Here is a 57,547-nt window from a genome sequence, read left to right as displayed (position 1 = left end):
TTGTGGTTGAGCACGGTCTTAAGTACCAGTTAGACATTGGCCGTAATCAGAACTTTGGTTTGTTCCTCGACATGCGTAATGGTCGCCAGTGGGTACAAGACAATGCTAAGGATAAGAATGTCCTTAACCTGTTCGCATACACTTGTGGTTTCTCAGTAGCGGCTATAGCTGGTGGCGCTCGCCAATGCATGAACGTAGATATGTCGCGCGGATCGCTAAACAAAGGCCGTGATAACCACCGCTTGAATGATCACGACATGCGTTCGGTGAACTTCCTTGGTTACGATATCTTTAAGTCGTGGGGAAAAATCAAAAAGGGTGGCCCTTACGAGTTGGTTATCATCGACCCGCCTTCGTTCCAAAAAGGCAGCTTTGCTCTAACCAAAGATTACAAAAAGATCTTACGTCGCTTGCCTGATCTTCTAACAGAAGGCGGAGAAGTGATTGCTTGTGTTAACTCACCAGCAGTATCGCCAAACTTCCTAATTGAGACGATGGCAGAAGAAGCGCCTAGTGTTGAGTTTATCGAACGTTTAGACAACCCACCTGAGTTTGTGGATGTCGACCTTGATTCAAGCCTAAAGGTATTGAGGTTTCAAATTAAAGCCTCTGCCGACGCTTAATTGAATTTCAGAATCAGCTAAAAAACGCCGCTCATATGAGTGGCGTTTTTGTTTATGAGGAATGCGGAACTAATACCAATCACAGTAAGTAAGTGATCAGAAATAGCGTAGGAAAAACGCTTGAGAACAAGGCAGCTCTTTTTGACAAGTAGTTTCGATAAGTAGTTACTCTACAATCAAAAACTCTAACGACGTTATCGAGTGTTTTAACGAGCTAGGATGAACAGTTATTTACTACGATTGGTATAACATTAGTTGGTTTGATTCTTGATTGTCTGGAACCCAAAATAAATACGCATGAACGTGGTTAGCCAACAAGCTGCACCAAAAGCGTAAGCGATAACTGCAAAGTGTTGAGGCCAAATACAGAAAGCAATGAAACAAGCGATGGTTTCTGTGCCTTCGGTTAGTCCAGACATGTAATAGAGAGACTTATGCTTATAGACTGGGTTTTCGATGCCTCGTTTGCCCGCCATAACCGCAAATGCTAGAAAGCTGCTGCCTGTTCCAATAAAAGAGAAGATCAAAAATGCACCGGCAATGGCGTTGTGTTCTGGATTGGCAATGACAAAGCCAAAAGGGATCAACGAGTAGAATAGGAAATCTAGGCTGATGTCGAGGAAACCGCCCGCATCACTAATGCCTTGGATTCGAGCCAAGGCTCCATCAAGCCCGTCGCAAACCCTGTTAAATACAATAAACCCCAACGCCCATTCGTATTGTTGAAATGCCAATGCTGGAAACGCTAAACATCCAACCAGAAACCCAAACAGGGTGGTTTGGTTGGCTGTGATGCCGAATCTATTAAGTAGTTTGGCTGATTGATTTAATGGCCACTTAATGACCTTAATAGAGTACTTATCCAGCATGGTTACTTCTCCATGGCCAAGACAGAACTTTTGCCCCTTGAGGCACATCGGTTTGGTCGTGCGTAACCATTAATGTCGGAATATTCGCTTTAGTGAGTTGCTCAAATACCCAGTCGCGAAACTGGGCTCTGAGTTCTTGGTCGAGCTTACTAAACGGCTCATCAAGCAACGCCAATTTCGGTTTCGCCAATAGCATACGAGTTAAGCTAATTCTCGCTCGCTGGCCGCCAGATATTTGGTCAGGAAACGACTCAGCCAAGCGGGTCAGTTCAATGTCTTTTAATGCTTCCATTGCTTGTTGCTGGCGATCTGAACCCTTAACCGAGTTTGGTAACGAAAAGGCCAAGTTCTCCCATACTTTTAGGTGTGGAAACAACAAGTCGTCTTGAAACAGAATACCAACTTCACGCTGATGTGATGGGAGATCGTCTAGTTGAATATCGTTCAAAATAACGGTGCCAGAGTATGAGAACTCGTCATTTAGGTGACCCGCGATGGCATCTAACAAAGTCGATTTTCCGCAGCCACTTGGCCCCATCAACGCCAATATTTGGCCTGATTCTAATGTTACGTTTAGCGCTGAAAACAGCGATTCGCCACCGTTTTTATGGATGGCGAGGTCGTTGAGGTGCAGACTCATTAGTAAGAAAACCTTTAAAAGTAAGACGGCGATATCTAAGTTGAAGTCGGCTGACTAATATCGCTAAAGAGAAAAAGAACAGAGGCAACAAGGCCTGCCAAATGGCATAAATTGCGGTTACCCTGCGGTCGAAACCACTGGTTAGGGCAACGGCTTCTGTGGTGATGGTGCTAATACGACCAGCACCGAGCATCAATGTCGGTAAGTACTGAGCCAAACTCACACTGATCCCAACCGCCCAAGCGAAGGCGATGGCAGGCAGTAATATAGGCAGCTTGATCGAATACCAGCTTTGAAATGGCGATTTACCCAAGCTCAGTGAAGCTTTTATCAGCCCATCGTTGAAGCTTTTCCAAGGGCCGTCCAAAGACAGATACACAAATGGGAAGGCGAAGAATACGTGTGCCCAAATTACCCAAAACTCATAGGCGCTGCTGCCGATATAAAGCGTGGTCACTTGCATGCCGAACAACACCGAGAGTTGAGGTATCAGCATTGGGACTGCGATAATAAAGCCTGGGACTTGCCACTTGTATTTGATTCTGTATTCGTGAGCAATCAGCGCAAGCAACAAAGCGATTGAAGCAGCAATCAGACCAATCCATAAGCTTTGACCAACGGTGCTCATGATGCCCTCCCACTCGAATTCCCAGAAGCGCATGCTGTAGCGGCTAGGCAGTAAATCAGGGAAGCGCCAGCGCTGAGCAAAACTCCAGATAATCATCAAAGGAATGATCATCAGTGACAAAGCTGCAAGAGCTGTGAATACGGTTTTCCCCGGTAAGTTAGCCCCTGTTCTTCCTGAATACTGCCACGTTCGAAAATATTTAAGAATTGCCCATTCAACTAATCGCGCCAAGGCGATGATCAACGAAGCCAAGCCAAACAAAACGATCGCACCAGCAGCAGCTCGTGGCAGTAGATTAAGGTCTGGATCGTTGAACCATTGCCACACTAAAACGGCAAAAGTCGGCGGGTTGGTTGGGCCAATGATCAGAGCAATATCGACAACCGAGACGCTATAGGCGAGCACAGCCAGCATTGGGAAGCGAAGCTTAGTAAACCATTGCGGGAAAATACACTTCCACCAGATCTGAGCGCGGCTGTAACCGAGTGATGCACTCACCTTAGTGATACGTTCTACATCGATTTGTTGAAGTATCGATATGCTCATCAGCAACAAGAAAGGAACTTCTTTGAGTGCGAGCATAATGATTAGGCCAAACGCGTAAGGATCTTTGATCAGCAAAGCCAATTCAGAGCTTGTAGCCGATTCACCAAGTAAGTGGTGTACGGCTCTTGCTCCAAGGCCTGTTGGGCTAAACAAAAAAGCAAAACCGATAGCGAAAGCCACATGCGGAATGGCAAGCATTGGCGATAGCGTTAGCTCAATCTTTCTCCAAAACTTGTTTCCCCAAGAAGCCTGAAGAATGCAAAAGGTAAGAAAGCAGGCAATGTAGCTGCTTGCGACCGCTGACCCTAGGCTTAAGCCAATAGAGTGCCAAGCCCCTTCCCATTGAAAGACTTGGCTAAAACCGTTGAGTGTTGGCTCGTCTAAACCTAAGGGCGGGATGAAACTCAGTGACGAAGCCACGACTCCCGCTACCCCAGGAATGGTTGGGATAATGCATACCGCTATAACAACAAAATATAGAGCGCGTAGCATGAAGACTAGTTACCGTATCGCTTAAGCCACTCTTTTTCGAGCGCGTTTTGCCAACTAGGATGCGGTTCATCAATCGATTTAAATTGCTGAGTATTTTTAGCGCTGCCGGTTAAGTACTTACTGCTCAATACAGAAGGGTCACCCCAAACATTGAGGTCACCTTTGCGAGATTGTGCTTCTGGGCTCAACAAGAAGTTGATGGTCACTTGAGCACCCGCGGTTGCATTGGCATTCCAAGGAATTGCAAGGAAGTGAATGTTAGACAGAGCGCCGCTTTCTAACGCATAAGCCTTGGTAGTTTCCGCTAGGCGGCCACTTGATTGTGCTGAATATACAGAGTTTGGATTGAACGTAATCGCGAGGTCGAGCTGTCCGTCATCCAGAAGTTGAATGCTTTCAGATGTACCAGCAGGAAATTGCTTTCCGCCTCTCCATGCCACTTTATGGAATTTATCTAAGTAAGCCCACAGTGGTTCCGTAACGTCTTGGAAGGTATCTTCTGAAACGGGTTTAGCAAGCGCAGGACTGTTGTTTGTTAGCTCAATCAGTAGAGACTTAATGAAGCTCGTACCGTGAAACTCTGGTGGGCGCGGGTAGCTTAAGCGATTCGGGAAAGCCTGAGCGTAGCTCAACATCTCTGAAAACGATTGTGGCGGATTGTGCAGTGTTTCTTGGTCGTGGATGAAGACAAGTTGCCCAACGCCCCAAGGTGCCTCCAAGCCTTCTGTTGGCTCCGAGAAATCGACATCGATCGGCAAAGACTTATCCACGTACTGCCAGTTTGGAAGTGTTTGAGTGAATGGCCCAAACAACAAGGCATTTTCTTTCATTGAACGGAAATTCTCGCCGTTAATCCAGACGATATCGACACTGCCTTCAGTGTTCTTTCCTGCCGCCTTTTCTGCGAGTAAGCGAGTGGTCGTTTCTGCAATATCGGTTACTTTCACATGTTTTAAGGTAACACCGTACTCACTTTGTAATTTCTTGCCCGCCCACTGTAGGTAACGATTGATTTCTTGGCTACCGCCCCAAGCGTGAAAGTAGACAGTTTGTCCCTCTGCCTGCTGTTCGATTTGGTTCCAGTTATTGGTTGATGTTGCTTCATCAGCATAAATGGTTGCGCTGTATGCAACGGTTGCCATGATTCCTAACGTACTTACTATCTTGTTCATAAACTTTTCCATTTGGTAGTGAACGGGTAAGAGCATTGTATTTTCAAACTCCCTAGGGCGTGTTGACCTTTCGTGGTTAAATTTTGTTCGAGATAAAAGCGTTATAATCGCGGCGAGGGGGAAGTAGCCTAGTCACTCTAAGCAAATCTCCCTCAACAAAGAGTAAAACGCTTTTAGCCGAACCCTTCGGGCAGCGTTTGCTGGTCATTTATACTGCGTTATCGGCTTCTCATGTAGGCTAGCTACACATCGACGCCTCTGCCTTGTATAAATACCCAGCAACTCGCTGCAAAAATCAGCTCGAAAGATCAACACGCCCTATTATTCTATCTGTTTCTGAAATAAATTCTAATTCAACAGTAAATTCAATCAATTACTTGAGAACAAGCAGGGAGGGCGTGCTGGTCTTTTTTGGTGAAACTTTGTTCGATATGCAATCGTATCGAAAGCTCGACAGACTCTAGGCTCTTACCATCCTAGCAATAGACCGATAAACCAGTGAATTTATTGCATCTAAATGAGAGATATTTGAGGTTTATTGGAGGTTGGTACGAAAAGTAGGCGATGAGTGTTAATTTTGAAGGTGTTGTGAGGGTAAGCAGGCAATAAAAAAGGAGCCATGAAGGCTCCTTTAATCAATATCTATTTCGAGAACGGATTAGTTTACCCAATCACGAATTGTGTACGTTAGCGTGTGTACATCGTTTTTCAGTACTAGCGTATCGTTTGTTAGGGTTACGTCGCTCCACTCGCTTAGAGTAGCAGAAACCGACTGTTCGATTTCCATCGCAGAGCCGTGACACATTTTCATTGTCATGCCCATTTGCTTGATACGGAATTGACCGTCTTTCAGCTCGCCTTGACCGAAGAAGTTGTTACAACCAGCCATGCCGTTTGCAGTCATCTTTTCGCCGATCTCTAGACGAGGAGCTGCTTGGTCTTCGCTTTTCACAATGTCCTTGCCATCAATTTGCGCAAGTTCCCAATTATGGTGCTGTAGATCGGTTGGTGTTACTTGCATCGCGTTGTCACCTGTTGTTGTGCATGCTGCTAGCATCATAGGTAAAGCGGCTACTGCTAGTAATTTTTTTGAACTAAACTTCATATTATAAGGCTCCAAAGGAAAGAACGAAGTTACCGAATAAGTGTAACTTGATGGGTTCAAAGTATAGTTTACAAAACACTATATGTGTCAGTATAAGGTCATAGTTTAGTATGAATTTCACGAGCTGGGCGACAAATTAATCGCTTATTTTTTAATTAGTAAGCTCGATTTTGATGTGTAAGGAGGCATGGTGGAGCAGTTAGAGTTTTTCCAGGTTCCAAGCCCTTGCGTTGGGGTTTGCTCAAGCGATGATAAAGGCTATTGCAATGGTTGTATGCGCAAAAGAGAAGAGCGCTTTAATTGGATGTCGATGACTCCGTCAGAACAATTGCACGTGATTAAGCTTTGTCGTCAGCGCTATCGAAGGAAGATAATGAAGCAAAAAAACTTGGTTGGTAAGTCGGTCGACGAAGAGGGAAATATAAGTCCCCAAAGAGATCTTTTCGGTTAAAGATGAAGTATCAAGATTTTATTTAACTCCGAAGTAACTATTACTTTACATAATGGTTGGGGTGTAATATTAAGGTAGGTACCTTTGTACCAGAAGGAGTGATGTCGGTATGAATAAAAAGAACGTAAAACTCAAAAAAGAACCGGTTAAAGCACTGGATCGAAAAAACATTGGGGCGAAAAATGACCCTGAAGAGAGCCCGCGTGATTGGCATTCGATGTCAGAAGAAGAACGAATGGAAATCCTTTCTCACCTTTCAGACATGCCTTTTCAATAACATCACTGGTTCTTCAGAGTCTTTCTTAAAGCCCTGTTTTCTTAAATAAACAGCTTTCTGAAATAAACATATTGCTAAACAAACATGTGATTCGCTTTCGTTACACCACGATGGTATGTACAAAATGTATCATCGGCCTCGGTGGTTTTACTATGAATCTTAATGTTGGTTATCACTTCTACAGCCCCTGCATCGTAACAAGCTTGCTCTGCCTTTTTAACGATATCGAGTAATTGATTGAGTTCACCTTTCATTGTGGTTTCCATCGCACCAACTTGGAAAGGGACATCGGCTGCTTTCACTACTTCAATGGCTTTATCAACTACTTCGAAGTTGTTGCCTTCTTTAACGCGAGGGATAACTTGGAAGGCAACCATCACTTCTTTTTCTCTTTTTAACTCAGACACTTTCTGCTTACTCAATGATAGGGATTTGTCGCAGATGATAGGTTAATGCGGAGATAAATTCTACAGCGGTTACGCTGCTTTATTTATGACACGAGTGACTGGAGATATCGGACTACTTGCTACCCCAGTGGTCGCTAACCCAACCACCAATATGCTCATCAAAATGACTACCACTGAACCTCTGGTTGCGTTCAACCGAGGTATCACAGTCGTCTTTGTTGTCGATTAGGTTTTGTATGTAGTTTGCCATTGGGTCATTGGAACTCTGACGATCTCGGCGAGTAGCCACTTCCTTAATCAGTTGTAATCGATATGTAGAGCTTGCACGTTTCATTTCAATGACCTCCCGGTTTTTAGACACTAATAGAAAAATCTAGTTGCCAGATATAGGGGCGTCAACGTGATCAGAAAGTATTTTTTTTGAGCAACCAAGAATCAATACCTTGGCATCATAATTCACAAAAGTGTCATTTAAATTGGCATTTTGTCTGAGTCGATAGGTTGTGATTTTACATCTGATTGCATATAAAAAGCCCAGTACAAACTGGGCTAATCGATTTTTTATGGTTATTTTGAAGAGTTGGTTATTTTGAAGAGTTGGTTATTTTGAAGAACTGGCTATTTCGAAGAACTTGGCTTGCTCTTAAATTGCTTAGCACTTTTCTTCTTTGCGGTTCTTCGGTTAGCCATTTTGTCTTTAGGTGGACGTTTGCGAGCTGTGGCTTCAGATGCAGGTTTGTCTGTAACAGGGAAACCTTCTAATGCTTGTAGCACAAGAGGCTTATTGGTCAGAGTACGAATCGCATTCAGGTAATCAGTTTCGCTGTGACTAACCAGAGATATAGCGCAACCAGTGCTTCCTGCTCTTGCTGTGCGACCAACCCGATGTACGTAAGTTGCGGAGTGTGTCGGCAAATCAAAATTAATCACGACAGGCAGCTGATCAATATGGATGCCGCGAGCCATCACGTCTGTCGCGATAAGCACTCGAGTCTCGCCATTTTTGAAACTTTCTAATGCTTGCTCTCGTTCTTCTTGGCTCTTATTTCCATGTAACGCACTCACACTGATTTTGGCTTTATTCAGTCGCTTGGTTAATGCGTCGGCATTGTCTTTCGCACCAATAAATACCAATACTTGCGGCCATGTGTGTTGATTGAGTAGGGCAATGAGCGCCTGAGCTTTACTGCCTTTGTTCACTAAGTACAGAGTTTCTTCAATAGTCGCGACCACGCTGTTTTCTTGGTGTGTCGTGACTTTAATTGGGTTTGAAAGAAGCAGCTCAGCCTGACTAACCAACTCTGGCGGAAGTGTCGCAGAGAACAACAGTGACTGACGTTTGCTCGGTAGTGCTGCAATAATCGCTTGAATATCGGGCCAAAAACCCATGTCGATCAGGCGATCGGCTTCATCAAGAACCAATGATGAACACTGAGCGACATCCAGTTCACCACTTTTGATTAAAGCAAGTAAGCGGCCTGGCGTGGCGATTGCTAATTGCGGTTGGGTTAGTAATTGTTGCTGCTGATCATCAGTATTCACGCCACCGGTTAAGGTTACCAATTTGATATCGAGCGCTGTCGCGACCGGCTCTAAAGATTCAGTCACTTGAGACGCGAGTTCACGTGTCGGGACGATGATAAGCGCTTGCAGTCCATTCACATCATGGTTGATGTTGTTCAGCAAGGGCAAGCCGAACGCCAATGTTTTTCCGCTACCCGTTTGAGCCAACGCAAGTACGTCTTTACCCGCAATAATTGATGGAATTACCGCTTGTTGTATCTCAGTCGGTTTGTCGAATTGAGAAGGGATCGCTGTGACGGTTTTTGCGTTAAGGGTGAGGTTATCAAATGACATAAATGAACCAAGTATCAAAATGGAGGTGGAGTCTAACAGGGCTATAAATGTTAGAGAATGAGTTTTGCTGCGTTACAGGATAAACGGGTGAATTATACACGTTAAATTTAAGCGTTATCCATACAACTGAACTAAGGCAAGCGAGCTAAGCCAAGCTAATTAAACGTTGGGCATATTGTAATGGTATTGAATGGACGTACAATACCCGCCCTAAAACGATCAAGTATTATTAGGAAGCTTTAAGGAAATGAGAGCGAAATGAGTTGGGAAAGTATCTGGCTGTTTATTGTTATCGTGTTTTTTATTGCCATCATTCCAGGTCCAAATGCTTTGTTGGTATTGAGCACGGCTTTAACTCAAAGAAAGTTGTTTGCGTTTATTAACGTGTTGGGTGTGTCATGCGGGTTCTTGTTTCATGCGTTTGTTTCTGCGAATGGCATGAGCTTACTGTTATCTCAGACTCCAATGGCCTTTGAGGGACTGAAGTGGGCGGGTGTCTTGTACTTAGTCTGGCTTGGTTATAATCACTTTCGAGCGGCACTGCGAGCTCAAGAGGGTGTGCTTGCTATAGTGAGTGCATCGGGCAGTAAGCTCTATAACCAGTTTTTCAAAGGACTCATCACTAATCTACTTAATCCCAAAATCGTTCTGTTCTACCTTTCGATATTCCCTCAGTTTGTTTCTAAGAATCACATTGTGTCCGACAGTTTAATGCTGGGCGCGATACAGGCGACAGTGGTTGCTACATGGTTTTTGGTTGTCATTTTGATGGCTGATACGTTTAAGAGATTATTGACGAAAAAGCGCACGTCTCAATGGATGAACATTGTGTGCGGGTTGTTGTTTGTTGGCTTCAGTATTCAGTTGGCGCTGTTTCAGCTTTAGGGTTCATAGCTAACAATCGAACCCCTAGCATATACGACTCATATCTCACTTTTTACTGAATGCTCAGCAATCCTTGTTTCTGTGCATAAATCTCTAAAGCATTAGCTCGTAAAGTCGATATAATGGTCAGCTATCAATTCGGTGAATGTGTTCGTTCGAAATCCAATTGAAGCTAAAGGCTATTGCTTTACCGAATAAACAGAGACAGGGAGTCACAGATGAGTGAAGAGTTATTCACCCAGAAACGCAAATATTACCGCTTGAAGTACCCAAAAAAGGCACGTCCAGTGATGCGAATTAAGGATGAGCTTTTTCATGTGAGTGAAGTGTCTGAAAAGGGTGTGCGCTTGATGATGCGTAACATCATTCCTGTTTATCGAGGCTTCTCAATGGCGGGCAGTTTAAGACTGCACGATAACAACACCATTGATATTAGTGGTGCAGTGCTGCGACAAGAAGGCGATGAAGTGATCGTTCAGTTGTTAGAAGGACCAAGCTTCAAAGATATGGTGTCAGAACAAAGACACATTCGACAAAGATACCCAGTATTTTTTGCTAGCCTCAGAGTGGCATAAAAAGCTTTTAAAGTTAGATGCCTTAAAGCCCAAGTTATTCATTCAGATCCGATATTAAAAAGCCCAGCACTTTCACAAGTGCTGGGCTTTGCTATATATGTGAGCAAACTAACTATACGGACAAACTAAGGCGCTTAGCCTGTCTATGGTTCGTTTTATAGCTCGTCTACTGTTGCCCAAACCGCTGCTAGCATGTCGTGACCAAATGCAACACTGCGCTCTGGAGACCAGCCGTAAAGTTCGTCAGCGTGGCTGATATGATCTTTAAATGGCATCTCGACAGTGTAAGCCAGACATTTGAACTGCTCGCCGATCCAGTTTGTGCCGACGGTCATATTTGCTTTGCCCGGTTCGTCTTTATCGTAACCAAATTCATCTTGGAATTCTGGCGTGATAGTCAGAAGCGCTCGCTTGAAGTGATTCTCCAGTTTTGCAATGCGCTCGTTGTATGAAGGTGTGCCTTCGCTACCTGCAACAAAGTTATATGGAATCGCTTCATCACCGTGAATGTCTAGGCACAGATCAACGCCAGTTTCTAGCATGCGCTCGCGCACAAGGAAAACTTCAGGGCTGCGTTCTAGAGAAGGTGATTGCCATTCGCGGTTAAGGTTTACACCAATCGCATTAGTGCGCAGGTGACCACGGATGCTGCCATCTGGGTTCATGTTCGGTACAACGCGGAACACAACGCTGTCTAGAAGAGAGCGACCGACTGTGTCTGTCTCATCAAGCAGGCGTTGCAGCAGACCTTCGATTAGCCATTCAGCCATAGTCTCGCCTGGGTGTTGGCGACCAATAACCCAGATGTTTTTCTTCTCTTCACTTGGCTCACCGATAGTTAGCAAGGTGATGTCGTTGTTATCTAGCGTGTGACCTAGAGTTTCAAGCTTACATGCTGGGTGCGTTTGAGCACTGTGCAGAAGATCTTGGTGGCGATCGTATGAGTACGGCGCGAAGTACGCGAAGTACATTGAATCGTGTTCAGGGATGATATCAAAGCTTAATGTATCGCCATCGAACTGAGATGGAATACGGAACCACTCTTCACGGTCATAAGATGCTACAACATCATAATCTTTCCACCCATCAGGGTAAGCAGATGTTGCCAATTGGCCGATTTCAAAGTGGTGAGCTTGTTGAGCTTCACTTTCTAAACGGAAATGAAACCACTGAGAGATTTCAGTCTGGTTGTCTGCTGGGATAGTCAATTGAATGTTTTGTGGTGAATCTGCTGAAACGACGTGAATGTTGCCGCTTTCGAAATTGCTGAAAATTTTCATTGTAGTTTTTATCTCGTAGTTGAGTTGCCGTAAGACTAGCACACTTTTTTTCGAGCAAACCACTAACTAAATCGTAATGAGATGTTATTTCAATTCTCTATTTTTTGTTATCTACGTTTAAGCTTTCTGATTTTTAACTAGCGGCGTTGGCAAGTCGTACAGCCACGACAGGCTGATCGTGTGTAGCGATCCAGTTTACTGCGTTGAACCTTACAGTACGCGTTTTTCAGTGCTCTTCTTCCCGAAAACCAATCATCGGGTTTCGACAGGATCAGATAACCATTAAAGCGCTTCACGAGCTCTATTCTATTTTGGTCGATAAACTTGCTATCAAAGCCAATTTCAAAGTAATCAAGCGCTTGTTCTATAGCGGTGAAACTCGCTATTTTTTGTTGGAATTCTGTTTGGTTCATGTCTATTTCAGTACCGTAAATTTGCAAATATTGTATATGTGTTCGCTACTCCTTATCTTGATTCTAGTACGCTTTTTAATGGGGAAGTACGCCGTTATTTTTAGGTGAATTCTATAAATCAACACGCCCTTATTTGTTTTGTGAATATAAAACCAAATGGTGCGCAGTCATGGTTATAAGTGATTTGTATTTAGGTCTCATTGCTCACTTTCTTTATTGTCAATAAAGACAATTTATGACGTGAATCAATAGTGACTAACCCTAAAGTATTATTCTGATCGCAATTGTTACTAATTGTTGAAGATGATTTCTAAATATGTCTATTAAAAAACGATATATCGCTCTTATTGCCGCTGTTGGTATAGGTATTGGCTGGTTAACGCTGGGCGGTACTGCAGCCGTTATGCACTACACATCGAGTACTGAGTTCTGCACTTCTTGCCACACTATGCAAATCCCGTATGAAGAATATGAAGGTTCAATCCACTTCAGCAATGCAAAAGGCATTCGAGCTGAGTGTTCTGACTGTCATATTCCTTCCGATCCAATTGACTACGTAATCACCAAGATTCGTGCGTCTAAAGATATTTATCATGAGTTTGTGACTGGCAAGATTGATACCGAAGACAAGTATGAAGAACACCGTATGGCAATGGCAGAAACCGTGTGGGCGCAACTGCGTGAAAGCGATTCAGCCACGTGTCGTTCTTGTCATACTTTCGATGCGATGGACAGTTACGAGCAATCTGAAGATGCAGCAAAAATGCATGAGTACGGACAAGAGAATAATCAGACTTGTATCGACTGCCACAAAGGTGTTGCTCACTTTGCTCCTGAGCCAGAAATGGACAGCGAAGCTTTCGACAACTTGATGGCATTCACTGAGAAAACAGACCCGAATGCGAAAGTCGTTTACTCAGCAGAAACCATCAGTATTGGTGACCTTGGCACTATCAATCCAACGGCACGCCTAGATGTGAAAAGTGTTGAAGGTACTGAGCGCACAATCGAGTTGCATGCTTACCAGATGAAGGGTGCAGAACAGGTGCTTTACTACGGCGAAGGTCAACGTTCAATCGTTGCGATGCTGACAGACCAAGGGCAACAGAACCTTGAAGTTGGTGATTTTAAAATGGATGCGTACGGCAATGAATGGCGAACGGCGGTGCTAACCGCGAACGTTGATGCGCCTGTACTGGATTCACTCGAGCCAATCTGGGATTACGCTGAAGAACTCGACAATGTTTACTGCTCAACGTGTCACGCAAAAATTGGTGCAAACCACTTCACGGTGAACGCTTGGGGTCCTGTTGCTAAAGGCATGGGCGAACGTACTGATATTTCAGACCAAGATCTAGAACTGCTTACTAAATTCTTCCAGAACCACGCGAAAGATGTGGCTGGCCACTAAGAAACAAAGGGAAATAATTATGACAGATATTACTCGTCGCGGGTTCCTCAAAGGAACGAGCATGGCTGCTGGTGCGCTAGCTTTTACATCATTGACGCCAATGACAGCGTCAGCTGCGAACAAGCGTGGTAAAGGTGTATTAACGGCAGGTCGTATGGGACCTATGTTGTGTGAAGTAAAAGATGGCAAATTGGTTTCAACGACTAATGCTCTCGCACAAACAGTCCCAAATAGCTTGCAAACGACTGGTCCTGATCAGGTTCACACCAAAGCTCGTGTCAAATACCCAATGGTACGTAAAGGCTTCCTAGATAATCCATCAGCTCCAACAGGAACTCGCGGTGATGACGAATACGTTCGCGTATCTTGGGAAGAAGCTTACAAGCTTATCCACGAACAGCAAACGCGCATCCGTAAAGAGAACGGTCCTGAATCCGTATTTGCGGGCTCTTACGGTTGGCGTTCAAGTGGCGTACTGCATAAAGCACAAACGTTGCTGCAACGTTACATGAGCTTGGCTGGTGGTTACTCAGGTCACCTTGGTGATTACTCAACAGGTGCTGCTCAGGTCATTATGCCGCACGTAATGGGTTCTATTGAAGTTTATGAGCAACAAACTACTCACCCGGTTGTATTAGAAAGTTCAGACGTTGTTGTGTTGTGGGGTATGAACCCTATGAACACGCTTAAGATTGCTTGGAGTTCTACAGACGGTTCTGGTCTAGAGTTCTTCCACAAGCTTAAGAAGTCCGGTAAAACAATCATCGCAATCGACCCAATGCGCTCAGAAACGATCGATTTCTTTGGTGATGCAATTCAGTGGATTGCACCGCGCCCAATGACTGATGTGGCAATGATGATGGGTATCGCGCACTCTTTGGTCAAGAAAGGTAAGCACGATGTTGAATTCCTAAGCAAATACACCAGCGGTTACGACAAGTTTGAAGCGTACCTGATGGGTAAAGAAGACGGTGTTGAAAAGACACCAGCATGGGCTGAAGAGATCACAGGCGTTCCTGCGAAACAACTTGAGCTACTTGCAGATATCTTCAGTCAGAACCGCACCATGCTTATGGCAGGTTGGGGCATTCAGCGTCAACAATACGGTGAACAACGTCACTGGATGGTGGTCACTCTAGCTGCAATGCTTGGCCAGATTGGTCTTCCAGGTGGTGGTTTCGGTCTTTCTTACCACTACTCGAACGGCGGTAACCCAACTCGTGATGCGGGTGTATTGCCAGCTATCTCAGCTTCAATTGGTGGCGGTTCTTCTGCGGGTAATGACTGGGCTGTCTCAGGAGCGGTGAACGCATTCCCTGTTGCTCGTATTACAGAAGCTCTAGAAAATCCAGGTAAAACATACATGCATAATGGTCATGAACTGACGTTCCCTGACCTGAAAATGATTTGGTGGGCGGGCGGTGGTAACTTTACTCATCACCAAGATACAAACCGCCTGATCAAAGCGTGGCAAAAACCTGAGCTAGTGGTTATTTCTGAGATCTACTGGACAGCCGCTGCCAAGCACGCCGATATTGTGTTGCCAATTACTACGTCATTTGAACGTAATGATATGACGATGACGGGTGACTACAGTAACCAACACCTAGTGCCAATGAAGAAAGCGGTTGAACCTCAAGGTGAAGCGCGTAATGACTTCGATGTATTTGCAGACATGTCTGAGATGATCAAAGCAGGCGGCCGTGATGTCTTCACTGAAGGCAAAGACGAAATGGCATGGTTGAAAGGCTTCTACGATGCGGCACAAAAAGCAGGCAAATCTGCACGTGTTCGTATGCCTAAATTTGGTAAATTCTGGGACGATAACCAGCTTATTGAAATGAAATACAATAAGAAGGCGGCACAGTTTGTTCGTCATGCTGACTTCCGTAAGGATCCAGTGATGAATCCGCTAGGTACGCCAAGTGGTAAGATTGAGATCTTCTCTAAAACCATCGAAGGCTACAAGCTTGCAGATTGCCCAGCTCACCCAACATGGATTGAGCCTACTGAGTTCTTCGGTAAAGCGAAAAGTGATGAACTGCAACTGATGACAGCGCACGCCGCGCACCGTCTACACAGCCAGTTCAACTACGCGAAGATCCGCGAAGAGTATGCGATCGGTAACCGTGAGCCTATCTCAATTAACGTAGAAGACGCGAAAGCACGTAGCATCAAAACGGGTGATCTCGTTCGTGCATACAACGATCGTGGACAAGTACTGGTTGGTGCACTAGTGACTGATGGCATCAAGCAAGGCGCTGTATGTATCCACGAAGGTGGTTGGCCTGATTTAGATAAAGATACAGGTCTATGTAAAAACGGTGGCTGTAACGTGCTTACGTTGGATATCCCGACTTCTCGTTTGGCGAATGGCTGTGCTGCGAACTCTGCGCTTGTGAAGATTGAAAAATACACAGGCCCAGCATTAGAACTGACGGCATTTGATCCACCTAAAAATGGTTAATCTCTAACGAGAGAAATAGCCGACAGAATAGAGCCAGCTTAATCGCTGGCTTTTTTTATGATCTTTTTTGTGCCACAGAGACTATTACTCTGTGTCGAGTAGACTACTCATAATAATCAACGACATCACAGCGAGAGATCAGATCATGAACCGGATCAACCCAAAGAAGTTACTTCGCAGTAAATGGACTGCTGTTAGCCCAATAAAGAAAGAAAAGCACTTTATGGTCACTGAGGTCGAGTTTGAAGAAGGGGAGGTGATTCGTTGCTTGATAGAAGCAGTGATGACCAAACGAGAGGAAGCCATTAATTGGCGAGATCTAACCGACAAAGAGCATTGGCTTCCAGGTTGGCAGTAAGAACGTGAAGTAACGAAGAGTATCTCAACTACGCCGGTTCTAACTGCCCGCTACCGTTTGCAATTGCCAGTATTTAAGTCCTTCTAACACACCTTCAGCGTGTGTTGCTCTGCTAGTATACACATTGTCTCGATCAGACAAGTGAGCGACCTCAGGATAATGGTTAGCCACTAATATTGAGTTTACGCCCTTTATTGTCAGCATAGAGGTGTCGTTGGCAGAGTCACCGGCAACGCACACTTCTTCAACGCTCAACTCATGTTGTTTAAGTAGATGATGAATCGCTGTGGCCTTATTGACACCTTTAGGCGTGATATCTAGGTACCAATCGTGAGAGTAGGTGAGGTGTACATCTAATCCGTGCAATTCTAAGCTCGATTCGATCAGTTCATGCTGAGGCTCTGAGAGCTTTCCTTCAAAAGTGATTTTGTAATCACCCTGATGGCTCTCTAAGCGTTCGCCCATGAAATCGAGTGGCGCCAGTGCTGACTCTACCTTTGATTTGTTCCAAGAGGCTTCTAATTGGTTGTGCCAAATATGATCAGGCTTTTGGGAGTGAACGTGATGAATTCTGGTGCCCACATCGCTGATAATACTGTGTGGTTTCGGATAGTTATCTGATGCCAAGCCCACCCGAATTGAGGGCAGAGTTCTACCCGTCGCGATGATAAAGCGGATATCAGGTTGCTCCGCTAAGTAGTCAAATAACTGATTAACACCATGAGATGAACCCCCATCAAGCGTACCGTCAAAGTCACACACCAGCATTTTTATCATTCGAGCGCCTTGTCCTTTTCTTTAATAATCGCGGAAAGCATGTCGATTTCTTCTATAAATAATGGTTCAGCAATGAGGACTCTACAAGTTGTCGTTCGGCTTAGATAATCGACATTCATTAGTTTGCAGCAAGTATCACACTTGGGGTTATGTTTTGGATATAGAAGATAATTCTATCAATTTGACCAGTGCCAAACTTGGTTTATTCCATCGGCTATTTCTATTTTCATATAGTGACCTTCTGGCCCTCTATTGGTTTAAATGAGCGGTTGTGAATACCTCTGCGTTCTTGCCGAAGCTATACCGATCTTCTTGTTACATCGATAAAGAAGAAGGGGAGGTTTTGCTCTCCGTAAAGAGCAAATTTCCAGTTTTTAGAGATCGTTAAAACCACAATAAATAGTTTGTATTCGAATTATTTGTACACGAAGTATTTACGTTGAATCCTAGTCTGTTTCACCCATTAATTGTTTTAATGTGAAATAAATATTCAATAATCTATCAGTAAGTAATAGATAATCTCGAATGCATTTATATCGTTTTAATATCCTTTATTATCAGTGTTTTGGTGGTTTTTGTCTGAATGTTAAAACTTGATTTTGGTTGGCGAAATGATTGTTTTTGATAAGGGTTACCGAACGCAACCCCTTTATTTACAGCTCTACATTGCTTAGAGTGCTAATCGTTTTTCGAGCTTAAATAACCATTTTTAAGTTAAAATAGCTAAGAAAGGATTAGATTATATGGATCCCATACTGGAAGTTAAGGGACTGTACAAGGTGTTTGGTGAAGATACCGACCGTGCTTTTTCGATGATTAATGAAGGCGCGGATAAAGACAAAATTTTCGAAGAAACAGGGTTAACGATCGGTGTTAACGATGTTTCTCTTAGTATTCAAGAAGGTGAGATTTTCGTGATTATGGGATTGTCAGGATCTGGCAAATCAACCCTAGTGCGCCTTCTTAACCGCTTAATCGAACCTACCAAAGGTAATGTGCTTCTTCGAGGCAAAGACATTGCCCACATCTCAGAAGATGAACTGCGTGAAGTCCGCCGCAACAACATCTCCATGGTTTTCCAAAATTTCGCACTGATGCCGCATATGACAGTTATCGAAAATGCTGCATTTGGCCTTGAGCTGGCAGGTGTTGAAGTAGATAAACGAAAACAGTCAGCATTTGAAGCGTTAGAGCGCGTAGGCCTTGGCGCATACTCAGAATCGTACCCTGATGAATTGTCTGGCGGTATGAAACAACGTGTTGGTCTAGCGCGAGCCTTGGCATGTGACCCAGATATCCTGTTAATGGACGAAGCGTTCTCGGCACTCGATCCTTTGATTCGTACTGAAATGCAAGATGAACTGATTCGTCTTCAAAATGACGATAAGCGAACGATTGTATTCATCTCCCATGATTTGGATGAAGCGATGAGAATCGGTGACCGTATTGCCATTATGCAAAACGGTGAAGTGGTTCAAGTGGGCACACCAGACGAAATTCTTAACAACCCAGCGAACGACTATGTCGAAGCTTTTTTCCGTGGTGTGAATGTCGCAAGCGTACTTACTGTGAAAGACATTGCACGTAAGAAACCGGCTGCGGTATTTAAAAAGTCAGAACACGACGGTCCAGCTTCCGCTCTGCAAATCCTAATGGATAACGACCGTGAATACGGCATCGTTGTTGAGAAGAGCAGTCTTTACTCCGGCATTGTTTCTATTGACTCCCTTCGTAAAGCTCACAAAGAGAACAAATCATTAGTGAGCGCGCAGCTCGATGATGGATTAACGCTGAACCCTGATTTACCAATCAATGACGTGCTTGGCCTTGTTGGTGGTGTGCCTTACTCAGTGCCTGTTGTGGATGAGCAAGGTAATTACTTTGGCGTGGTAACTAAGTCACGTTTGCTACAAACATTGGATAAGGGGTAGATCATGTCGTCTGAACAAACAAATAATGACCCATGGTCACAGTCTGCTCCTGCCGCTCAGCCATCAAGTGATCCTTGGGGTCAAGCCGCTGACACTTCACCATCGGCAGATTGGCTAAGCAGTGAAACCGTAGAAACCATTCCTTTTGATCCTCTTAATCCTTTTGCAGAAGCCGTTCTGCCTGTTGATACTTGGGTTGAGTCTGGATTGAATTGGCTAGTTGAACACGGACGACCATTGTTTCAAGCAATTCGTGTACCTATCGATTTCATTCTAAGTTCATTTGAAACGGCATTGGTGTCTACGCCAGCCCCATTTATGCTCATCATTTTGTTCTTGGTGGCATGGCAGTTTTCAAACCTGAAACTGGGTGTTGCTACGGCAGTATCTCTTACTATGATTGGTTTGATTGGTGCTTGGTCTGAAGCGATGACCACGCTTTCACTGGTGATGACATCTGTATTCTTCTGCCTGTTGATCGGTTTACCTATGGGGATATGGCTCGCCCGAAGTAACACGGCGGCTAAATTCGTTCGCCCAATTCTGGACGCTATGCAAACAACGCCAGCCTTCGTTTACTTAGTACCCATCGTAATGTTGTTTGGTATCGGTAACGTTCCAGGTGTGGTAGTGACCATTATATTCGCACTGCCACCGGTGGTACGTTTAACCATCCTAGGTATTCAGCAAGTACCGGAAGATTTGATCGAAGCGGGTCATTCATTCGGTGCAAGCAAAAAGCAGATGCTTTACCGAATTCAACTGCCACTTGCATTACCAACCATTATGGCGGGCGTGAACCAAACACTGATGTTGTCGCTATCTATGGTGGTTATCGCATCAATGATCGCGGTAGGTGGTTTAGGTCAAATGGTACTGAGAGGTATCGGCCGTCTAGATATGGGACTGGCCGCTGTTGGTGGTCTCGGCATCGTTATTCTAGCAATCCTGCTTGACCGCATTACCCAAGTTCTTGGGGTAAATGCAGGTAATACAAAATTACGCTGGTACCACATGGGCCCTGTTTCTCTTGTGCTCAATGCGATAAATCGCGGTAACAAATCAGAACTACAATTAAGGAAAAACACCAATGAATAATTCATGGAAGAGCAAACTTGCAGTTAGCATCGTTTCTACATTAGCAGTATCAACGAACGTGTGGGCAGCAAGCTTACCGGGTGAAGGTGTATCAGTTCAGCCAGTTCAATCGTCTGTAGCGGAAGAAACATTCCAAACGTTGATTGTTAACCGCGCCCTTGAAGAGCTTGGCTACGACGTGAAATCTACGCAAGAAGTGGACTACAACGTAGGTTACACCTCTATCGCAAAAGGTGACGCGACGTTCCTAACCGTAGGTTGGTTCCCGCTTCATGCTGATAAATACAAAATGGCGGGCGGCGATGACAAATTCTACCGCGAAGGCCAATATGTAAGCGGTGCCGCTCAAGGTTACCTAATTGATAAGAAAACGGCTGAAAAATACAACATCACTAACATTGGTCAACTGACGGATCCGAAAATCGCGAAGCTTTTTGATGCTGACGGTGATGGCAAAGCAGACCTTACAGGCTGTAACCCAGGTTGGGGTTGTGAGATGGTGATTGAACATCAACTTTCAGCGTTCAAACTGGACGATACGGTGACTCACAACCAAGGTAACTATGCGGCGATCATCGCAGATACGATTTCTCGTTACCAAAAGGGTGAATCAATCCTTTATTACACGTGGACACCTTACTGGGTAAGTGGCGTATTAGTGCCTAACGAAGATGTAGTTTGGTTAGAAGTACCTTTCTCAGCACTTCCTGGTGAGCGTTCGAATGTGGATACAACGTTATCTAACGGTAAAAACTACGGCTTCGAAATGAACTCAATGCGCATTATTGCGAACAAAGAGTTTGCTAAAAACAACCCATCAGCAGCGAAGCTTTTCGAGATCATCAAACTTAACATCAATGATGTAAGTGCTCAGAACATGATGATGAGTAAAGGTAAGAACAGCTCTGCGGATATCGAAGCGCACGTAAATGGTTGGATCAAAGCGAACCAAAGCACGTTCGATGGTTGGATTACAGAAGCGAAGAAAGCCGCTCTGTAACTTTGACTTGTATTTGCTCTGTCTGACTAGACATTTTGATTTGAAATGATGAGCGTGTTGAGTGATTGTGTAGAGTCACTGAATCACCTTCAAATGAAGTGAAAAGGCGACAGAGTCAAACATTAAAAAGCCAGCAGTCCATTTGGGTTGCTGGCTTTTTGTTTTCTGTTTCTATTTTTGAGCTGTGAGCTTCTAGCTTTTAATTGCAGATCTAGCGTTCGCCTTGAACTTCGAAGTCGTCGCTGACTAAACGAGCGCAACCATCCGCTTCTAGTGCCCAGTGCTCACGATGTACAACACCAAACGCTTTGTTCATTGTCCAGCTAGCGGCAAGAATGTAGCCGCCTTCTGGGTGCTCTTCCCACTTAACATCGGTGTAATCAACGTCTTTGAAGCCTTGGTCGATGATGTTTTGCCAAAATGCTTGAATCGCTTCTCGACCTTCAAAAGTACCAAATGGACGCGCTTCCATTACACAGCTTTCAGTATATTGATCGGCACAACCTTTCGCATCTTGGCTGTTGAAAGCTTTTTGCCACGCGTTAATGCCTTGCTTACATGCTTCTAAAATTTGGTTGTCTAACATTGTCTTTCTCCATAACAGTCTTGCTTCGAGCACTGTTTTTTTGATTTGGTATCTCGATAAGTTGAATTGAGTTTAGTCTTGGAAATTGATTTGAAAAACAGAGATAATAGAAAATACTGTTTGTAAAAAGAGAACAATAAAATGAGTAAGCTAAAGCAGATGTCGATTTTCGCTCATATCGTAGAGCAGGGTTCAGTATCAGCTGCGGCTGAAAAGCTTGAGTTGTCTAAATCTGTCGTCAGTCAGCACCTCAAAATTTTAGAACAAGAGCTAGGCGCTTCTCTTCTTAAGCGCACAACACGCAGGCAATCTCTGACTAGTATGGGTGAGCGCTTTTATTTAAGTTGCAAAGACATTAACGTGATCGCTGAATCGGCTTGGGATATGGCGAAAGCTGAGCTAGAAGAGCCCCAAGGTCGGATTCGTATTACGGCGTCGAATGCTCTGATGGACTTGCTCGTCGTACCTGTCATTGCAGATCTAATGAAGCAATATCCGAAGTTAAAGCCAGAACTGATAAGCGACGATCAGCATCTAGACTTCATGGAACACGATATTGATCTCGCAGTTCGAGTAGGCAGTTCACGAGATAGCAACCTAAAGCAAAAGCGTTTAGGTGAGTTTAAAGACGTGTTGTGTGGTGTTGAAAGCATGCGAAGTCGTGAGCTTGAATCTATTCCTTACATTGCAAATTCTTGGCAGGGAAAACAGGTGACTCATCACTTTAGTTCGCAAAATGAACAAGACTTTATTTACCAACAGCCAGCCAGCTGCATTACGAACTCCTTTCACAGTTGTCTCGCTTTGATTAAATCTGGCGTCGGTATCGGCGCTATTCCAGACTTTTACCTTCATCAGCTATCCGGTGAGGTGGTCGACATGATGCCAAGCTTTCAATTACCCACTAACACGGTTTATGCGCTAAACCCATTCGCTTCAAACACACCTATCGCTATCAAGCTGTGTGTTCAAGCGTTGGAAGATAAGCTTAAGCAGAACTTAGTTTAAGATTTCTAGACACAGCTCTAGGGTTGCGAGGAGGTGGCCAATTGGTCATCTCTTCTTTTATCTTTCTACCTCTCATTTCTACGATACTGTATTTGTTTAATTGGGTGCATATTGGCAAAAAATCCAACCCTTACTTATAGTTAGTCTTAGTGTCTAGTTGCTTATCAACCGCTAAGAGGTGCCGTTATTGTCTGATCTTTGTACCAAGTCATGCATCGAATGTGGGTTCGTCAGCCAGTTCCGGGAATTACCTTCGGGCAGTAAGGCGTCTTGCCCTCGTTGTCATCATACATTGTGCAGCATCGGTGCGAGTAAGGGACAAGGAGTGATGGCCTACGCAGTGGCCAGTTTGATCACACTCGTGATGAGTCTTACTTTTCCCTACATGTCATTTAGCGTCCAAGGTATCAGTCAACAAATAACCCTTTATCAAGCCGTGGATATGATGAATAGGTTAGATAATTCACTGATTGCCGCGCTCTTATTTCTTGCCGTTATTTTCCTGCCTGCTTATTTTCTGATTAGCGCGATCTGGTTCTATTCGTTGACTGAAAAAAGGCGCACCCACTCGCCGAACCTAAGCCGTTTAGCGATCTTCATTTTAAAGACCTTGAGCTGGGTTAAACCGTGGCTCATGGTGGATGTATTTTTGATTGGTGTGTTGGTTAGTTTGATTAAAATAGCAGCACTAGCCGATGTCTCTATGGGCATATCATTTTGGGCATTTGGTATCTACGCTATGCTGGTGGTCAAAACCATTTCGTTGGTTGATTTTGATTGGATCTGGGACCGATTGATCCCACCTAAGCCGTTGCATGAATCGGTAACGGGTAGCCTTTTTCAAAAGCACGATCATTTGGTTTGTCATGTTTGTGGGCAGGTTCACTTGTACGATGAACAACTTAGTCAATGCTCTCGTTGTCATGTTCACCTACACCGATTTAATCCAACCAAAAACCTTCAGATAGCGTGGGCTCTATTACTCACATCCATTATTTTTTACATCCCGGCAAACCTATACCCAATGATGTATACGTCTGCATTCGGGACGAGTGAAGGTTCAACCATCATCGAAGGTGTCATCATTCTGTGGAATATGGGGTCATACCCAGTCGCTTTGATCATCTTGCTTGCCAGTGTGTTTATACCGATGGCAAAAATGATTGCGCTCGCATACTTGTATTGGAATGCAAAAAGGGTTCAGGGTTTACCTGTTCATGAAGCGACTCGATTTCTCAAAATATACCGTGTTACTGAGTTTATTGGTCGGTGGTCAATGATAGATATTTTTGTGGTTGCCATTCTGGTTGCCTTGGTTCAATTAGACGGATTGATGGCGATTTATCCTGGGCCTGCTGCTTTGTCTTTTGCTGCCGTCGTCATTTTCACTATGTTGTCGGCAATGATTTTTGATTCTCGAATTATATGGAAATAATCTCTCGGTAGAGGTGTGGGGTATATGGAAAAACAAAGCGCGTCAGATGCGAAAGTATCAAAAAAAAATGAATTGTCTCCGGTCTGGATTGTGCCCATTATCGCGGTTCTGGTCGGCTGTTGGATGTTGTTTCAGTACTTCAACAATCGCGGACCAGAGATCACTTTGATTTTGCCTGATGCTTCAGGTATCGAAGCTGGAAAGACAGCAATTAAGTCTAAAAATGTACATGTGGGCACTATTACGGATGTCGCGCTGAGTGAAAATTACGAATACATCATAGCCAAAGCTCAGATAGACAAGAAAGCCTCACGCATGATCAATAAAGAAACCCAATTTTGGGTGGTTGAGCCCCATGTCGGCACCGATGGCATTAGTGGGCTTGAGACCATTTTGTCGGGGTCGTACATTGAGTTGAAGCCGGGTAAATCGAGTGAGTCTCAATTGAAGTTCGATGTATTAGACACACCACCCGTCGCGGGACCAGATACCAAAGGAATACGTGTGGTGGTTTCACATAATAAGGCCAATCAACTGCGTGTAGGAGAACCTGTCTTGCATCATGGCTTCGTGGTGGGTCGGGTTGAGAAAACAAGCTTTGACTATGAAAAGAAAGAGGGTAAATACCAACTGTTTATCTTTGCACCTTATGATGGCCTGATTTTCGAAAAAACGCAGTTTTGGCTATCTTCTGGAATCGATGTGAAGTTTGGTGCGAATGGTTTAGACGTTAACTTTGCGTCAATAGAAAGCATCCTGACTGGCGGTGTGAGCTTTGATGTGGCCGAGAGTATTAAGCCTGGATTGCAGATAAAAGAGAACCTTCAAGAGTACACTCTGTACGACAATTACGACGCGGTTTTACAAGGTAAGTACACGACATCGATCGAGTATGTGTTGCTATTTGAAGAATCGGTTCGAGGTTTAAGGAAAGGGGCTCCAGTGGAGTATCGTGGTGTCAGGATTGGCACTGTGGATACGGTGCCGTTACAAATTCGCATGGATAAAGATGGCAAGGTCTCGAACCGCATTCCTATCTTAATCAAGCTGGAAATAGAACGAGTTTCTGAAGTCTTTAGAGCCGTGAATGCCGAAGCCTTTGCTGAACGCGTCAAGCTGCAAATGGGCGAAGGGTTAAGAGCAACCTTGAAAACGGGTAACTTGCTCACGGGAGCGCTGTTTGTCGACATTAATTTTTATGAAGATGAGGAGACTTACGAACCCAGAGAGTTTGATGGTTACCCTGTGTTCCCGGTTGTCGCGGGTGGTCTAACCGAAATTCAAAATCAGATCACCGATTTCTTAACCAAGATTAACGAGCTACCGTTAGACGCGACTATCGCCAATTTAAACGGATCGCTTGCATCATTAGATACTACCTTGAAGAGTGTCGATCAACTGATGGGTAGTGAAGGCGCAAAAGCGTTACCACAAGATCTGAGTGACACCATGAAGCAACTTGAGGCGACATTAGAGAGTTACGATGATGACTCCGACGCTTACAAGCAATTGATCAGTGCATCTGAAGAGTTAGAACATGTGTTAAAAGAGCTTCGCCCACTGATTAAAGTGCTGAACGACAAACCGAATGCGTTAGTGTTCGGTAGCGAAGTAGAAGAAGACCCGATTCCAGTTAAGGGAGTGGAATAATGAGAAAGCAATTTATATCACTGGTTGTGTCAGTCGGGCTCTTGGGGTGCGCTGCGCCTACTGATGGTACTAACGCGTACCTCTTGCCTGAAAGTACATTGGATAAACCGATCTTTAAGGTCAAAACTAGTGTTGATTTGCCGGATTACCTCGACACGATAGGAATAGCTTATCGCAAGTCTGAGAATGAATTGGTGTCTGCGCGTAAACACGTTTGGGCGGAAAACCTTGAAGGGTTGCTTGAAGAGCGGGTCAATACTTCTGATACATCAGGAGAGCCCGAAAGAGAGTTGACTATAACCTTTGAGCAGTTCAATGGTTCTTATACCGGAAACGCAGAAGTGAAAGGAACTTGGGTATTGAGCGACCAAGATACAGTACTTGCGCGTGCCGACTTCGAATCCAAAGTACCCTTGAAAGAAGCGGGTTATGAAGCACTTGTTGAAGCCCTAGGTGAGGGGTTAGATGAGGTGCTATCTGAGATACAGACGCAATTGCCTTAAAGCTAATTCTTAGGGCTGTTTTCAATTTGGCAAATCTCGGTTTTCCTCATTTTTTTGGTTGTTGATGGCTAAAGTAACTCTATCGAAAGAAAAACGAATGATGAAATACAGAGGTGACGTATGAACAAGTTAATCGCACTAGGCTTATGGCTTTTTCCATGAATACTGCGTTGGCGGCAGACGGCAATTATACAGGTACAATCGACATGAACCTAACTGCGCCAAATAAGACTAATGTAGAGCGTGTTGAATCAGAACCTGTATTACAAAGTCGCAATGAAGCATCTTCTGGTGGTTTGAAATTCCAAATTGATACAAAAGATCAAGCGATTGAGTTGACTGGTCGTCGAGATTAATTAAGAGCGTAGAACTTAATTGTTTAAGGGTCCGAGTTGAGCATATTGAAAATGCTCAACTCGGACTTTTATGTTTAAATTCTTGTCCTAAAATAAAGGTGAGATGCACATCTAACCTTTTATTAAACTCAAAATGACAAAACCTTATTTGGTCGCAGGTTCTTCTATAGTAATCGTTCCAAGTTGAGTTTTGTCACTCGGATGGCAAATTCTGTTTCAACTCTAAAAGCATTCGGTAAGCACTTTCGCCAGACATTTCGTACGGGTTAAATTGATCAGATGTTGAAAACTGTAAGTTCAACAGCTCGGTTAAATTGGACTGCGGAATGTCTCCCATCGACCAATCTCCAAATTCTCTGCTATCAATCTCTTTAAAATAAAGTATTGCGACGTGATTGTGTCTCTCGTCGTTAAGAATATGATTGTACGTGTGGTTAACGGCCTCTCTAGACCCTTCAATACATTGAAGAAAGTACTTTTGATTATGGCTGAGAAGCCCCGTTAAATGGCTCTGCCGATTATGATCTCGCGAGATAGCGAGTATCTCCTCCAATGCTTTGGAATCACAACATTCGGAAAGCGTACTGACATAAATTAACCGAGTTAGGAACATAGGCATCATTTCGAATTTTTGTTCAAAGGGTATTAATAAATATAAGCCAAGCTCATGGAATTGCGAGTTATTGATTTAATTGTCACTCGGTGGCTTTTGGAAGAGAGAGGATGGGGATGAAATAGAAAAGGGCAGGTCGCAAGATACGCTAAAATGACTCGAATGTTGGCCATTCAATTATTTTAGCGACCTGCTTGTGAGCTCGTTAGTTATTTAGAATTGAAATCGATTCAACGTTTGAAGACGCATCAAAACGAACATTGACCAACACACTCTCTCGTTCGAAAGTCACATCATCAAAGTCAGTAGCCGCGATCTTGAATCCATTTCTTGCGAATAAACTCGTCACTGTTGTTCGTTGTTTCTGTTCCATAGCGCATGTCAGTAGTTCATTCATCGTGATCTCCATTAGGTAACCGTGTGCATAATGTAAGCGTACAGTCTCTTTGTTATGAGATCAATTGCTTAATCGATAAGCTATGTTGATATGTTCAATTGAATGATTTTGGTATTCAAAAAATCAATGATCAAGAGGGAGGGTGAATGTTCTGATTATGGAAGATGGAGCGTTATGTGACCGTGGTTCAGCATTCCTAGAGCGTGAGATTCATTGCAAAAATCTCTTTGAAATAAGTAGTTACAAAGCAGGGTGAACCATGGCCGCCGTTTAGTATGTTCGGTCGATTATCGGAATCACTATCGGCCTATATCTAACTTAACTAAAGTACATCGATTTATGATGAGTAGATTCCTTAATAAGCCTTCTTTCTATTAAAATTTCAAATGTAAGACGGTGTTGTTATAAGTGTTATTAATTGCATAAACTTGATTTTAATATTAGTTTGATTTATAAAATAAGCACTCGTTCATTAACTTCATGATTATATTAGTTTTTACTAACCTTTAATAACATGGAGAAAGGCGATGAAAAAGAATCAAACACGCAACAGGTTAGCGAATTTAGTGCGACTTCGTAGGTCATACAAAGCATCAGATTTTCTGGTGAGCTCTAACGAACTCCGAGTTAAGAAAGATGTGTACAGCTTACGTAAAATCAAACAGTTAGAAATTCGCCAATTGGGTCTTAAAGAAAACGCAATCAATATTGTTTCGTTGGCTTTAGTTCTCTCGGCTGCGACTTGGGCATTTGTTCCTCAGTTCGGTTTACCGATGCTTGCACTGACCTTTATCTTGGCGTTTGTTACATGGCGAAGATATGAGTTGCGTGCAGAGTTTAAAGGAGCCGATGAAACTGGCGACCATTGGGTTTCCGTGGCGCGCGGTTGTACTCGAGAAGAGTTCAAAGTGCTGAAAAACGTTGAATTGGCTTTGCGCGATCAGGTGTCTTAATACTTTAGATTTCTTCGTATTTGGGCCTTGTTAATGCCAGGGTCTTATAACCTTAAGCTCCCATAATCAATAAAGCTCGTCATTGCATGGCGAGCTTTTTGTTTTCTGAAAAACACAGATAGTGCAGGTTACTTTGAGAGGCCAATGCTTATATGTGTAATGGTGATTGATATGAATCTTAAGTCACGGTATTTGTGATGCTCTTTGTGGTTTTGAAGATAGGGAGAGGATGGAAATGAATACACGAGTCAGTGAGAGTTCTTTTAAAAGGCTCATCCAGTTAGTTGGTTGTGTTTTGATTATAGTGTTGAGCAATAGTCGACTCTCTAATGCTCAAAGCATCGAGTTTCCCACTTGTGCACAGAGTGAGATATTGAATACAGAGATCCATCTTTATGTTGATGAATCTGTATTAGCCGAATATTCCAAAGCATTTGTTGCCTCTAAAATAGCGACATGGGAAAGCTATTCGAATCTGGTGTTGAAAAACTCCTGCATTCCTATGACGCGAAAAGTCACCAAGGTGATTTATACGCCAGAAATCGACAGCCTTTGGTTTCAAGATTTGGGGGCAGCAGAGAGGTTATTAAAATTATCGATGGAAGAACCGATTCCAGAAACAACAGAAGACGGCGTCCCCATTTTTACTGGGATAGTATTTTCTAATTATAATTTTAGCTTTGAGTCTGATTATTGTGGTATGTCATCTTCGGTATCCTACTTTTTTTCTTTAGCGATAAACTGCCCTGATTACTTAATGGAGCATGAAATTGGCCATTTAAGTGGTGCTAATCATGACTATAAAACGTTATTGAAAGATTTTGATAGTATCGAAAGTTACATTTCTGGAACGTATCCAAGAGCTCCTCAATATTCCTTCGGTGCAATTTGTGCTGACAGAGGCACAGTGATGTCTTATGAGCGAGATGTTATACCTGCTTATTCCAGCCCGGACATCAGAGTGGATGACATAAAGTGCGGGGATAGCAAATACCACAATAATGCGAGAGTGCTTAGAGAGTTCGCACAAGCTTATTTAACCCCATGATTGCCTAGTTGGTAGTCTGTTGTTTTATCGAACGTTATAACGCGTTCAATTCAAAGTGTTTGTCCTGTGATCTTTAAATTTGGAACGAGCGTATTTCTCCCAGTTTATAAAGGAAGAGTATGCATGATGCTATCTAAAGAGAATGAATCAAGAATTATCGAAATGGCGTGGGAAGACAGAACGCCGTTTGAAGCAATAGAACTGCAATTTGGTTTAAAGGAATCGCAAGTGATTCGTTTTATGCGTAGCCATCTCAAGCTTGGCAGTTTTAAGCTGTGGCGCTCACGTGTTTCTGGGCGCTCGACCAAGCATGTAAAACTGCGCAGTTCGGACGTTTCGAGAGGTTATTGTCCGACTCAGTACAAGCATCGTTAAAAGAGGGGATGCCCAGCCAGTATCCCAAATCAACACACAGATATGGGAAATGAAAGGAATGAAACCATTTTGCGCGCTACTTTTGGTGCTGCTTAGCTTCGGCATCAGTCATGTTCAAGCGAATGATACGCGACTTAAGCAAGCTTACGAAAATCACCAAAGCGACGTTCAGGTGCGCGGATCGGGTACGGTGTATCGAGTACTTCCTGATGATAATAAAGGCTCTCGACATCAGAAATTCATTTTGCGACTCGATAGCGGACAAACCTTGTTAGTCGCACATAATATTGACTTAGCGCCTCGTGTTCAGGGACTGGCAAAGGGCGATCGAGTTGAATTTTATGGTGAATATGAATGGAACAAGAAAGGTGGCGTAATGCACTGGACGCACAAAGACCCTCGTAATCATCACACTCATGGTTGGTTGAAGCATAACGGGAAAGTATACGAGTAAACACCTCCGAGACTTTTCCCTTCAAGGCTATAAGATAAAAAGGAATTTTGATGTTTAAGCTGGAAACTGACAGGTTGATTCTTCGAGATATGAGTATCGAAGACGAGTGTGCCTTTGTTGCGATCTCTCAAGACGCAAAGTATCAGCGTTTCTATGATGAAAGTGATTGCGAACCTAACAAATATCGAGAGCTAACTCAGTTGTTTGTTGCACAGGCTTTAGATGTCCCACGCCAGTCTTTTCAACTAGCGGTTGAAAGCAAAGACTCGGGGAAGTTTATTGGAACCGTTTGTTTGCGCCTTGAGGGTGATCGACAAGCTTCGATGGGCTGTGCTTTCTCGAGGGAAATTCAGGGAAAAGGGCTTTCTATAGAAGCATCTGAAGCCCTCGCTAATTTTGGTTTCTCAGAGTTAGGCATGCATCGTATCTACGCCGAAACCATCAGCAAGAACTTGGCTGCGATTAAATTATGTAAGTCACTGGGAATGAAACAAGAAGCGTGTTTTAAAGATCATCGATTCTTCAAAGGTCAATGGTGGGATACAGTTGTGCTGGCGGTTCTACGTTCTGATTGGAAAAAGGCTTAGTGATGGAAAGTGGCATACAGAAGCTAGATAGAGGGCTCGATAAAGACGGATTCATTCAAAATCTTTATTCGCCAAAGAACATTGCGCCTGAATTTCAAGACGTGGTGTCAGCAGTCGTTGATTCGCTGCTAAGAGAATTTCCAGGTCAAGTTGATGGTATCTACTTGTATGGAAGCGTGCCTAGAGGAACGGCCATTGTTGGTCGCTCTGATTTGGATGTTTCTATCGTACTTGCTACGCCTGTTGGTCAGAGAGAAAAGGAAGTATTTAACCTACTTTCCGACACCATACCCCAAACCTATCCTCAAGTGACTAAGCTTGATATTGATCCAGGGTCTCTCTCAGAGGTTCTGCAGCCCAACGAAGAATTCCATTGGCAGTTTTGGCTCAAGCATTGTTGCTGTTGTATTTGGGGGAATGATCTATCTATAAAGTTTCCACGATATAAGCCCAGTAATGAAATAGCCCAAGCTCTTAATGGCGATTTATCGACTTTTCTTAAGCACATGCCCTCGAGTTTCAAAACAATGACTGATGCGGATGTCGTTAAGGTAATTGGCAAAAAGTTAGTGCGAGCGGCGTATTACTTTGTGGCCGAGCAAGACGGCAGTTGGTACATCAATCTAAGCCAGTGCGCTGCAGTCGCCAAGCGCTATTACTCCAATCAAAGCGACGATATTGAGCTAGCTCATCAATACGCTCTCGGAAATTTGATATCTAAAACAGAAGCTTTTGAATTGTATGAAAGGCTGAGCAAAAAGCTGATTCGAGAGTAGGTGAATCGGCTAGTCAATTTGGGGGAATGGTGGTATATGCATACCACTTCGCATTTGTTTTATAAATCATGGTCAGTTTAATGTTTTAAAAACTGATGTGTTGTAGTTTCTCTCTTTGGTTATCGATAAGTGCGTGAGGAACAAGAATGTACGCCAATAAGTATTCAAATTTTTGGAGACGCTTCTTTGCTATCTGGATAGATTCAATCGTATTTTTGCCATTGGAATGGATAGATGATTACGTGCTTTCTGGAGTGATTAGTTCGGGTGGTGTTTTTGCTTGGGGAATTGTGAATTCACTAATAGGGATTACTTACTACGTTGGTATGCATGCCAAATATGGACAAACGATTGGTAAGATGGTCACGAGAGTAAAAGTGGTCGATGTATCTGAAAGCAGAAACCTAACCCTCAAACAGTCTTGTATGAGAGATATTGTCCCAATCATGCTTATACCTTTTAGTCTCTATGCTTATGCACAACTGTCGTTCTACGGCCAAACCTGGGAAAGCTTAGAGCAAGGCCGAGCCTTTATTTTTGTTGGTTACGCAATGATTGGTTGGGTTCTTTTAGAGTTCATCTCTATGTTGTTTAATCACAAACGCAGAGCGATTCACGACTTCATTGCGGGCTCTGTTGTCGTAAAGAAAGTCTAAATATATAAACTATGGCCTAAGGAAACCCCGATGGATGTATATGAGTGTGTCTCTTTTATCTTGCTGAACGAATCACAAGTATTGCTAGAAAAGCGTAGTGAGTCTAAGGAGACCGATCCCGGCTTAATCACTATACCTGGCGGCCATATTGAACACGGTGAAAACCAGGTTCAGACACTCTTTCGTGAGATCGATGAAGAGCTTAATGTTGTTCCGATTGATTACCAATACTTGTGTTCGCTTTACCATCCTACGAAGGAACTTCAGTTGATTCATTACTTTGTTGTGAGTGACTGGAAAGGAGATATCACAGCTCAAGAGGCTGATGATGTTAAGTGGTATTCACTTAATACAGCGCCTGTCGGTATCACTGCCGATTGCGTTGCGTTGAAAGAAGTAGAGCGGGTAGGTAGGTATCTTTAGTTTGGATTTGATAACATGTTTTAGACGTTTTTGAGGGCTCAAAAACGGTGAAACCCCGATGGCTCTAAAGCGACTCAAGCAGAGCGCAAGAAGATACTAAAGTTAGCTGACAAACAACTAAGAGAGCTTAACGTCAGAAAGCTTGAGCTAAGGAACTTGGGCCGCAAGCATATAGAGAAGCTTGTAACTTATTGGCAAACTCAAGGTCTAGCAGCGGGCACAATCAAGACGTGTATGACTCACCTGCGTTGGCTCTCTGAAAAAATCGGGAAGCCAGGGCTAGTTCCTAAAAGCAATGCTTCCCTTGGTATCGAAAACCGCAAGTATGTCACCAACCAGAACAAAGCCAAATTCCTATCAAATTCAAAATTAGCAACACTCAAGGACAGGTATCTTGACGCGAGTTTTCGTTTGCAAGCCGCGTTTGGCTTGCGCCGAGAAGAGTGCATGAAGATCCAGCTTTATTTAGCAGATAGAGGCGACCATTTACATCTAGTAAAAACCAAGGGAGCAAGACCTAGGGATGTGCCTATTCGTACTTTGGAACAACGCCAGTTAATTGATGAAGTGAAAAAGTGGGTAGGGGATAACTCTTTAATTCCAGAAAATGCTAAGTACGTTTCTCAGATGAAAAGATACGAAAGAGCTTGTATCAAAATGGGCTTAGACAAAGCGCATGGGTTACGGCATGCGTACGCGCATCAACGATACTTTGAATTGACGGGTTTTAATGCTCCTGCTGCGGGAGGGCCGTCAACCAAGGGATTAACAGGAGAGGACAAACAGCGCGACTTTGAGGCAAGAATGGTCATTACTGAAGAATTAGGGCACGGAAGAGAAGAGGTTACTGCAGTTTATTTAGGCCGTTAAAGCTTATAAGTGAAGTTCGGATTCCTAATTCGGAATCCGAATAGTTGTCACTCGTTCCCCCTAATTGAAAAACTGTCTCAAGTTCTTGAAAAGGTGACGTACAGATTTATAAGAGAGCAGTGTTAAAATGCTAATAAAGAGCACCTTTAGCCAGACTCCGAAACCTACATACATCAAGATATTACCCATAATTGATAGGTAAAGAAGTGATTTGAAGAGATAACTTTTTAGAGTTGCACTCTCTTCATTTCTAATGCTTGATTTTAGGTCCCATTTTAACGCAGTCTCCCGTTCTTCTTGATTTTTCAACTCTCTAATAACCACTCTAGCTATTGAATCTGTTTTAAGAAGTTTTACCTTTTTTCGGTTATAGCTTTGGCATAGAGTATCTACAGAGCCAGCAGAGCAACTACCATCTTCGATATCAATATTCTCAAACTTGAATCCAGACTTTTGGTAGAAGTTGTTTCGTAGTCGTTTCTTTTCATTAGTTTCAGCATCTTTATAAGCTAATGAAGGTGAAGCTACTAAATAATGACCAAATCCTTTATTTAAAAGCGTGTTTACTAAGTACGACATACAGAATCGACCAATACCTCTGTTTTTAAAATTAGTATCGAGCATCCCTAAGTTTCCCTTTGGACCAAATCTGACCACTTCGTCGGTCTTGCTGACAGTGACTGAAAAAACATTTTCAATACTAGATAAAGAAGGAGGGTAAGTATCTTTGAGCGTCCAACCACTACTCTTACTATGAGCAGCGATTTGGGTTATAAATAATTTGATAAAGTGGGAGTCTGTTGTCTCAGCATTAAAGACATCTATTTTGTAGACATGGCGCTCTTTAACGTTAAAGCTAGTATTAAAGTGATTGTTATCTCCTTCTACAAATTCTCCTTGTAAGGCAGTGTAGATAGTCAGTGTGTCTAAGTAGACCAATTGTTTCTCAAGGGTTATATCGGATTCAAAAATAGTCATTTTTTCTCTTTTATTGGCTGTATCATCTTAAGTTTCTGCTACGTTGAAAGTTAACTCATACCTACTTAAAGCCGCCCTAATAGTTTGTATTTTTGGCAAAGAAAATAGCAATAAGTGGTATATGAATTTTTGTTTTGACGCTCTAATTAGGTTTTGTATTGCATTACCGATATGTAATGCCTTTTACATCTAGTTACGGTTAATACATGTTTAGGGATTTTTAAGTTAGGCGATCACAACTGCCCGATAACAAACATTGATAACTTCGAGCATGGGAATTCAACAGTCGCAAGTATAACGGCACTTTGGGTACGTCGAGCAACCATAGAAAGACATTCCAGTTTTAGCTCCCCGCTTAGCGACACGTATTACGAGCTTAGATTGGCAACGTGGGCACATCCTAGACTCACAGATAACTCTTGGTGCTGGAGTAGTTATTGATGGTTTATTCTGAAAGCTTCGCCCATCTTCAATCATATGAACCAGTTCGCTGCCGTTGACTAACCACAGGCGTTTATCTAGGGAAAAGGCAACGGCCTCAGAAGTGAAGTCGCCCGACGTTACAATTATCATTTTACTGGCATTGTTCGCGATCATGACTCCGTACATTTCCCTTAGAACTTGCACTCCCACTTTACGAGTTTTCCAATGCTTACATTGGACAAGGCTTAACTCATTATCCTTTGTGAGCCAAATATCAACACCGCCGTCAGGTTTTTGAGTGAAAGACTGTTTGACCGCATACCCTTGAGACTTAAAGTATTCACCGATGTAACTTTCAAATTCTATCCAGTTTAGGTGATTTAGCGGTGAGGTATTTTTATGCTCTCTAACCTGAGAGCTCGTCGTAAGAAAGCTTCTCTTCCTCTTGTATTGCTTGAAAAACGCTATCGGTGCGGGAAGCAAAAATAAGAACGTAAAGTATGGTGCCATCAAGGGTAAGTTTGGAGCTATAGCTTTAAAGAGGAAGTTATCACTTTCAATGGCTAAGTTAGGCAATAGATATGAAAGTCCCAAATAAATACATGCTGATAGCAATACGCTTAGCCACCATGGAGCGTCCATTAAGTGCCATATAATCCCATCATTTTTTCTTGCCATTTAAATTCACCCAGTAGCATATTGGTGCATTAAAGCACAACTTATAAGTACTTGAAATAGTGAGGTTGTTGATATGTGTTAGGGTAATGATTTCAGTAATACTAAATATGCTTCTTAGATGAAAAAACACAAAAGAATTTTTATCTAAATAGGCTTAGATAAAGTGCATGGTTCATTGCATGCGTATGCGGCTCAGCGATACTTTGAATTGACGGATTTTAATGCTCCTGCTGCGGGACGGGGCCGTCAACCAAGGGACTAACCGGAATGGACAAACAGCGTGACTTTGAGGCAAGAATGGTCATCACTGAAGAATTAGGGCATGGAAGGGAAGAGGTTACTGCAGTTTACCTAGGCCGCTAAAGCTAGCAAGTTAAGTTCGGATTCCTAATTCGGGATCCGAATAGTTGTAACTTGTTATTGGACAAAAGTAAGTTAGGTAGGTGACCCTAATTCATGTTGGGTAGATTAGGAAAAGTATCGCGTGATACCGTCTTTCGCGATACTTTCTTATCTGTTAGTTAATAAGAGATACAAACATTGTTCTCATATTACACATCCCAAAAATCTTTCCTGTTTGCACCTATGAGCGTCCCACCTTCCATAATGATCTGCAGGCCTAGAGCGAAAGCTAACATGTGTCAGCAACAACCTTCGTTTTGCTCTTGAAACCCCAACAAAAAAAGTACATAAATTTTCTTCTGGATTTCCCCAGTAGCTTTCATTTTCAACACCTAGTAACACTACAGAGTCAAACTCTAAGCCTTTACTCTTATGAACTGTAAGTATTCTAACTGCTTGATCATCTTCAAAACGCTTCAAAGACTCCAGAAGAGAGAGTCCAGTTGACATTAATTGATCGATCTTGGAGCAAGTATCATTGAGCACCTCACGTAAACGTGATTCTGTTTCGTAGTCATGTGACAGAGACATTAGTGATTGAAATCCCACCTTATTAACAAAACGTTTCAAGCAGTCCCATCTCTTGGGGTTTTCAGATGTTATAGGATTCTGATTTAGTGACTTCTTTTCCCCTATAATGAAGCGTTGCCAGTTTTGAACTAACTCTCCTCTTTCATCGTCATCTTCAGTGAATGGAACTAGCTTTTCCATCAAGCGAATCCAGGCAGAAGGTTCTTGTTTGCCAAAAGTGCTTAATAAAAAATCTACAATTAGGCGTGCTGCTGGCTCAACTGATATATCCTGAAACTGTTGTTCATTCCTATATGGAATACCTCGGTCACGCAGAGCTACCATAAGCTTCATTGCATATAAGTCAGGTTGATTCTTGATGAGTATAGCTATCTCGGAAGGAGGGACTTGCTCTTCATTTATCCATATACCAATTTTCTCAGAAAGATAATCGGCTTCTTCTTGGCAATTTTGGAAAGGGTGAATTTGTATTTCACCTTCGTCTCCCACTACTTGCTCTTCAGGCATAACTGAAGCAGGGTCCAGAATTTTGACGATTTCATTTTGCAACTGAAGAAGCTTAGGCTTTGAACGAAAATTTCGGTACATATTGAGTGGGACAGCTTGGAAGTCTTGTTTAAAGGTTTCAAAAATTCCGTCAAGTGCACCGGCCCATCCCATAATTTTCTGCTTTGTATCACCAACAGCCGTAAGGCGAATATTCGTTCCTTGAAATGCAACTTTTATAAGCTCGTACTGATGGTTTGTGCAATCTTGGAACTCATCTAAAAAAACATCTGTGTATGTTTGTCTCAACGCATTTCTAGCTAGAGGAGATTCCTTTAATATTTTTATTGCAAGCGGGACCAAGTCCGTGAAATCAATTTGCTTGTAAAGGACTTTAGGACCAATTGTGAAGCCCGCTTCTAAGGCCTCATCCCCAGTTAATACTGGACGAAAGCGTTCTATAATTCGCTTAGCAAAAGCATGGAATGTATAGCTATCAAAACGTGATGATAGTTCAATACCACACCTGCGCTGAATTCGTTCCTTTAAGTTGCTGCTCGCATCTACCTTAAATGAAATAGCAAGAATGCGTCTAGGGTATCGACATGAACCTGTACGAAGTAAAAAGTCTGCTCGCTGAGCAAGCATTTCCGTTTTGCCAGCACCTGGACCAGCCGTCAAAGCTAAGCTAACTTCGCGTTCCCTAGCTGCTCGATAAGCGTTAGGCTCCAGAATTAACCCGTCCGCTGGTTGCCAGCTTTCTACTCTAATCATTCAGGAAGCCCCAACAATATTTCTTTAGCAGCTTCAACCAACCGCTCCAAGGATGGGGGAATGTTTACCAAGAGTTGCTCATCAGGTAGTTTAGATAGAGCACTGATATGCTCAGCGGGTTTACTACCTACCTTGAATAACTTGTGATAAGTGATAAATAGCTTCCGTTCTTCATCGTCATATTCGGATGCTTCAGTACGAGACTTGCCCAACACCGCTTTGATCTGTGGAAGTTCTGGTTCAACTTGATCATCAATTTCTATATTGAATGCTGGAGGAAAAGCTCTCAACATTGCAAAATCTAAGTCCATTGGATAAGAAAAAAATACTCTTCGCTTTTCCATTTCCTCTAAATAATTATGATAGTCTCTGATTTTATCGTCAGGGTCGTCCCATCTTGGGATTACTGCATATCCATCAGTTAACTGAAGGTCCGGTTTATGTAGTATTAATTGATCATTGGTTGTTTTGATACGCCCCCAGCCGCCTTGATATCTACCCACGTCAAGGTCTAAAAGTGTAATGTGCGGGATATTTAGTCCTTCGAGAAGCCTCCAAAAGTGGTTCACATGCCGTCCACCAAGGGGAGCTACGGTAATACCAAATGCGTCAACAGGAACTCCTTTAACTTCTAATAATCGTGGTATGACAATTTCTTCACTGTCACCTTCCCCAAGAATAACCAAGCGTGAAAAGTATATTTCAGGAAAAGCTTTTACCGCCTGAGTGACAAACTTATTAGCATCGCCGTAATGCTCCTCATCAGGTATGTTAATGCTAGCAATAGTTGTTTCTCTGTCCGAGTTCAAACGCATGTAACGTATTTGTTTCGGCTCGACACGTCTAAGCATCGATGGTGCATGGGTTGCGATGAGAGCTTGAGCATCTCCGTGACCGAGCATCTCTTGAAGAGAACTCACAATTCTTCCTAAATAGTGAGGAGATAGACTATTTTCCGGTTCTTCTACAGCAATTAACGTAAACACTGCTGGACGAAGTTTATCAGGGTCAAAAGAGTCGTCTCCCTTTAACACTGAGCGACCAATTGCCTGAGATGAAAGGACTAGAGACAAATATAACATCGACTTTTGCCCATCACTTAGCCGCGAAAAGTCAACGTTAGCTTCATCGTGTCCTGGAGCAAATGAAATAGACAAATGGCGAAGTAGTGATTCAATTTCGCTAGCCACAAAAGTAATTTTTGGTTGTGTGAAAAACTTCCCTTTATGTAAACAAGACCATGACTTTTGGATACTTGTACTTAGAGCATTTACCGATATGTTTGCGTCAAGGCTCGCACTAATTTGGTCTGTATGCCCCTTTACAGCTTCTCGCTCTACTTTCCAATTAACAGCTCTTAACATACGCCCTAATAAAGCATTGGCTCCAAAGGTGATATGTTCAGCTGGATCTCGTCTCGCTGGAAGATAATGTATTTGAATCTGATTGCGGTCTATACGAGAAACTTTAGCTGTACTATGTGGTTGCTGATTTTCATCTAGCTCCAAGACATATATCAATGACTCATCGATATCACCATCAATACCCATAGATGCTTCTAGACGAAATCGCACTCGAGGCGTATCTTCCCCATTGACTAATCTCATATGAGCAAAGTGTGGTGGGACAGTTGTGCTATCTGCCTCTTCATGCAATTCAGGGAATAGAAAATCAGCTTCAATCCAAAGCGTTCGCTCTTCAGGGGGCTCCGTTTCGTTATATGGAACATGAAAGTCAGATTTCTTTATCCGTCGTAAAGATGGGTCAAAAGCAAACATTCTACAAAGTGCCTGAAGAGCAGCCGTTTTTCCTGAGCCATTGGGGCCAATTAGAAAAGTTAGATCGTCAAAAGATAATTCTGTAGGTGTTGATCCATAACTCTGAAAAAGTGAGATTCGTAATTTATCGAGTTTCACTATGTCTCCTCATTCTATTATTCAATAGATTAACTTAGATATATAAATGCATGCTTATGCAGTCAAGCTTAAACAGTTTGTATAGATATTTACCTAGATGCTTTCAATTTGCCTATCGCTTCTAAGATTCTTTTTACTGCGTCTATAGCCTTCTGAGGTTCATTACACTCACTAGCCAAAATTCTTTCTACATGTACACCTTCGTGCTGTAACGTTCGTACTCTCGCTTGTGCCTCTGCAGGCGTTTCCTGGTGTACGGTATCACCGTCGATTTCAACGACCATCGTAATTCCATTATGGACTATTACAAAGTCAGGCTCGATTCGGCTATATGTCTGCCCCCCGCGAATAAAAACAGGCAGTGGTGAAAAAGATACGCCCTCTGACTTTAGTGCTCTATAAAAATGAATTTCTGGTTGTGACCTAAACAACAAACCATCAGTCGATAGAGGTGCAACATTATCTGAACGTACACGACCTTGATTTGTAATTTTGCTACCTGATAGCCAAGCTGACGCTTTATCACGCCATTGAGGATCTTCTTGGACGGCGGGAATGATTTTTACAGTCGACAGAGTATCATTCTCAAAATTTGATAAGAACACACCAGCGTTCTCCAAAATAGCATGCTCAATTTCTGCCAAGTCTGACTCTAATTGTGGATACAAATTAATTGGAACATGTAAATACAAAGTGTGATGAGTTGTACCACCGTTCCAGTTATCGTAATAGCTTTCTTTAACTTCAGGGGATGAATAGGTCAATACAGCAACTTCTCGTGCTGCACCCTTTGCAGCAAACAATCTAGCTAATGTCCCCAGAATCGATTCTGGGTCTGCAAAAAAACGTGTTTGCATAAATTTCTCCAATAAAAATGGTTAACGCCTGATTACGATGAGCAACGCTGCCAGAGGACTTGAATATTCCAATTTAAACTCAAAACCCAACGATGGAATGAAAAATGCCATGTGTTGAGAATCACTATTAAATGCTTTGTATGGATTTTAGCTTCATATCATCCGCACATTCTGCCGTTTCTTCGTGTTTGTCTCAATAGATAAACTTCATAGTTTCAATCATATAAATTAATTGCATAAACCCTTGGTTGCTTATTTGATTCTAATCAAAGTTCCCTAGAACCGTTGAAGCATGGTGGAATTTACTCCCGTAATACAACACGGTGATTCACGACAAACAGCATTAGAAGAATGGATAACTTCTAGTAAGGCAGAACCCCTTGAACAAGGATATGAATGAGTAAAAGGTCGATCCAACAATGGGGCAGAAATAATTCACGAAACAGGTTGTTTCGCAATTGTGCAAGGACCTCTTGCACAATTGAGTCCGAGAGTTTGTCCAACAGCCTGTTTGGCAATTGGGAAACAGGCTGTTGGACAAATAAATCTCATGATGGTCTCTTGCGTTCTAAACACGCCTTGGGGCACTTTCGAGTTAGAAAGTGCCACGAGTCAAAATTCAGGTCTATGAAGCCTCTGGACAAAAGCGTTTTAGGAGATTGGTTCTAACATGCGAGATTTGGATTAGACAAAGTATCTGGAAACCTTAAACGTTAGACGACTGGGTATTTAATTCGACTAGTTCTAGTTTCATGTATGACGTCTAGTCGCTCTTTCCTTTCATGCTTATAGTCGAAATACGAATCGACAAGTGCGATATATCCACTAGCATGGAGTGCCCAGTGATCAATGCTATCTAAGTTATCAACAAACATATCTCCAGTAAATGAAGGGCCTATGGTTTCAAATGCCAATACAGATACTATGCTGCACACTTCATGCACTTCCGAAACGACTTCTTGAAGCATCGCCACGGTTTCCATACCAAGTGTAATACCTCTTTCTCTAAGCTCTAACTTTTGGTCCATTTGCCTTTTAGTTAGGTGAACATAATTAGAAGACCTTACCCAAGCATTTTTAACATGCTGAGAAAATGACTCTTTATTTTCTCCCAACAAGCGAAACGGTAATTTTGAAACCTGATCTACATTAATTTTCTTAACTTGCTTACTTTTATAAAAATCTCTTCTTTCAGGAAGAGGTGAGCCACTCATTTCTTCATCAACATATGCGATATTTACTGCTACTTCCAACATATACCGCAGCTCTCTGCGAGCAGGATTAAGAGCTCCATTCTCAATTGCAAGCTGTGCAGTTAGTGCCGCTTCAGCGAGATCGTCAAAATGTTGAGGGAGAAGATATTTTTCATGAAAATCAACCCATCGAGAAGCTGTTATCTGACAAAGACGTAGAGTATTAGTAAAGTCTAATATCATTTTTCTTAGAAACTGTAGCTCTTCTTTGTAATCGTCAGACTCTCTTAGCTGTTTATGAGCTAAAGCGGCATTATTACTTTCTTCTGCTTGTTTTTTTAGTTGTTCAATAATTAGATTTTCCAAACCAACTCCTTTGACGAACAATTTAACGGCCAGCAATTAGGCGCATAACGCTTTGTTAATTTGCAGCTAACTGCCTCGATACTCAAGCAAATCCACAATAATCAATGAACTCAACCGAACCAAAAATGCCACAGGTTAGCTGTCAGCTTTAACAATTTGTTAGATTTTTTGTACTGAGCCAATTATTTCGATTTGCTCGACTACACGTTTTATCATTGTTTCAATATGTAGGTACTTATTGGTCAAATCAGTTTTCACGATCTCAAGGTTTTCTTGAGATAAACCGCTGTCGAAAGTCATAAAGAAATACTTCTCTGCTAGCGCGATCTCAGAATTTAAAAACTCCAATCTAGTTTTTAATTCAAAAACCTCAGTTTGGAACTCGGACGAAAAAAGCGAAAATTCTAGTAAGTGCATGTTTACAAAGGTTAGTTGGAACTTTTGTAACGTCAATCCTGTATCTTGAGACTTAAGAAAGTGATATTTGTAAGCGTCAAACTCAGCATCATCCGCTGCCAAGATTTTCTTATATGACTCCAAAATATTAGAGTTCACAGTTTTTAGTTCGCCATATTTTTCAAGTAACCATTTTGCAATCTCTCGATCGAAAGAACCCGTTCGATGTGATAGAAGGTGCATGTTTCCAAGAAGTCTCTCGCGGATGTGGTCAACCTCCTTCATTATCCCTTTATACAAATCATCACGCTTGTACTGGCGCGTAATACGACTAACTATAACAGGGCTTAATATACCCAAAAGCCAACCAAGAATTATAGACAATACATCCACTGACCTATCTCCAAAATCCAACGCTTTATAGACGGATTTTTTCTGTAATTATACGTGACCAATCATAACGCTAATTATACTCACGCTCAATCTAATGCCCGTATTGCCTAGCGACTAGGATGTGAACTTCAGAAATTGCCGAAAGTTTCCGTATAACTCCGGAGGATTCTGGACAATACGATTTTCAACCTACATACGCCTAAAATAAGCTCGGTCTGACCCTCTTTCATCGGATTAGATTTGATAGGGAAAACGAACGCCCCCTAAAATTTGTAGAGCATTTGATCTAACAAGTTTTGTGGCACTTTAGAGTTAGAAGAGCCAACTTTCTCTCGCCAATTCAACCTAATTTGTTGTGAACTATTAGTAAAAAGAGCCAGCACAGCTAGTTCTGGCTCAGCATTGGAGATCAAGTTACTTTGATAAGTGGCCTTTTCTCATTTTGAGGATTTACTAGGCTTTAACCCTGGTGTATTTCCTGGCGTTTTTTTATTGTCACGTCGACGTTGATCTGGCTTTCCTGTCGATTTAGCGATTGGTTTTGGACCTGGTTTCAAACTCATTATTATATCCACTCTATTGTTGAGGTTATTCCTCATTCACGATCTGTGGGCAGTATTGAGACCTTTCAAGGCATGAGCAAAAAACAAATAAAAAGAATGTGAGTTCAATCGCTGAAATACGTTTCGTGGCACTTTTGAGTTAGAAAGTACCACGGGTAAAAATTCAGCCTATGAAGGTTCTGAATAGAAGCGAGTAGGGTACTAAGGGCGAAGTCTATCCTACGGGTTAATGTGACTTACACCCAATACACAGTCTTGAATGCCCGTATAAAGAGCAAAGAATTACGGAATATATAAATACTGCTTATTACACGAAAATGACTGAGTCTACTTAACAACGATTTTTTCCTTCATTTCAATGATTCCGTACTGAATCATATCACTCCATGTTAGTTGTTTGCATATCGTCCAATCACGGAAACAAGGCTCTACAGAGAGAACCCATATCACTGCAACTAAACAAGAAAATAAGCTAACCATTATTATGCCCATGATGAAACTATAATAAGCGGGATATACACGAGCACCTTCCGGTAGTGGTTTGAATTCTGGCGTGATCCTTCCTATTCCAATCTTGACATGCAAAGGTTTGATTTGTGTATAGGTCGGCTTATCTTTCTTATTATTATTTTTCCAATGCGATATGTTGGGTGGTGAGACCCCACACAGGTCTGCGATATCCTTTTGCTTGAGCCCCATTTGGATTGCTAAATCATAGATATTGTCGAAATTTTCTACCTTTCGATTATCGTAAGCGGGGTCTCTTAACCACATTCTCCAAAACATATTAACCATTAAGTTGTTGATAGATAACGGAATAAGTAGTTGTTAGCATCACTTAAGTATAATTAAGTATTCAAACTATGACAATGTAACTAGTTTTATCAAGCAACTCAAATATGAACCACTCAGGTTAGGTAGGAAAAAATGAAATTAAGTTATGACGAAGAGATACCAAAGCATGTTGTAGATTTATTGGTTTATGTATTTCTAGAGCAGCAGGAAGAGAAAGAGCCTATCGCTATCTTAAATGAATTGAATACTTGTTGGGACCAAAAAAATTGGGGCTTAATTGAGGGGCGTGGTCAAACACAGGAAGAAGCTTTCGACAATGCCAAACAAAAAATCTCAAATCGATTCGGCGAGAGATTGAATGAAGTTACTTGGACGGGTAGTTGTAATATGCATGATTACGATGAACGAATTCGATTGCCCTATTACACTAAGTTTCATTATTTATCGCATAAGTACAAGGTAACGATAGTATTAACACAAGCTGAATTTAATCAGCTAAATGGATGCTTTATGAGTTTAGGTAGTATTAAAGCGGTTAAATACAGCGATAAGAAGTCTCGTTATCCGCATCCTGCAACAATAGAACTTTATGCAAACAAGATTATTCAACGTGATGATGAGTCAATATTTGTCGATTTGATTCGTTCGGTTGAATCTGTATCTCCTACAACGGAACAAAGATTGACTGGTCTTCAGAAACTACCATTTGATTTGCTCTGCGACATTGATCAAGTAGGCTTTGGTGGGGACAACATAGATAATCGTATTTTGGCTTATCTAGAAGACCTTGACCCATCGATTATTAATGAAATGCGATAAAAGGAGATACGTGCGCAAAACTTTCCGAGTAAAAGTGGTACAAGGTAGTACTACTCACAGCCCTATCATAGCTAAATATAGGCATAAGATGCAGTGAGTAGTACTTGTCGAACTGACTGTTCTGGCGCAATAGCGTTTTATAGTAGCCACACTAAGACGATTTTATCTCGTATCTAATTGGAAAAAGGAAAGTCTCATCGATCTATAGGATTAATTACAAGTCGTATTTCCGTAGTCATCTGAATAGCATGTAGTACCGTCTGAGAATGTCGTATTCCCATAATCATCCGAATAAGACGAAGTCCCATCACTATATGTAGTATTTCCGTAATCGTCCGAATACGATGATGAACCATTACTAAATGTTGTATTCCCATAATCATCTGAGTACGAAGAAGATCCATCACTGTACGTAGTGTTACCATAATCATCGCTATACGCAGAAAGGCCATTGGTGCATGTGGTATTACCGTAATCATCACTATAGCAAGTCGCGGCATTAACATGTGCCGCACCTGATATAAGGGCTAGAATAAGAAGTCTTTGCATGATTTTGCTCTTGTAGTGACTAATTGTATAAAGTGTAGTAAGGGTATTTTAGCTTAATTGAGTCGCTTTCGTCTCTAAGCGGACAGTAACATATATGCGCTATCTGGTTGAAAAACCTAGCTCTGTCACCAAAGTTAATTCGCCACAACGTTTGTCTAACATACATATAGTATCGACTGTATCGCAGCTATCTAAATTATTTCAATATGTCTAAGCTACCACATAGTTCTTCAACTTTTGTATACGCTTCTGCGCCGCTATATAAGTTCTGAGAGTAGTGTGTTGTAGGCTTCTTGTATAACTCGTAAAAATAGGACTTACCTTTTAAGCAAACCTTTTCACCAAGAAAAATTGCTTCTTCACTATAACCAATATATCCAATGTATCCGACGTAGCCTCCAACGTATGACTGTCCTGTGAGTTTGAGAACCATCCCATCTTTAAATGTTAAGATCTCATTAGATTCACCTTCAATATTGTATGACGTTAGTTCAGAAGCTGCGGCACTTCCGAGCATTGATAGAGCAAGTGACGTTGCAAGAGCTAATTTTACGGGCAATGACATAGGTTGTTACTTGGTAAACAGGGGAGGGAGGAGTTTTACTCAAAAATTACTAGCTCCTTTTGATTGAGATCATGATGACTTCATTCAACTCGCTTTTGTTTAGAAATGACTTAGACAGTTTTTCTAATAGTTGAATGTGGTTAGAAATACGCCTAAGATTTTAATCAAGAAAAACTACTGTATAAGTCCACCTTTCGTCCACCCTTAATCCACCCAAGCAAGATTGGGATAAAGTGGGGAAGGGGAAAGTTGATTATTTTCAGTGTATTGCGCGAGATTTACGACGTTTTTGAGAGCTCAAAAACGGTGAAACCCCGATGTTGGTAGCATCGGGGTTTCGAATTTCTAGATTTCTCGACTGGTAAGATCGATAGTCTTTTCTATGCAGAAGGCTTGGAATTATCCAATCTTATTCCTTGGTAGGGAATTAGATACGGATGAAGTCCATGTGCTCAACTTTAGGCTTGAACGCGTGACGTTGAACGTCTTGCGGCTTAACCTTAACTTCTGCGCCGTCAATCACTAGAGTGATTGTTTCGTAGAATTCAGGCTTATCCATTTGGTTGATCACTTCAGCGTGAACAAGTTCGATAGCTACAGCTGCTGCTTCGCCACCGTAGATTACAGCTGGGAATTTACCAGCGTGACGTAGGCGGCGGCTCGCACCTTTACCTAGTTCAGTACGTACTACTGCTTCAAATTTCATAGTTTTACTCTCAAATTAGTAAAAATTAACTTCACACCTCAATGCGACCTTGAGTATGTGGTAAAGCTTAGGCATAAACGAGTTCATGCTTAAGCGAGCGCGGATACTAACATCACATTCAAATCTGAGCAAGTCAGAAGCCCATCTCAAAGTGAATTTCCTTCGATAAATGATTCGTTTGGAGATAAAACGTTCACTAGCGCTTACTTACCCCATTTTATCGTCTTTTACATTGCCTATCTTATCTATTTATAGTGCTGCTAAATCATCAAGTTAATGAACGGAAAATGAATGTTTGCCTAAGACTTGGTTAAGGCTTGGTTGGTTAATCTTAGTGTTAATTAAACAGCAGAATGAATAGGTGAAAATATGGAACCGGTAAGCATTGTCGTAATTACGCTAAATGAAGAGAAACGCATTAGCCGCTTAATGGAAGAGTTGAGTGTGCAAACCCACCAAGAGTTTGAAGTGATTGTTGTCGACTCGAACAGTGAAGACAACACCAGAGAAGTGGCGCAAGCCTATGAAAACGCGTTGCCAAAATTAACGGTTCATCATATGGAAAATCGTGGTGTGAGCCTTGGACGAAACACAGGTGCTTCATTGGCGCAATACAACAGAATCCTTTTCTTAGATGCTGACGTGAGCTTGCCCCGAAACTTTCTTGCGAAAGCGCTTTATGAACTAGAGGAGAAGAAGCTTGAAGTGGCGGGTGTGTACATGAGCTCGAAAGGTCTGCCGCTTGTACACAAGTTTGGTTACGGCTTATTTAACGCTGGCTTGTTCGCTACCCAGTTCTTTTTCCCGACGGCGATTGGCGCCTGTATTTTCTCGACTAAACGCGCGCATGATGAGATCGGCGGTTTCGATGAAGAGATCGTCCTGTGTGAAGACTGTGACTACGTAAAACGTGCGAGCAAAACATGGCGATTTAGATTCCTGAATATGACCTTTGGTTTTGACCCACGTCGTTTAGACCAAGATGGCGTTGTGAAGACAGGCTCAACTTATCTTAAAGCCAATGTAAGACGCTTCTTCAAAGGCGAAATGCGTAACAACGAGATGAACTACAAGTTTGGCCACTACAAAGAACAGTAAGTATTGAGGTTGTTATGTTTGATGGACTAGGGCTGTTTCTGGGGGCATTGGGTGATGCTCTCATTGGCCCAAACCTATTTGTACCGGGAGAGCCCTTCTTTATCGCAGCGGGCTTTCAACTGTATTCAGGTGCATGGATGGCGTTGGTTTTGGTGATGCTAGGTGGTTTGCTTGGTGACCAACTCAGTTATTTCATTGGTTATAAATACGGTGCTAAGGCGCAACGAAGGCTCATTAAGTTTCGTCCTAAAACCAAAAGATTAATTGCGCGCTGCCGCTATCTAGTTGCTCGCAAAGGCACATACATCATTCTTTTTGCTCGTTTATTAGGGCCTATCGCTTGGGTTGTGCCATTTATAGCTGGCTCGCATCGTGTACCGTGGCGTAATTTTAGTGTGTTGGCGTTTATCGGCTTGGCTCTTGGTGGTGGACAGTTCATTGCTTGGGGCATGTTACTGGCGCACGGCGTTGAAAACTTCCCGTGGCTTAATAGCCTTAAGATATTTATCTCTGAGCATAATAGCTTGATCGTCGGTGTGTTCGCAGTATCGGTTTTCACCATTATTGGTTATCGAATGAAGTGGCGACGCTTGGTGCTTAAATCCAGTGCACTTTTGTTGGCATGGGTATTGTTTGCGAATTACGCTCACTTTTTCTGGAAGGCCGATGATTTTCAGAATCAACCAGAGACGGCTCAAATTGACAAAGTCGACTGGAATTCGGTTACCTATAAAGCGTTCCCTGGCAAATCTTCGTTTTACTCGGCACAAGCGATCAACGTAATTTATGTTGGAGCAACCCCAAGAGATTTAATGAAGCAATTAGGCTGGATAGAGAATCAAACGTTCTCTCGAAATGAGATTGAATGGGCTGGTTACCTCGCATTGCTTAGAGACAAAACACCGCCAGTGTCCGATTTATATTGGAGAGACAAGCCGCAAGATATGGCGTTTCAATTGCCGGGTAACTTGATGAAGCGTAGCCATATTCGCTGGTGGCGTGCTGGTGTTGATATTAAAACTAACCAGCCTCAGTGGTTAGGCGCAATTAGTTATGATGATGGCCTTAAAGTCACCCCTTACTCAGGCATTGTGACCGTACTTCATAACATTGACCCCAATGTTGATGAAGAACGAGATAGGCTTGCTAATCAGATACGAACGTCATTACCAGATATTGATCTAGACAAGTACCCATTGGCTACGGTGGAAGTGATCGATGAAGATCATGACTATTATACTGATGGTAGGATCTTAATGATCGGAGTAGCAACCTACCGCGATGATTCACAAGCTTTGGATGTTGCTGTGAACGATATACAGAGTGATATATAAGAGCGACCAGCTCGAGCCTTGTTTGAGCCCTCCGTCAAACAAGGCTTTGCAATTTCTACTGGACTGTATCTATACAAACATAACCCCTCTCATGTAATTCCTCGGCAATAAATTTTTCAATTTTGACTATGCTGATTAAGGGCGAACAAGCAGCGAAAGCTGAGGATAACGTTATGCAAATGAATCCGATTGGTTGGTTTGAAATATATGTTGATGACATGCCGAGAGCAAAAACTTTTTATGAATCAGTGTTTAAAGTGACGCTGGATAAGTTAGACAATGAAACCGGAATCGAAGTTGAGATGTGGGTATTTCCTTGCGATATGGGGAACTATGGCGCCACAGGAGCTATATGTAAGATGTCTGGTGTAAAAGCGGGAGGCAACAGCACCATGGTTTTATCAGTGTAGTGAGTGACACGGAAGGCAATATGATTGGGCTTCACTCGATGAGCTAATCATATTGAAGCGAGAAAAGCTTTGTTAAACCAGAATAAAGTTAAGCCCTAGCGTTGTGCTAGGGCTTATCGTGTTTACTTAGTTTACTTAGTTTACTTAGTTTACTTAGTTTACTTAGCGCGTTTAGCTTACTTAACCTTTGCTTAGTTTAAGCACCAGAGAGGCTTTCAATCCGCCCATTGAGCTCTTGCTGAGCGTTAGGCTGCCTCGGTAGCTGTGCGCCATTTCATTCACGATGTTAAGCCCCAAGCCAGTTCCTGGTGTGGTTTCATCAAGTCGAACACCACGTTTGGTGACTTGCTCAAGCTTCTCTTCAGGAATGCCTTGGCCATCATCTTCAATCACCAATTCAATGTTGCCATCGTCGAGTTCATTCGAATGGACTCGGATAATACTGCTCGCCCATTTGTAACTGTTCTCGAGTAGGTTGCCGACCATTTCATCAAGGTCGGTTTTTTCTACCGCCACTTCAATCTCAGAGTCTAGCTCGTTAATCATGGTGACTTCGTTGGCGGCATACACTTTATCAAACGCCATTGAGATAGCTTCAACACGCTCACAAGGTGAAGACTTCACTGAAAGAATGTTCATTGCACCAGCCATGCGCGCACGGCCAAGGTGATAATCTATCTGGTTCTGAATCTGATGAATGGGTTGTTGTAACAAGGTCTTATCATCATCTGGAAGTCGCTCTATCTCATTTTTCAAAACCGACAGCGGTGTTTTCAACGCGTGAGATAAGTTACCCGCGTGGTTACGAGCTCGTTCCAATAACTCTTGATAGTGGAAGAGTAGGGCATTGAGGTCAGAAACCAATGGAGAAACCTCTTTCGGGTAGTTGTCGCTTAATCCTTGTTGCTCGCCGTTTCTTAACATCACCAGTTCACGCTGCATCTTACTGAGTGGCAATAGTGACCAGCTGACTTGAATACCAATCAACATCAGCACGCCCACAAACAGCAACATCAGAATCAACCAGACTTGACCTGTAAGTTCGGTCAGTGTGGATTCTAATGGGTCTTCATCAATACCTATGGTGATCGTGACAGGATCGTTCAGTTCAGGTAGATAGATATCCTGCTCGATGTAAATCAGCTTTTCTTTCTCAGGCCCTTTGATTGAAGTATGAATCGGCGAACGCTTGATGGTGAGGTCTTTGTCCCATAGAGATCGAGATCGAATAATCTGGTCTTGGGTAGCAGCTCGCCAATAAATACCACTGTAGGGTTGGTTAAACCTAGGGTCAGACAGACGCTCTGCCATGATGAGGTTACCACTGTCGTTGGTTTCTATGTTGGCGGTTAACTCGTCCATGGTTAGGCTGAGCTGTTGCTTGACGTCATCGACCAAGTAATCGTTAACCAACTTAGGTATTCCGACGCCTGCCGCTAATATCATCGCACCTAGCCAAAAAGCCGCGGCGAGGAGCAAGCGGCTTTTTAGACTGACGTTTTTAAGTGTTCGTTTTTTTAGATTCATACGTTACCAGCCTGTCTTTGTTCATCTTGCTATGAGAACAACGACGATCAGCACAGGCTGTCCACTAATTGGAGATTGCTCTTAGCCTAATTAAATACAGCATTATTCAGCATTCAGTTGGTAGCCAAGGCCACGAACGGTTTTTATTATCTTAGGTGCGATCTTCTTACGAATACGACCGATGAACACTTCAACCGTGTTCGAGTCGCGGTCGAAGTCTTGCTTGTAGATATGCTCAACCAACTCAGTGCGCGAGATAACTTTGTTTTGGTTATGCATGAAGTACGCGACAACTTTATATTCTAGCGCCGTGAGGCTAACTGCTTGACCTTGCCACAACACTTTAGAACTGCGTGTGTCTAGGCTTAGATCTCCAATTTGAAGTATAGGAGCAGCACTGCCTGACGCTCGGCGTAGTTGAGCACGAATGCGGGCTATCAGCTCGACCATTTCGAATGGTTTAGTTAGGTAGTCATCAGCACCTGCATTCAAGCCTTCTACACGTTGGGTAAGCGTGTCACGCGCACTTAAGATAATCACTGGCGTGTTAATGTTTTCGTCTCGAATGCCTTTTAATACGGTTAGGCCATCCAGCTTAGGTAGACCTAAATCGAGAACAATAGCATCCCACTCTTCTGATGTTGCACGGTAGAGTGCGTCGATACCGTCTTGAGAAAGTTCCGGAACCCAGTCGGCTCCCTCAAGGGTTTCTAGAATTTGTTGGCCCAAGCGAGGTTCGTCTTCAACGACTAAAATTTTCATAATTGTTCTTCTTAATTCTTGTAATGACTGTTCGTTGTGCTTAATTGCTCGTCGTGATCAATGGCGTCTTTAAAGTTGCGGCGCTTACTTATTCACCGTGCTTAATTGCGTCTTTAAAGTTTCGGCCTTTAATCATGAGCATTTCTAACGTCTCGGCGTTGTATTCGACTTTGATGATGTTGTTTTGGTAATTGATTTTTAGTTCATACACCCAAATGTCGTCATCTTCTTCTAGCTCTACTTTAATGATTCTGCCATGAAGATCGTTTTCAACGGCCGCATACATTTCTGAGAAAGGGCGAATATAGCCTTCGCGTACGGCTTCGTAGACTTCGTCTTGATCTTCTTCAAATTCGATACGGGTTCCCGCTTTATGGACATCTTGTACAAGATCATGACCGTTATGATCTGAGTCAGCCCACGCACTAGCGGCGACACATAAGCCTAAGCTTAAAGAAAACATAGAAATCATAACTTTACTAAACATAGCGAATCCTAGAGAAGGTTGATAGCGTTCAGTATAAAAAAGTAATTCTGAACAGAAAGTGAACCTGATGAATAATGAGATTTAGGTTCTCAAAAAATGAGATGTTAACGTTGCTGAAGCTCGTCTTCGAATATCTTGTCTCTCATTTTCCAAAAACGCCCGACTTTACGTGCAATCACGAATTGAGGTGGGCGGAATCTATGTTGGTGAGCAACCACTTTCGTTGGTGAGGCTTCCTCAAAAGGGCGGTGTCTGTCGGCAAGGTGAGGGCGAACAAACTGATCCTTAAAGTTCTGCTTCTGTTTCTTGGTGGTTAATGACCAAAACTCATGCACCTGTGCTTGGTTTTCACCACGGTAGGTTACTTTAAGTTGCGATTTTCCTTTATCGTCTTTAAGAACGTTCAAGTCCATTTCTAAACACTCAAACACCAAGGCATCTTTTAGATTTAGTGCTTCTTTCAGTTTTTTGTCTGGATCGACTAAGGTTGCATCGCACTCATGGCAAATGCGCGCGGCGATGTCGTTGTCAGCGCCGCATTCACCGCAGTATTTGGCTCGGAAGCGATAATTACAGTGTTCGCGTTCGCCCGTGTCTTCATCGGTAAAGTAGCCTTGGCATTTACGGCCAAAGTGCTCTAGCAAGAAGCCATTGCTGTCTAGCTTGCCCCAGAAGTTATTGTTGAAGCCGCATGCTGGGCAGGGGATGGTGATGATTTCACTGTCTGAGTCGGGTTTAGGGTCGCCCACTTCAGGTTGGTAAAGATCATAACTGTTGCCTGCATAGTCGAGCACTAAACACTCTTTTTTACCCGGCGATAAGCGTAAGCCACGGCCAACGATTTGTTGATACAAACTGATGGACTCTGTCGGGCGCAAAATCGCGATTAAATCGACATGAGGGGCATCAAAGCCTGTGGTTAATACCGATACGTTAACCAAGAACTTGATTTTACGTTCTTTGAAGTCACTGATGATTTGGTCACGTTCGAGAGTTGGTGTGTCGCCAATTACGATTGACGATTCACCTTCAGGCAGTAAGCCAAGGATCTCTTGTGCGTGTCTAACAGTGGCAGCAAATACCATGATCCCTAACTTGTCTTTGGCCAGTTCAATGATCTGGTCGACAATTTGTGGGGTCGCACGTTTAGATTGCTCGATCACCATATCGAGTTCGGCTTCTTTGTAGCGGCCTGTACTTGCAGGTTTTAGCTGTGAGAAGTCATAGCTCAATACGGGCGCATCGATCATGCGTGCTGGTGTTAGAAAGCCTTCGTCCAACAAGTAGCGAATCGGCAACTCGAAAATACAATCTCTGAAAAACCTAGGCTCTTCAGATCGTACTTGTCCACGCGTGTGATACTGATAAAGCCAACCCATACCAAGACGATAGGGGGTCGCGGTCAGTCCAAGCACCTTGATGCCCGAATTATTCTCGCGCAAGTGAGTGATCACTTTTTGGTAGCTACTGGTCTTTTCATCTGGCACACGGTGGCATTCGTCGATAACCAACAGTGAAAATTGGTTAGAGAATGAATCGAGGTTGCGAACCACAGATTGAACCGAAGCGAACACCACTTGTTGGTCTGTCTCTTTTCGCCCTAAACCCGCAGAGAAAATTGAGCCTTTTAGCCCATAACCTTCATACTTTTCATGGTTTTGTTCGACCAACTCTTTAACGTGAGCGAGTACCAGCACTCGACCTTTCGCAAGCCTTGCTAGCTCTGCAATCACAAGGCTTTTTCCAGCGCCTGTAGGCAACACAAGAACAGCCGGAGTTTGGTGTTTTCTGAAGTAATGAATCACTGATTTTACAGAATCAGCTTGGTACGGGCGGAGTGTATACATATCGCGTCTTGTAGGGTAGAAAACAAATAGTGTGAAATAGCTCAACTAATTGAGCAAAGGTGACTATAATACCCGACTTAGATTAGTTGAGGTATTCATGCGTTTAGATAAATTTCTGTGCGATGCGTTAGGCGTCACTCGAAGAGAAGCAACACACTTATTAAAATCCAAGGCAGTGACAGTAAATGATGTCATTCAAAAAAGCGGGTCACTCAAGGTAACTGAAGAGTGCGTTGTGGAATGGCAAGGCAATGAACTGAATGTTCACGGCCCACGTTACATCATGCTTTATAAGCCAGAAGGCTTTGTTTGTTCGCATGAAGATGGCGCAAATCGTATCGCCTTTGAATTACTCGATGAAATCAAAATGGACAAGCTGCACTTTGCTGGTCGTCTAGATATTGATACGACGGGTCTTGTGTTGATTACCGATGATGGTAAGTGGTCTCACCGCATCACATCACCAAAGCACAAGTGCGAGAAGACGTACCGTGTGTGGTTGGTTGAACCTGTTGAAGACGATTACGTTGAAAAATTCAAAGAGGGCATCCAGCTTAAGAGCGAAGATGGCCTAACACTTCCAGCACACTTAGAAGTTCGTGCTGAGCGTGAAGTCCTATTAACGATTCACGAAGGCAAATACCACCAAGTAAAACGTATGTTTGCGGCCCTTGGTAATAAAGTTGAAGGGTTACACCGTGAGCGTATCGGTGAAATCGAGATGGATGAATCTTTGGAGTTGGGTGAATACCGTTACCTAACACAAGAAGAAGTCGACTCTATCTGGAAGTAATCTTTTCTGCCGTAGATGTGGCCGACCAAGGATAGCGTCGGCTGATTATTTTGACTGGTACTAGGACAGTTTCAGCCATTATTACTATATGTTCATGTATGTGTGCGCATATTCGTGTATCACTGTGCGTATTCGTATATTGCTATGTGTATATTCGTATATTGTTGCGTGCATGCTCGTGCTCACATAGAACCTAGTACTTAGTCGGAGAGTTATGCAAACGTCTACCCAACAGAGCCTAAGCTCACAACCACAAACTCCTCAGTTAGGTTGGATGCTATTTTTGGTTCTGGGTGCGATTGGTGCACTGACACCACTCGCCATCGATATGTACCTGCCTGCTATGCCAACGATCGCCAAAGATCTCGGCGTTACAGCGGGTGAAGTACAAATCACACTCACAGCGTACACCGCAGGTTTTGCATTGGGTCAGTTGTTACATGGCCCGTTAGCCGACAGTTATGGTCGCAAGCCTGTTCTACTGATTGGTGTATTCTTTTTTGCAGTCGCGTCTGTTGTGAGTGCGACGACTCATGGCATTGAAGCGTTAACGTTAGTTCGTACCGCTCAAGGTTTTGCAGGTGCGGCGGCGGCGGTCATTATCCAAGCGGTTGTGCGTGATATGTTCGACCGTGAAGATTTCGCGAGAACCATGTCGTTCGTTACCTTGGTGATGACGGTTGCACCACTTATCGCGCCGATGATTGGTGGCTACTTAGCGTTGTGGTTCGGTTGGCGTTCAATCTTTTGGGTATTGGCTATTTTTGCGGTGATTGTCATTCTCGCGGTGATAATCAAAATTCCTGAGACACTGCCTGTCGATAATCGTCAACCATTGCGCTTTAAAACCACGATTCGTAATTACGCTCGTTTATGTAAAAACCCGACCGCTATGGGCCTGATTTTTTCTGGTGCATTCTCGTTCTCTGGGATGTTTGCATTCTTAACCGCAGGCTCTTTTGTCTACATTGATGTCTATGGCGTACGTCCTGACCTGTTTGGTTACCTATTTGGTCTGAACATTGTTGCGATGATTCTGATGACGACAATCAATGGTCGAATCGTTAAGAAGGTCGGTTCTCATACAATGTTGAGGGCAGCGCTGGTCATCCAATTACTGGCTGGCGTAGGCTTACTTGTCGGTTGGGCATTGGATCTCGGGCTTTGGGGAATTGTGCCGTTTGTGATGCTATTTATTGGCACTATCTCTACTATCGGCAGTAACTCTATGGGTCTTTTGCTCAGTGGTTACCCAAACATGGCAGGCACGGCTTCATCGCTTGCGGGAACATTAAGATTTGGTACTGGTTCTGTCGTTGGGGCTATCGTTGCGATGCTGCCAAGTGACAGTGCTGGGTCTATGGCTATGGTAATGGCTGCGTGTGCAGTAATGTCAGCATTACTATATTGGACATTAGGAAAGAAGGCATAATGTCAAAATACTATATTGAAATTCAGAAGTTAGTGAATGACGCATTGGGCGAGCTTTACGCTCTGCACAAAGCAGGCAAAGCGATTGATGCGCCTATTGCGAACAACCTTTACCTTGTTCGCTGGGTAACAAAGGCGATTAAATCCCAAGCTTATGATCGCGTGATTGTGCCTGACTTGGTTCGCTGGCAGAAACAGGGTCGCTCAAAAGGCAATAACTCTGATTTAACTTTTACCTTTAAACGTATTTCTGCGTTTTACGGGCGTTTTTTCCCTGAAGGCGAAGAGCCTAAAGTGCTTAAAGACAGTGATGTTGAAGCGTTCATGGACAAAATGTACGAGATGGGTTGGAGCGTATCGAGTGAAGACGAGCTAACGACTGGCGGTAAGATTCAATTCTTCACCGATGGCGAGCACTCTTTTGCTTTATGTGGCAAACAGTGCGACGACTCTTTCGACGGTGAGTTGATGGTTAAGCCAATGAACTGGTTTGTTCGTGGTAACCACGCCGAGTTC

At 42.9% G+C, this 57,547-nt stretch carries 57 protein-coding genes and 4 pseudogenes (2 of these 61 cut by a window edge); 33 read left to right on the top strand and 28 right to left on the bottom strand.

Annotation, left to right across the window (positions count from 1 at the left end; genetic code table 11):
- Positions 1-623, top strand: partial view of a class I SAM-dependent methyltransferase gene (locus AACU28_RS18805; protein WP_121603427.1) — the 3' portion only. It extends 331 nt beyond the left edge of the window; 623 of the gene's 954 nt are visible here — the last part of the coding sequence; its start codon lies off the left edge, out of view; its stop codon occupies positions 621-623.
- A 251-nt stretch (positions 624-874) separates the two neighbouring features.
- On the opposite strand, the gene AACU28_RS18800 is transcribed toward AACU28_RS18805, so the two are convergent.
- From AACU28_RS18800 to AACU28_RS18780, 5 genes are all read right to left on the bottom strand, one after another.
- On the bottom strand, positions 875-1,492 hold the full coding sequence (locus AACU28_RS18800; protein ID WP_121603426.1) for a CDP-alcohol phosphatidyltransferase family protein: 618 nt from the start codon (positions 1,490-1,492) through the stop codon (positions 875-877).
- Complete coding sequence (locus AACU28_RS18795; protein WP_054541029.1) at positions 1,482-2,132, bottom strand: ATP-binding cassette domain-containing protein; 651 nt, start codon at positions 2,130-2,132, stop codon at positions 1,482-1,484. Before AACU28_RS18795 ends, AACU28_RS18800 begins: the two co-directional genes overlap by 11 nt.
- Positions 2,098-3,798, bottom strand: coding sequence for an ABC transporter permease (locus tag AACU28_RS18790; protein WP_121603425.1), 1,701 nt, complete (start codon positions 3,796-3,798; stop codon positions 2,098-2,100). The genes AACU28_RS18795 and AACU28_RS18790 overlap by 35 nt, the downstream gene beginning before the upstream one ends.
- Positions 3,799-3,803: 5 nt before the next feature.
- Positions 3,804-4,970 carry an ABC transporter substrate-binding protein gene (locus AACU28_RS18785; protein ID WP_026012260.1) on the bottom strand — a complete coding sequence of 389 codons (1,167 nt, stop codon included), beginning with the start codon at positions 4,968-4,970 and terminating at the stop codon, positions 3,804-3,806.
- Positions 4,971-5,628: 658 nt separating this feature from the next.
- Entirely contained in the window at positions 5,629-6,075 is a 447-nt protein-coding gene (locus AACU28_RS18780) for an META domain-containing protein (protein ID WP_004734625.1), read from the bottom strand.
- 187 nt (positions 6,076-6,262) lie between these two features.
- Between AACU28_RS18780 and AACU28_RS18775 the strand changes: the two genes are divergently transcribed.
- Positions 6,263-6,526, top strand: coding sequence for a DUF1289 domain-containing protein (locus AACU28_RS18775; RefSeq protein ID WP_121603424.1), 264 nt, complete (start codon positions 6,263-6,265; stop codon positions 6,524-6,526).
- 109 nt (positions 6,527-6,635) lie between these two features.
- Positions 6,636-6,803 carry a hypothetical protein gene (locus AACU28_RS18770; protein WP_017079018.1) on the top strand — a complete coding sequence of 56 codons (168 nt, stop codon included), beginning with the start codon at positions 6,636-6,638 and terminating at the stop codon, positions 6,801-6,803.
- A 74-nt stretch (positions 6,804-6,877) separates the two neighbouring features.
- On the opposite strand, the gene AACU28_RS18765 is transcribed toward AACU28_RS18770, so the two are convergent.
- From AACU28_RS18765 to AACU28_RS18755, 3 genes are all read right to left on the bottom strand, one after another.
- Entirely contained in the window at positions 6,878-7,180 is a 303-nt protein-coding gene (locus tag AACU28_RS18765) for a thiamine-binding protein (RefSeq protein ID WP_017065764.1), read from the bottom strand.
- 142 nt (positions 7,181-7,322) lie between these two features.
- Positions 7,323-7,544 carry a hypothetical protein gene (locus AACU28_RS18760; protein ID WP_004734659.1) on the bottom strand — a complete coding sequence of 74 codons (222 nt, stop codon included), beginning with the start codon at positions 7,542-7,544 and terminating at the stop codon, positions 7,323-7,325.
- Between the two features lie 284 nt (positions 7,545-7,828).
- Positions 7,829-9,067 carry a DEAD/DEAH box helicase gene (locus AACU28_RS18755; RefSeq protein WP_102533529.1) on the bottom strand — a complete coding sequence of 413 codons (1,239 nt, stop codon included), beginning with the start codon at positions 9,065-9,067 and terminating at the stop codon, positions 7,829-7,831.
- Positions 9,068-9,325: 258 nt separating this feature from the next.
- On the opposite strand from AACU28_RS18755, the gene AACU28_RS18750 reads away from it, so the two are divergent.
- Together AACU28_RS18750 and AACU28_RS18745 are read left to right on the top strand one after the other, a co-directional pair.
- A complete protein-coding gene (locus AACU28_RS18750) occupies positions 9,326-9,952 on the top strand; it encodes a LysE family translocator (protein ID WP_017083292.1) in 627 nt (208 codons plus the stop codon).
- 218 nt (positions 9,953-10,170) lie between these two features.
- Positions 10,171-10,527 (top strand): hypothetical protein, encoded by a 357-nt coding sequence (locus AACU28_RS18745; RefSeq protein WP_004734656.1) that lies wholly within the window; start codon positions 10,171-10,173, stop codon positions 10,525-10,527.
- 155 nt (positions 10,528-10,682) lie between these two features.
- Here AACU28_RS18745 and AACU28_RS18740 read toward each other — a convergent pair whose 3' ends face one another.
- On the bottom strand, positions 10,683-11,807 hold the full coding sequence (locus AACU28_RS18740; protein ID WP_121603423.1) for a M14 family metallopeptidase: 1,125 nt from the start codon (positions 11,805-11,807) through the stop codon (positions 10,683-10,685).
- A gap of 137 nt (positions 11,808-11,944) precedes the next feature.
- Complete coding sequence (locus AACU28_RS18735) at positions 11,945-12,220, bottom strand: nitrogenase-stabilizing/protective protein NifW (protein WP_004734654.1); 276 nt, start codon at positions 12,218-12,220, stop codon at positions 11,945-11,947.
- A 316-nt stretch (positions 12,221-12,536) separates the two neighbouring features.
- Here AACU28_RS18735 and AACU28_RS18730 point away from each other — a divergent pair, with 316 nt between their 5' ends.
- The 3 genes from AACU28_RS18730 to AACU28_RS18720 all read left to right on the top strand — a co-directional run bounded on the left by AACU28_RS18730 (position 12,537) and on the right by AACU28_RS18720 (position 16,456).
- Positions 12,537-13,631 (top strand): NapC/NirT family cytochrome c, encoded by a 1,095-nt coding sequence (locus AACU28_RS18730; protein ID WP_102504031.1) that lies wholly within the window; start codon positions 12,537-12,539, stop codon positions 13,629-13,631.
- A 19-nt stretch (positions 13,632-13,650) separates the two neighbouring features.
- Positions 13,651-16,098, top strand: coding sequence for a molybdopterin guanine dinucleotide-containing S/N-oxide reductase (locus tag AACU28_RS18725; protein ID WP_102504032.1), 2,448 nt, complete (start codon positions 13,651-13,653; stop codon positions 16,096-16,098).
- A 145-nt stretch (positions 16,099-16,243) separates the two neighbouring features.
- Complete coding sequence (locus AACU28_RS18720; protein WP_004734653.1) at positions 16,244-16,456, top strand: TIGR02450 family Trp-rich protein; 213 nt, start codon at positions 16,244-16,246, stop codon at positions 16,454-16,456.
- 39 nt (positions 16,457-16,495) lie between these two features.
- Here the strand turns inward: AACU28_RS18720 and AACU28_RS18715 are convergent, their stop codons facing one another.
- On the bottom strand, positions 16,496-17,233 hold the full coding sequence (locus tag AACU28_RS18715) for an HAD-IIB family hydrolase (RefSeq protein ID WP_029224506.1): 738 nt from the start codon (positions 17,231-17,233) through the stop codon (positions 16,496-16,498).
- 743 nt (positions 17,234-17,976) lie between these two features.
- Here AACU28_RS18715 and proV point away from each other — a divergent pair.
- The 3 genes from proV to proX are packed head-to-tail and all read left to right on the top strand — an operon-like array spanning position 17,977 to position 21,262.
- The gene (gene proV / locus AACU28_RS18710) at positions 17,977-19,164 is read left to right on the top strand and encodes a glycine betaine/L-proline ABC transporter ATP-binding protein ProV (protein ID WP_017079026.1); all 1,188 of its coding nucleotides are present in this window, start codon (positions 17,977-17,979) and stop codon (positions 19,162-19,164) included.
- A gap of 3 nt (positions 19,165-19,167) precedes the next feature.
- On the top strand, positions 19,168-20,262 hold the full coding sequence (gene proW, locus AACU28_RS18705) for a glycine betaine/L-proline ABC transporter permease ProW (RefSeq protein ID WP_004734649.1): 1,095 nt from the start codon (positions 19,168-19,170) through the stop codon (positions 20,260-20,262).
- On the top strand, positions 20,255-21,262 hold the full coding sequence (gene proX, locus AACU28_RS18700; protein WP_004734648.1) for a glycine betaine/L-proline ABC transporter substrate-binding protein ProX: 1,008 nt from the start codon (positions 20,255-20,257) through the stop codon (positions 21,260-21,262). The genes proW and proX overlap by 8 nt, the downstream gene beginning before the upstream one ends.
- 211 nt (positions 21,263-21,473) lie before the next feature.
- Here the strand turns inward: proX and AACU28_RS18695 are convergent, their stop codons facing one another.
- The gene (locus AACU28_RS18695) at positions 21,474-21,848 is read right to left on the bottom strand and encodes a YybH family protein (RefSeq protein ID WP_108176381.1); all 375 of its coding nucleotides are present in this window, start codon (positions 21,846-21,848) and stop codon (positions 21,474-21,476) included.
- Positions 21,849-21,989: 141 nt separating this feature from the next.
- Here AACU28_RS18695 and AACU28_RS18690 point away from each other — a divergent pair, with 141 nt between their 5' ends.
- The 5 genes and pseudogenes from AACU28_RS18690 to AACU28_RS18670 all read left to right on the top strand — a co-directional run bounded on the left by AACU28_RS18690 (position 21,990) and on the right by AACU28_RS18670 (position 26,800).
- Entirely contained in the window at positions 21,990-22,856 is an 867-nt protein-coding gene (locus tag AACU28_RS18690) for a LysR family transcriptional regulator (RefSeq protein ID WP_108176379.1), read from the top strand.
- A 187-nt stretch (positions 22,857-23,043) separates the two neighbouring features.
- A complete protein-coding gene (locus AACU28_RS18685) occupies positions 23,044-24,291 on the top strand; it encodes a paraquat-inducible protein A (RefSeq protein WP_121603422.1) in 1,248 nt (415 codons plus the stop codon).
- 24 nt (positions 24,292-24,315) lie between these two features.
- A complete protein-coding gene (gene pqiB / locus AACU28_RS18680) occupies positions 24,316-25,941 on the top strand; it encodes an intermembrane transport protein PqiB (protein WP_004734644.1) in 1,626 nt (541 codons plus the stop codon).
- Positions 25,941-26,444: a PqiC family protein gene (locus tag AACU28_RS18675; protein ID WP_108176377.1), complete on the top strand. Its 504-nt coding sequence runs from the start codon at positions 25,941-25,943 to the stop codon at positions 26,442-26,444. The genes pqiB and AACU28_RS18675 overlap by 1 nt, the downstream gene beginning before the upstream one ends.
- A 120-nt stretch (positions 26,445-26,564) precedes the next feature.
- Positions 26,565-26,800: pseudogene (locus tag AACU28_RS18670) on the top strand (hypothetical protein).
- 193 nt (positions 26,801-26,993) lie between these two features.
- On the opposite strand, the gene AACU28_RS18665 reads toward AACU28_RS18670, so the two are convergent.
- Together AACU28_RS18665 and AACU28_RS18660 are read right to left on the bottom strand one after the other, a co-directional pair.
- Positions 26,994-27,413 (bottom strand): BLUF domain-containing protein, encoded by a 420-nt coding sequence (locus AACU28_RS18665; RefSeq protein WP_017079037.1) that lies wholly within the window; start codon positions 27,411-27,413, stop codon positions 26,994-26,996.
- 205 nt (positions 27,414-27,618) lie between these two features.
- Positions 27,619-27,810, bottom strand: a complete 192-nt coding sequence (locus tag AACU28_RS18660) for a hypothetical protein (protein WP_004734640.1) — start codon at positions 27,808-27,810, stop codon at positions 27,619-27,621.
- A 527-nt stretch (positions 27,811-28,337) separates the two neighbouring features.
- Between AACU28_RS18660 and AACU28_RS18655 the strand changes: the two genes are divergently transcribed.
- From AACU28_RS18655 to AACU28_RS18615, 9 genes and pseudogenes are all read left to right on the top strand, one after another.
- Positions 28,338-28,763, top strand: coding sequence for a hypothetical protein (locus AACU28_RS18655; protein ID WP_004734639.1), 426 nt, complete (start codon positions 28,338-28,340; stop codon positions 28,761-28,763).
- 235 nt (positions 28,764-28,998) lie between these two features.
- Positions 28,999-29,811 carry a hypothetical protein gene (locus AACU28_RS18650; protein ID WP_108176461.1) on the top strand — a complete coding sequence of 271 codons (813 nt, stop codon included), beginning with the start codon at positions 28,999-29,001 and terminating at the stop codon, positions 29,809-29,811.
- A gap of 123 nt (positions 29,812-29,934) precedes the next feature.
- Complete coding sequence (locus AACU28_RS18645) at positions 29,935-30,186, top strand: TIGR03643 family protein (protein WP_108176375.1); 252 nt, start codon at positions 29,935-29,937, stop codon at positions 30,184-30,186.
- Positions 30,187-30,244: 58 nt separating this feature from the next.
- On the top strand, positions 30,245-30,640 hold the full coding sequence (locus AACU28_RS18640; protein ID WP_108176373.1) for a DUF3465 domain-containing protein: 396 nt from the start codon (positions 30,245-30,247) through the stop codon (positions 30,638-30,640).
- A 50-nt stretch (positions 30,641-30,690) separates the two neighbouring features.
- The gene (locus tag AACU28_RS18635) at positions 30,691-31,227 is read left to right on the top strand and encodes a GNAT family N-acetyltransferase (protein ID WP_108176371.1); all 537 of its coding nucleotides are present in this window, start codon (positions 30,691-30,693) and stop codon (positions 31,225-31,227) included.
- Between the two features lie 14 nt (positions 31,228-31,241).
- Positions 31,242-32,003 carry a nucleotidyltransferase domain-containing protein gene (locus AACU28_RS18630; RefSeq protein ID WP_108176459.1) on the top strand — a complete coding sequence of 254 codons (762 nt, stop codon included), beginning with the start codon at positions 31,242-31,244 and terminating at the stop codon, positions 32,001-32,003.
- Positions 32,004-32,149: 146 nt separating this feature from the next.
- Positions 32,150-32,659, top strand: coding sequence for an RDD family protein (locus AACU28_RS18625; protein ID WP_054541011.1), 510 nt, complete (start codon positions 32,150-32,152; stop codon positions 32,657-32,659).
- Positions 32,660-32,689: 30 nt separating this feature from the next.
- Complete coding sequence (locus AACU28_RS18620; RefSeq protein WP_108176369.1) at positions 32,690-33,082, top strand: NUDIX hydrolase; 393 nt, start codon at positions 32,690-32,692, stop codon at positions 33,080-33,082.
- A 51-nt stretch (positions 33,083-33,133) separates the two neighbouring features.
- Positions 33,134-33,952 (top strand): annotated as a pseudogene (locus AACU28_RS18615) (phage integrase N-terminal domain-containing protein); the annotation flags it as partial.
- A gap of 60 nt (positions 33,953-34,012) precedes the next feature.
- Here the strand turns inward: AACU28_RS18615 and AACU28_RS18610 are convergent.
- Together AACU28_RS18610 and AACU28_RS18605 are read right to left on the bottom strand one after the other, a co-directional pair.
- Positions 34,013-34,930 carry a hypothetical protein gene (locus AACU28_RS18610; RefSeq protein WP_108176367.1) on the bottom strand — a complete coding sequence of 306 codons (918 nt, stop codon included), beginning with the start codon at positions 34,928-34,930 and terminating at the stop codon, positions 34,013-34,015.
- A 279-nt stretch (positions 34,931-35,209) separates the two neighbouring features.
- A complete protein-coding gene (locus AACU28_RS18605; RefSeq protein ID WP_108176365.1) occupies positions 35,210-36,031 on the bottom strand; it encodes a restriction endonuclease in 822 nt (273 codons plus the stop codon).
- Positions 36,032-36,179: 148 nt separating this feature from the next.
- Between AACU28_RS18605 and AACU28_RS24585 the strand changes: the two are divergent.
- A pseudogene (locus AACU28_RS24585) lies at positions 36,180-36,394 on the top strand (integrase); the annotation flags it as partial.
- Between the two features lie 183 nt (positions 36,395-36,577).
- On the opposite strand, the gene AACU28_RS18600 reads toward AACU28_RS24585, so the two are convergent.
- From AACU28_RS18600 to AACU28_RS18575, 6 genes are all read right to left on the bottom strand, one after another.
- Entirely contained in the window at positions 36,578-38,224 is a 1,647-nt protein-coding gene (locus AACU28_RS18600) for a UvrD-helicase domain-containing protein (protein WP_108176363.1), read from the bottom strand.
- Positions 38,221-40,140 (bottom strand): AAA family ATPase, encoded by a 1,920-nt coding sequence (locus AACU28_RS18595; protein WP_108176361.1) that lies wholly within the window; start codon positions 40,138-40,140, stop codon positions 38,221-38,223. The genes AACU28_RS18600 and AACU28_RS18595 overlap by 4 nt, the downstream gene beginning before the upstream one ends.
- Before the next feature lie 89 nt (positions 40,141-40,229).
- Positions 40,230-40,997, bottom strand: coding sequence for a hypothetical protein (locus AACU28_RS18590; protein WP_121603421.1), 768 nt, complete (start codon positions 40,995-40,997; stop codon positions 40,230-40,232).
- Between the two features lie 713 nt (positions 40,998-41,710).
- Positions 41,711-42,556: a hypothetical protein gene (locus AACU28_RS18585; RefSeq protein ID WP_108176357.1), complete on the bottom strand. Its 846-nt coding sequence runs from the start codon at positions 42,554-42,556 to the stop codon at positions 41,711-41,713.
- Positions 42,557-42,715: 159 nt separating this feature from the next.
- On the bottom strand, positions 42,716-43,345 hold the full coding sequence (locus tag AACU28_RS18580; protein ID WP_108176355.1) for a hypothetical protein: 630 nt from the start codon (positions 43,343-43,345) through the stop codon (positions 42,716-42,718).
- A gap of 890 nt (positions 43,346-44,235) precedes the next feature.
- Positions 44,236-44,682 (bottom strand): helix-turn-helix domain-containing protein, encoded by a 447-nt coding sequence (locus AACU28_RS18575; RefSeq protein WP_046224585.1) that lies wholly within the window; start codon positions 44,680-44,682, stop codon positions 44,236-44,238.
- Positions 44,683-44,835: 153 nt separating this feature from the next.
- Here AACU28_RS18575 and AACU28_RS18570 point away from each other — a divergent pair, with 153 nt between their 5' ends.
- Complete coding sequence (locus tag AACU28_RS18570) at positions 44,836-45,522, top strand: hypothetical protein (protein ID WP_046224586.1); 687 nt, start codon at positions 44,836-44,838, stop codon at positions 45,520-45,522.
- Positions 45,523-46,267: 745 nt separating this feature from the next.
- Here the strand turns inward: AACU28_RS18570 and AACU28_RS18565 are convergent.
- Both AACU28_RS18565 and rplY read right to left on the bottom strand, forming a co-directional pair.
- A complete protein-coding gene (locus tag AACU28_RS18565; protein WP_046224588.1) occupies positions 46,268-46,636 on the bottom strand; it encodes a hypothetical protein in 369 nt (122 codons plus the stop codon).
- Between the two features lie 427 nt (positions 46,637-47,063).
- Complete coding sequence (gene rplY / locus AACU28_RS18560) at positions 47,064-47,342, bottom strand: 50S ribosomal protein L25 (RefSeq protein ID WP_017083319.1); 279 nt, start codon at positions 47,340-47,342, stop codon at positions 47,064-47,066.
- Positions 47,343-47,711: 369 nt separating this feature from the next.
- On the opposite strand from rplY, the gene AACU28_RS18555 reads away from it, so the two are divergent.
- The 3 genes and pseudogenes from AACU28_RS18555 to AACU28_RS18545 all read left to right on the top strand — a co-directional run bounded on the left by AACU28_RS18555 (position 47,712) and on the right by AACU28_RS18545 (position 50,231).
- Entirely contained in the window at positions 47,712-48,440 is a 729-nt protein-coding gene (locus AACU28_RS18555) for a glycosyltransferase family 2 protein (RefSeq protein WP_050650173.1), read from the top strand.
- 14 nt (positions 48,441-48,454) lie between these two features.
- Complete coding sequence (locus AACU28_RS18550; RefSeq protein WP_121603419.1) at positions 48,455-49,774, top strand: LssY C-terminal domain-containing protein; 1,320 nt, start codon at positions 48,455-48,457, stop codon at positions 49,772-49,774.
- 173 nt (positions 49,775-49,947) lie between these two features.
- A pseudogene (locus AACU28_RS18545) lies at positions 49,948-50,231 on the top strand (VOC family protein).
- Between the two features lie 133 nt (positions 50,232-50,364).
- Here AACU28_RS18545 and AACU28_RS18540 read toward each other — a convergent pair.
- The 4 genes from AACU28_RS18540 to AACU28_RS18525 all read right to left on the bottom strand — a co-directional run bounded on the left by AACU28_RS18540 (position 50,365) and on the right by AACU28_RS18525 (position 54,807).
- Positions 50,365-51,711, bottom strand: a complete 1,347-nt coding sequence (locus AACU28_RS18540) for an ATP-binding protein (protein WP_017080456.1) — start codon at positions 51,709-51,711, stop codon at positions 50,365-50,367.
- 102 nt (positions 51,712-51,813) lie between these two features.
- On the bottom strand, positions 51,814-52,473 hold the full coding sequence (locus AACU28_RS18535) for a response regulator transcription factor (RefSeq protein ID WP_004734666.1): 660 nt from the start codon (positions 52,471-52,473) through the stop codon (positions 51,814-51,816).
- An 88-nt stretch (positions 52,474-52,561) separates the two neighbouring features.
- Entirely contained in the window at positions 52,562-52,960 is a 399-nt protein-coding gene (locus AACU28_RS18530) for a PepSY domain-containing protein (RefSeq protein WP_004734667.1), read from the bottom strand.
- Between the two features lie 104 nt (positions 52,961-53,064).
- Positions 53,065-54,807 carry a DEAD/DEAH box helicase gene (locus AACU28_RS18525; protein WP_004734668.1) on the bottom strand — a complete coding sequence of 581 codons (1,743 nt, stop codon included), beginning with the start codon at positions 54,805-54,807 and terminating at the stop codon, positions 53,065-53,067.
- A 97-nt stretch (positions 54,808-54,904) separates the two neighbouring features.
- Between AACU28_RS18525 and rsuA the strand changes: the two genes are divergently transcribed.
- The 3 genes from rsuA to AACU28_RS18510 form a co-directional block, all read left to right on the top strand.
- The gene (rsuA, locus tag AACU28_RS18520; protein WP_004734669.1) at positions 54,905-55,600 is read left to right on the top strand and encodes a 16S rRNA pseudouridine(516) synthase RsuA; all 696 of its coding nucleotides are present in this window, start codon (positions 54,905-54,907) and stop codon (positions 55,598-55,600) included.
- 214 nt (positions 55,601-55,814) lie between these two features.
- Positions 55,815-57,032 carry a Bcr/CflA family multidrug efflux MFS transporter gene (locus AACU28_RS18515; RefSeq protein WP_108193038.1) on the top strand — a complete coding sequence of 406 codons (1,218 nt, stop codon included), beginning with the start codon at positions 55,815-55,817 and terminating at the stop codon, positions 57,030-57,032.
- Positions 57,032-57,547: the 5' portion of a DUF2913 family protein gene (locus tag AACU28_RS18510; protein ID WP_121603418.1), read on the top strand. Its footprint extends 144 nt past the window's final position; 516 of the gene's 660 nt are visible here — the first part of the coding sequence; the start codon lies at positions 57,032-57,034; its stop codon lies off the right edge, out of view. The genes AACU28_RS18515 and AACU28_RS18510 overlap by 1 nt, the downstream gene beginning before the upstream one ends.

Source organism: Vibrio sp. SBT000027 (assembly GCF_963894355.1).
Lineage (GTDB): Bacteria > Pseudomonadota > Gammaproteobacteria > Enterobacterales > Vibrionaceae > Vibrio > Vibrio splendidus.
This window is presented reverse-complemented; position numbering and strand designations above follow the sequence as displayed.

Coding starts and splice junctions, on each gene's coding strand:
- AACU28_RS18800 (WP_121603426.1), bottom strand. CDS start 1,492: ATGCTGGATAAGTACTCTATTAAGGTCATTAAGTGGCCATTAAATCAA.
- AACU28_RS18795 (WP_054541029.1), bottom strand. CDS start 2,132: ATGAGTCTGCACCTCAACGACCTCGCCATCCATAAAAACGGTGGCGAA.
- AACU28_RS18790 (WP_121603425.1), bottom strand. CDS start 3,798: ATGCTACGCGCTCTATATTTTGTTGTTATAGCGGTATGCATTATCCCA.
- AACU28_RS18785 (WP_026012260.1), bottom strand. CDS start 4,970: ATGAACAAGATAGTAAGTACGTTAGGAATCATGGCAACCGTTGCATAC.
- AACU28_RS18780 (WP_004734625.1), bottom strand. CDS start 6,075: ATGAAGTTTAGTTCAAAAAAATTACTAGCAGTAGCCGCTTTACCTATG.
- AACU28_RS18775 (WP_121603424.1), top strand. CDS start 6,263: ATGGTGGAGCAGTTAGAGTTTTTCCAGGTTCCAAGCCCTTGCGTTGGG.
- AACU28_RS18770 (WP_017079018.1), top strand. CDS start 6,636: ATGAATAAAAAGAACGTAAAACTCAAAAAAGAACCGGTTAAAGCACTG.
- AACU28_RS18765 (WP_017065764.1), bottom strand. CDS start 7,180: ATGGTTGCCTTCCAAGTTATCCCTCGCGTTAAAGAAGGCAACAACTTC.
- AACU28_RS18760 (WP_004734659.1), bottom strand. CDS start 7,544: ATGAAACGTGCAAGCTCTACATATCGATTACAACTGATTAAGGAAGTG.
- AACU28_RS18755 (WP_102533529.1), bottom strand. CDS start 9,067: ATGTCATTTGATAACCTCACCCTTAACGCAAAAACCGTCACAGCGATC.
- AACU28_RS18750 (WP_017083292.1), top strand. CDS start 9,326: ATGAGTTGGGAAAGTATCTGGCTGTTTATTGTTATCGTGTTTTTTATT.
- AACU28_RS18745 (WP_004734656.1), top strand. CDS start 10,171: ATGAGTGAAGAGTTATTCACCCAGAAACGCAAATATTACCGCTTGAAG.
- AACU28_RS18740 (WP_121603423.1), bottom strand. CDS start 11,807: ATGAAAATTTTCAGCAATTTCGAAAGCGGCAACATTCACGTCGTTTCA.
- AACU28_RS18735 (WP_004734654.1), bottom strand. CDS start 12,220: ATGAACCAAACAGAATTCCAACAAAAAATAGCGAGTTTCACCGCTATA.
- AACU28_RS18730 (WP_102504031.1), top strand. CDS start 12,537: ATGTCTATTAAAAAACGATATATCGCTCTTATTGCCGCTGTTGGTATA.
- AACU28_RS18725 (WP_102504032.1), top strand. CDS start 13,651: ATGACAGATATTACTCGTCGCGGGTTCCTCAAAGGAACGAGCATGGCT.
- AACU28_RS18720 (WP_004734653.1), top strand. CDS start 16,244: ATGAACCGGATCAACCCAAAGAAGTTACTTCGCAGTAAATGGACTGCT.
- AACU28_RS18715 (WP_029224506.1), bottom strand. CDS start 17,233: ATGATAAAAATGCTGGTGTGTGACTTTGACGGTACGCTTGATGGGGGT.
- proV (WP_017079026.1), top strand. CDS start 17,977: ATGGATCCCATACTGGAAGTTAAGGGACTGTACAAGGTGTTTGGTGAA.
- proW (WP_004734649.1), top strand. CDS start 19,168: ATGTCGTCTGAACAAACAAATAATGACCCATGGTCACAGTCTGCTCCT.
- proX (WP_004734648.1), top strand. CDS start 20,255: ATGAATAATTCATGGAAGAGCAAACTTGCAGTTAGCATCGTTTCTACA.
- AACU28_RS18695 (WP_108176381.1), bottom strand. CDS start 21,848: ATGTTAGACAACCAAATTTTAGAAGCATGTAAGCAAGGCATTAACGCG.
- AACU28_RS18690 (WP_108176379.1), top strand. CDS start 21,990: ATGAGTAAGCTAAAGCAGATGTCGATTTTCGCTCATATCGTAGAGCAG.
- pqiB (WP_004734644.1), top strand. CDS start 24,316: ATGGAAAAACAAAGCGCGTCAGATGCGAAAGTATCAAAAAAAAATGAA.
- AACU28_RS18675 (WP_108176377.1), top strand. CDS start 25,941: ATGAGAAAGCAATTTATATCACTGGTTGTGTCAGTCGGGCTCTTGGGG.
- AACU28_RS18665 (WP_017079037.1), bottom strand. CDS start 27,413: ATGTTCCTAACTCGGTTAATTTATGTCAGTACGCTTTCCGAATGTTGT.
- AACU28_RS18660 (WP_004734640.1), bottom strand. CDS start 27,810: ATGAATGAACTACTGACATGCGCTATGGAACAGAAACAACGAACAACA.
- AACU28_RS18655 (WP_004734639.1), top strand. CDS start 28,338: ATGAAAAAGAATCAAACACGCAACAGGTTAGCGAATTTAGTGCGACTT.
- AACU28_RS18650 (WP_108176461.1), top strand. CDS start 28,999: ATGAATACACGAGTCAGTGAGAGTTCTTTTAAAAGGCTCATCCAGTTA.
- AACU28_RS18645 (WP_108176375.1), top strand. CDS start 29,935: ATGATGCTATCTAAAGAGAATGAATCAAGAATTATCGAAATGGCGTGG.
- AACU28_RS18640 (WP_108176373.1), top strand. CDS start 30,245: ATGAAACCATTTTGCGCGCTACTTTTGGTGCTGCTTAGCTTCGGCATC.
- AACU28_RS18635 (WP_108176371.1), top strand. CDS start 30,691: ATGTTTAAGCTGGAAACTGACAGGTTGATTCTTCGAGATATGAGTATC.
- AACU28_RS18625 (WP_054541011.1), top strand. CDS start 32,150: ATGTACGCCAATAAGTATTCAAATTTTTGGAGACGCTTCTTTGCTATC.
- AACU28_RS18620 (WP_108176369.1), top strand. CDS start 32,690: ATGGATGTATATGAGTGTGTCTCTTTTATCTTGCTGAACGAATCACAA.
- AACU28_RS18610 (WP_108176367.1), bottom strand. CDS start 34,930: ATGACTATTTTTGAATCCGATATAACCCTTGAGAAACAATTGGTCTAC.
- AACU28_RS18605 (WP_108176365.1), bottom strand. CDS start 36,031: ATGGCAAGAAAAAATGATGGGATTATATGGCACTTAATGGACGCTCCA.
- AACU28_RS18600 (WP_108176363.1), bottom strand. CDS start 38,224: ATGATTAGAGTAGAAAGCTGGCAACCAGCGGACGGGTTAATTCTGGAG.
- AACU28_RS18590 (WP_121603421.1), bottom strand. CDS start 40,997: ATGCAAACACGTTTTTTTGCAGACCCAGAATCGATTCTGGGGACATTA.
- AACU28_RS18575 (WP_046224585.1), bottom strand. CDS start 44,682: ATGTGGTTAAGAGACCCCGCTTACGATAATCGAAAGGTAGAAAATTTC.
- AACU28_RS18570 (WP_046224586.1), top strand. CDS start 44,836: ATGAAATTAAGTTATGACGAAGAGATACCAAAGCATGTTGTAGATTTA.
- AACU28_RS18565 (WP_046224588.1), bottom strand. CDS start 46,636: ATGTCATTGCCCGTAAAATTAGCTCTTGCAACGTCACTTGCTCTATCA.
- rplY (WP_017083319.1), bottom strand. CDS start 47,342: ATGAAATTTGAAGCAGTAGTACGTACTGAACTAGGTAAAGGTGCGAGC.
- AACU28_RS18555 (WP_050650173.1), top strand. CDS start 47,712: ATGGAACCGGTAAGCATTGTCGTAATTACGCTAAATGAAGAGAAACGC.
- AACU28_RS18550 (WP_121603419.1), top strand. CDS start 48,455: ATGTTTGATGGACTAGGGCTGTTTCTGGGGGCATTGGGTGATGCTCTC.
- AACU28_RS18540 (WP_017080456.1), bottom strand. CDS start 51,711: ATGAATCTAAAAAAACGAACACTTAAAAACGTCAGTCTAAAAAGCCGC.
- AACU28_RS18535 (WP_004734666.1), bottom strand. CDS start 52,473: ATGAAAATTTTAGTCGTTGAAGACGAACCTCGCTTGGGCCAACAAATT.
- AACU28_RS18530 (WP_004734667.1), bottom strand. CDS start 52,960: ATGTTTAGTAAAGTTATGATTTCTATGTTTTCTTTAAGCTTAGGCTTA.
- AACU28_RS18525 (WP_004734668.1), bottom strand. CDS start 54,807: ATGTATACACTCCGCCCGTACCAAGCTGATTCTGTAAAATCAGTGATT.
- rsuA (WP_004734669.1), top strand. CDS start 54,905: ATGCGTTTAGATAAATTTCTGTGCGATGCGTTAGGCGTCACTCGAAGA.
- AACU28_RS18515 (WP_108193038.1), top strand. CDS start 55,815: ATGCAAACGTCTACCCAACAGAGCCTAAGCTCACAACCACAAACTCCT.